Source organism: Actinomadura verrucosospora, from assembly GCF_039540335.1.
Classification (GTDB): domain Bacteria; phylum Actinomycetota; class Actinomycetes; order Streptosporangiales; family Streptosporangiaceae; genus Spirillospora; species Spirillospora verrucosospora.
Genome location: NZ_BAABEV010000025.1, coordinates 54,657 through 111,950 on the forward strand (window position 1 = coordinate 54,657; position 57,294 = coordinate 111,950).

At 72.0% G+C, this 57,294-nt stretch carries 49 protein-coding genes (2 of these 49 running past the window's edge); 23 read left to right on the forward strand and 26 right to left on the reverse strand.

Going from position 1 to position 57,294, the window contains the following annotated elements:
- On the reverse strand, positions 1-1,499 hold the 5' portion of the coding sequence (locus ABD944_RS25070; RefSeq protein ID WP_345180379.1) for an acyl-CoA synthetase. It extends 76 nt beyond the left edge of the window; only the first 1,499 of its 1,575 coding nucleotides appear in the window; it begins with the start codon at positions 1,497-1,499; its stop codon lies off the left edge, out of view.
- Between the two features lie 219 nt (positions 1,500-1,718).
- On the opposite strand from ABD944_RS25070, the gene sigE reads away from it, so the two are divergent.
- Positions 1,719-2,267, forward strand: a complete 549-nt coding sequence (gene sigE / locus ABD944_RS25075) for an RNA polymerase sigma factor SigE (RefSeq protein WP_345180381.1) — start codon at positions 1,719-1,721, stop codon at positions 2,265-2,267.
- 25 nt (positions 2,268-2,292) lie between these two features.
- Complete coding sequence (locus ABD944_RS25080; RefSeq protein ID WP_345180383.1) at positions 2,293-3,123, forward strand: alpha/beta fold hydrolase; 831 nt, start codon at positions 2,293-2,295, stop codon at positions 3,121-3,123.
- A gap of 44 nt (positions 3,124-3,167) precedes the next feature.
- On the opposite strand, the gene ABD944_RS25085 is transcribed toward ABD944_RS25080, so the two are convergent.
- Positions 3,168-3,737 (reverse strand): TetR/AcrR family transcriptional regulator, encoded by a 570-nt coding sequence (locus ABD944_RS25085; protein WP_345180385.1) that lies wholly within the window; start codon positions 3,735-3,737, stop codon positions 3,168-3,170.
- A gap of 102 nt (positions 3,738-3,839) precedes the next feature.
- Between ABD944_RS25085 and ABD944_RS25090 the strand changes: the two genes are divergently transcribed.
- Entirely contained in the window at positions 3,840-4,751 is a 912-nt protein-coding gene (locus tag ABD944_RS25090; RefSeq protein ID WP_345180388.1) for an alpha/beta hydrolase family protein, read from the forward strand.
- A gap of 42 nt (positions 4,752-4,793) precedes the next feature.
- Here the strand turns inward: ABD944_RS25090 and ABD944_RS25095 are convergent, their stop codons facing one another.
- Positions 4,794-5,717: a dienelactone hydrolase family protein gene (locus ABD944_RS25095; RefSeq protein WP_345180391.1), complete on the reverse strand. Its 924-nt coding sequence runs from the start codon at positions 5,715-5,717 to the stop codon at positions 4,794-4,796.
- 97 nt (positions 5,718-5,814) lie between these two features.
- Between ABD944_RS25095 and ABD944_RS25100 the strand changes: the two genes are divergently transcribed.
- Positions 5,815-6,786, forward strand: a complete 972-nt coding sequence (locus ABD944_RS25100; RefSeq protein WP_345180394.1) for a GlxA family transcriptional regulator — start codon at positions 5,815-5,817, stop codon at positions 6,784-6,786.
- 70 nt (positions 6,787-6,856) lie between these two features.
- Here the strand turns inward: ABD944_RS25100 and ABD944_RS25105 are convergent, their stop codons facing one another.
- Both ABD944_RS25105 and ABD944_RS25110 read right to left on the reverse strand, forming a co-directional pair.
- Positions 6,857-7,582 (reverse strand): hypothetical protein, encoded by a 726-nt coding sequence (locus ABD944_RS25105; protein WP_345180396.1) that lies wholly within the window; start codon positions 7,580-7,582, stop codon positions 6,857-6,859.
- An 87-nt stretch (positions 7,583-7,669) separates the two neighbouring features.
- Complete coding sequence (locus tag ABD944_RS25110; protein ID WP_345180398.1) at positions 7,670-8,464, reverse strand: L,D-transpeptidase; 795 nt, start codon at positions 8,462-8,464, stop codon at positions 7,670-7,672.
- A gap of 238 nt (positions 8,465-8,702) precedes the next feature.
- Between ABD944_RS25110 and ABD944_RS25115 the strand changes: the two genes are divergently transcribed.
- Positions 8,703-9,251 (forward strand): YceI family protein, encoded by a 549-nt coding sequence (locus tag ABD944_RS25115; RefSeq protein ID WP_345180399.1) that lies wholly within the window; start codon positions 8,703-8,705, stop codon positions 9,249-9,251.
- Positions 9,252-9,298: 47 nt separating this feature from the next.
- On the opposite strand, the gene ABD944_RS25120 is transcribed toward ABD944_RS25115, so the two are convergent.
- Positions 9,299-10,642: a sensor histidine kinase gene (locus ABD944_RS25120; RefSeq protein ID WP_345180401.1), complete on the reverse strand. Its 1,344-nt coding sequence runs from the start codon at positions 10,640-10,642 to the stop codon at positions 9,299-9,301.
- A gap of 161 nt (positions 10,643-10,803) precedes the next feature.
- Here ABD944_RS25120 and ABD944_RS25125 point away from each other — a divergent pair, with 161 nt between their 5' ends.
- From ABD944_RS25125 to ABD944_RS25135, 3 genes are all read left to right on the forward strand, one after another.
- A complete protein-coding gene (locus ABD944_RS25125; protein WP_345180403.1) occupies positions 10,804-12,273 on the forward strand; it encodes a glutamate-cysteine ligase family protein in 1,470 nt (489 codons plus the stop codon).
- Positions 12,274-12,345: 72 nt separating this feature from the next.
- The gene (locus ABD944_RS25130) at positions 12,346-13,032 is read left to right on the forward strand and encodes a response regulator transcription factor (protein ID WP_345180405.1); all 687 of its coding nucleotides are present in this window, start codon (positions 12,346-12,348) and stop codon (positions 13,030-13,032) included.
- A complete protein-coding gene (locus ABD944_RS25135) occupies positions 13,029-14,099 on the forward strand; it encodes a HAMP domain-containing sensor histidine kinase (protein ID WP_345180407.1) in 1,071 nt (356 codons plus the stop codon). The genes ABD944_RS25130 and ABD944_RS25135 overlap by 4 nt, the downstream gene beginning before the upstream one ends.
- Here ABD944_RS25135 and ABD944_RS25140 read toward each other — a convergent pair.
- Positions 14,077-14,631, reverse strand: coding sequence for an NUDIX domain-containing protein (locus ABD944_RS25140; protein WP_345180410.1), 555 nt, complete (start codon positions 14,629-14,631; stop codon positions 14,077-14,079). The two genes, ABD944_RS25135 and ABD944_RS25140, sit on opposite strands and share 23 nt — an antisense overlap.
- Positions 14,628-15,377 carry a GntR family transcriptional regulator gene (locus ABD944_RS25145; protein WP_345180412.1) on the reverse strand — a complete coding sequence of 250 codons (750 nt, stop codon included), beginning with the start codon at positions 15,375-15,377 and terminating at the stop codon, positions 14,628-14,630. The genes ABD944_RS25140 and ABD944_RS25145 overlap by 4 nt, the downstream gene beginning before the upstream one ends.
- Before the next feature lie 126 nt (positions 15,378-15,503).
- On the opposite strand from ABD944_RS25145, the gene ABD944_RS25150 reads away from it, so the two are divergent.
- Positions 15,504-15,764 (forward strand): hypothetical protein, encoded by a 261-nt coding sequence (locus ABD944_RS25150; protein WP_345180415.1) that lies wholly within the window; start codon positions 15,504-15,506, stop codon positions 15,762-15,764.
- On the opposite strand, the gene ABD944_RS25155 is transcribed toward ABD944_RS25150, so the two are convergent.
- Entirely contained in the window at positions 15,765-17,084 is a 1,320-nt protein-coding gene (locus tag ABD944_RS25155; RefSeq protein WP_476692261.1) for a PucR-like N-terminal domain-containing protein, read from the reverse strand. It abuts the gene before it with no gap.
- 236 nt (positions 17,085-17,320) lie between these two features.
- Here ABD944_RS25155 and ABD944_RS25160 point away from each other — a divergent pair, with 236 nt between their 5' ends.
- Together ABD944_RS25160 and ABD944_RS25165 are read left to right on the forward strand one after the other, a co-directional pair.
- Positions 17,321-18,334 carry an ABC transporter permease gene (locus tag ABD944_RS25160; RefSeq protein WP_345180418.1) on the forward strand — a complete coding sequence of 338 codons (1,014 nt, stop codon included), beginning with the start codon at positions 17,321-17,323 and terminating at the stop codon, positions 18,332-18,334.
- Between the two features lie 439 nt (positions 18,335-18,773).
- Positions 18,774-20,771 carry a glycoside hydrolase family 15 protein gene (locus ABD944_RS25165; RefSeq protein WP_345180420.1) on the forward strand — a complete coding sequence of 666 codons (1,998 nt, stop codon included), beginning with the start codon at positions 18,774-18,776 and terminating at the stop codon, positions 20,769-20,771.
- Positions 20,772-20,942: 171 nt separating this feature from the next.
- Here ABD944_RS25165 and ABD944_RS25170 read toward each other — a convergent pair whose 3' ends face one another.
- Together ABD944_RS25170 and ABD944_RS25175 are read right to left on the reverse strand one after the other, a co-directional pair.
- Positions 20,943-21,860, reverse strand: coding sequence for a hypothetical protein (locus ABD944_RS25170; protein ID WP_345180423.1), 918 nt, complete (start codon positions 21,858-21,860; stop codon positions 20,943-20,945).
- A gap of 135 nt (positions 21,861-21,995) precedes the next feature.
- Entirely contained in the window at positions 21,996-22,604 is a 609-nt protein-coding gene (locus tag ABD944_RS25175) for a LysE family translocator (RefSeq protein ID WP_345180425.1), read from the reverse strand.
- 108 nt (positions 22,605-22,712) lie between these two features.
- Between ABD944_RS25175 and ABD944_RS25180 the strand changes: the two genes are divergently transcribed.
- Entirely contained in the window at positions 22,713-23,165 is a 453-nt protein-coding gene (locus ABD944_RS25180; protein WP_185029243.1) for an Lrp/AsnC family transcriptional regulator, read from the forward strand.
- 1 nt (position 23,166) lies between these two features.
- On the opposite strand, the gene ABD944_RS25185 is transcribed toward ABD944_RS25180, so the two are convergent.
- The 3 genes from ABD944_RS25185 to ABD944_RS25195 all read right to left on the reverse strand — a co-directional run bounded on the left by ABD944_RS25185 (position 23,167) and on the right by ABD944_RS25195 (position 32,074).
- Entirely contained in the window at positions 23,167-24,048 is an 882-nt protein-coding gene (locus tag ABD944_RS25185; protein ID WP_345180430.1) for a carbohydrate-binding protein, read from the reverse strand.
- Between the two features lie 169 nt (positions 24,049-24,217).
- Positions 24,218-25,552 (reverse strand): crotonyl-CoA carboxylase/reductase, encoded by a 1,335-nt coding sequence (ccrA, locus tag ABD944_RS25190; protein ID WP_345180432.1) that lies wholly within the window; start codon positions 25,550-25,552, stop codon positions 24,218-24,220.
- A 39-nt stretch (positions 25,553-25,591) separates the two neighbouring features.
- Positions 25,592-32,074 (reverse strand): SDR family NAD(P)-dependent oxidoreductase, encoded by a 6,483-nt coding sequence (locus ABD944_RS25195; protein ID WP_345180434.1) that lies wholly within the window; start codon positions 32,072-32,074, stop codon positions 25,592-25,594.
- A 358-nt stretch (positions 32,075-32,432) separates the two neighbouring features.
- Here ABD944_RS25195 and ABD944_RS25200 point away from each other — a divergent pair, with 358 nt between their 5' ends.
- Complete coding sequence (locus tag ABD944_RS25200; RefSeq protein ID WP_378189785.1) at positions 32,433-34,472, forward strand: DHA2 family efflux MFS transporter permease subunit; 2,040 nt, start codon at positions 32,433-32,435, stop codon at positions 34,470-34,472.
- Positions 34,473-34,481: 9 nt separating this feature from the next.
- The gene (locus ABD944_RS25205) at positions 34,482-35,711 is read left to right on the forward strand and encodes a glycosyltransferase (RefSeq protein ID WP_345180441.1); all 1,230 of its coding nucleotides are present in this window, start codon (positions 34,482-34,484) and stop codon (positions 35,709-35,711) included.
- A gap of 10 nt (positions 35,712-35,721) precedes the next feature.
- Here the strand turns inward: ABD944_RS25205 and ABD944_RS25210 are convergent, their stop codons facing one another.
- The 4 genes from ABD944_RS25210 to ABD944_RS25225 form a co-directional block, all read right to left on the reverse strand.
- Positions 35,722-38,460, reverse strand: a complete 2,739-nt coding sequence (locus ABD944_RS25210) for an MMPL family transporter (protein WP_345180443.1) — start codon at positions 38,458-38,460, stop codon at positions 35,722-35,724.
- A gap of 63 nt (positions 38,461-38,523) precedes the next feature.
- The gene (locus tag ABD944_RS25215; protein ID WP_345180445.1) at positions 38,524-40,320 is read right to left on the reverse strand and encodes a fatty acyl-AMP ligase; all 1,797 of its coding nucleotides are present in this window, start codon (positions 40,318-40,320) and stop codon (positions 38,524-38,526) included.
- A gap of 271 nt (positions 40,321-40,591) precedes the next feature.
- A complete protein-coding gene (locus ABD944_RS25220; protein WP_345180448.1) occupies positions 40,592-40,840 on the reverse strand; it encodes a TFIIB-type zinc ribbon-containing protein in 249 nt (82 codons plus the stop codon).
- Positions 40,841-40,996: 156 nt separating this feature from the next.
- A complete protein-coding gene (locus ABD944_RS25225; protein WP_345180450.1) occupies positions 40,997-41,170 on the reverse strand; it encodes a hypothetical protein in 174 nt (57 codons plus the stop codon).
- Between the two features lie 1,811 nt (positions 41,171-42,981).
- On the opposite strand from ABD944_RS25225, the gene ABD944_RS25230 reads away from it, so the two are divergent.
- Positions 42,982-43,731, forward strand: coding sequence for an IclR family transcriptional regulator (locus ABD944_RS25230; RefSeq protein WP_345180452.1), 750 nt, complete (start codon positions 42,982-42,984; stop codon positions 43,729-43,731).
- 13 nt (positions 43,732-43,744) lie between these two features.
- Here ABD944_RS25230 and ABD944_RS25235 read toward each other — a convergent pair whose 3' ends face one another.
- Positions 43,745-44,107, reverse strand: coding sequence for a YkvA family protein (locus tag ABD944_RS25235; protein WP_089311049.1), 363 nt, complete (start codon positions 44,105-44,107; stop codon positions 43,745-43,747).
- Between the two features lie 343 nt (positions 44,108-44,450).
- Between ABD944_RS25235 and ABD944_RS25240 the strand changes: the two genes are divergently transcribed.
- Positions 44,451-45,461 carry an alpha/beta hydrolase gene (locus ABD944_RS25240; protein ID WP_345180487.1) on the forward strand — a complete coding sequence of 337 codons (1,011 nt, stop codon included), beginning with the start codon at positions 44,451-44,453 and terminating at the stop codon, positions 45,459-45,461.
- Positions 45,462-45,517: 56 nt separating this feature from the next.
- On the opposite strand, the gene ABD944_RS25245 is transcribed toward ABD944_RS25240, so the two are convergent.
- The 5 genes from ABD944_RS25245 to ABD944_RS25265 form a co-directional block, all read right to left on the reverse strand.
- Positions 45,518-46,144 (reverse strand): septal ring lytic transglycosylase RlpA family protein, encoded by a 627-nt coding sequence (locus ABD944_RS25245; protein ID WP_345180490.1) that lies wholly within the window; start codon positions 46,142-46,144, stop codon positions 45,518-45,520.
- Positions 46,145-46,629: 485 nt separating this feature from the next.
- Complete coding sequence (locus tag ABD944_RS25250) at positions 46,630-47,640, reverse strand: hypothetical protein (protein ID WP_345180492.1); 1,011 nt, start codon at positions 47,638-47,640, stop codon at positions 46,630-46,632.
- Positions 47,641-47,900: 260 nt separating this feature from the next.
- On the reverse strand, positions 47,901-49,007 hold the full coding sequence (locus tag ABD944_RS25255; protein ID WP_345180494.1) for a ferritin-like domain-containing protein: 1,107 nt from the start codon (positions 49,005-49,007) through the stop codon (positions 47,901-47,903).
- 242 nt (positions 49,008-49,249) lie between these two features.
- The gene (locus tag ABD944_RS25260) at positions 49,250-49,858 is read right to left on the reverse strand and encodes an LURP-one-related family protein (RefSeq protein WP_345180496.1); all 609 of its coding nucleotides are present in this window, start codon (positions 49,856-49,858) and stop codon (positions 49,250-49,252) included.
- Positions 49,859-49,942: 84 nt separating this feature from the next.
- A complete protein-coding gene (locus tag ABD944_RS25265; RefSeq protein WP_345180498.1) occupies positions 49,943-50,566 on the reverse strand; it encodes a TetR/AcrR family transcriptional regulator in 624 nt (207 codons plus the stop codon).
- Between the two features lie 149 nt (positions 50,567-50,715).
- Here ABD944_RS25265 and ABD944_RS25270 point away from each other — a divergent pair, with 149 nt between their 5' ends.
- The 4 genes from ABD944_RS25270 to ABD944_RS25285 all read left to right on the forward strand — a co-directional run bounded on the left by ABD944_RS25270 (position 50,716) and on the right by ABD944_RS25285 (position 53,378).
- Positions 50,716-52,020 (forward strand): GH1 family beta-glucosidase, encoded by a 1,305-nt coding sequence (locus ABD944_RS25270; protein ID WP_345180500.1) that lies wholly within the window; start codon positions 50,716-50,718, stop codon positions 52,018-52,020.
- A gap of 35 nt (positions 52,021-52,055) precedes the next feature.
- Positions 52,056-52,463: a MarR family winged helix-turn-helix transcriptional regulator gene (locus ABD944_RS25275; protein WP_345180502.1), complete on the forward strand. Its 408-nt coding sequence runs from the start codon at positions 52,056-52,058 to the stop codon at positions 52,461-52,463.
- 25 nt (positions 52,464-52,488) lie between these two features.
- Entirely contained in the window at positions 52,489-52,779 is a 291-nt protein-coding gene (locus ABD944_RS25280) for a chorismate mutase (protein ID WP_345180504.1), read from the forward strand.
- 128 nt (positions 52,780-52,907) lie between these two features.
- Positions 52,908-53,378, forward strand: a complete 471-nt coding sequence (locus tag ABD944_RS25285; RefSeq protein WP_345180506.1) for a GNAT family N-acetyltransferase — start codon at positions 52,908-52,910, stop codon at positions 53,376-53,378.
- Between the two features lie 66 nt (positions 53,379-53,444).
- Here ABD944_RS25285 and ABD944_RS25290 read toward each other — a convergent pair whose 3' ends face one another.
- The gene (locus ABD944_RS25290; RefSeq protein ID WP_345180509.1) at positions 53,445-54,416 is read right to left on the reverse strand and encodes a nitrilase family protein; all 972 of its coding nucleotides are present in this window, start codon (positions 54,414-54,416) and stop codon (positions 53,445-53,447) included.
- Between the two features lie 97 nt (positions 54,417-54,513).
- On the opposite strand from ABD944_RS25290, the gene ABD944_RS25295 reads away from it, so the two are divergent.
- Genes ABD944_RS25295 through ABD944_RS25305 form a run of 3 tightly spaced genes read left to right on the forward strand, consistent with a single transcriptional unit; the run spans position 54,514 to position 56,868 of the window.
- Positions 54,514-55,458, forward strand: a complete 945-nt coding sequence (locus ABD944_RS25295; protein ID WP_345180511.1) for a LysR family transcriptional regulator — start codon at positions 54,514-54,516, stop codon at positions 55,456-55,458.
- A 4-nt stretch (positions 55,459-55,462) separates the two neighbouring features.
- Positions 55,463-56,110 (forward strand): GNAT family N-acetyltransferase, encoded by a 648-nt coding sequence (locus ABD944_RS25300; RefSeq protein ID WP_345180514.1) that lies wholly within the window; start codon positions 55,463-55,465, stop codon positions 56,108-56,110.
- Positions 56,107-56,868 (forward strand): class I SAM-dependent methyltransferase, encoded by a 762-nt coding sequence (locus ABD944_RS25305; RefSeq protein ID WP_345180516.1) that lies wholly within the window; start codon positions 56,107-56,109, stop codon positions 56,866-56,868. Before ABD944_RS25300 ends, ABD944_RS25305 begins: the two co-directional genes overlap by 4 nt.
- Before the next feature lie 10 nt (positions 56,869-56,878).
- Here the strand turns inward: ABD944_RS25305 and ABD944_RS25310 are convergent, their stop codons facing one another.
- Positions 56,879-57,294, reverse strand: the end of a protein-coding gene (locus ABD944_RS25310; RefSeq protein ID WP_345180519.1) for an MBL fold metallo-hydrolase. It continues 643 nt past the right edge of the window; 416 of the gene's 1,059 nt are visible here — the last part of the coding sequence; the start codon falls outside the window, past its right edge; the stop codon is at positions 56,879-56,881.

Sequence of the window (57,294 nt, forward strand, 5' to 3'; positions counted from 1 at the left end):
ATCTGCCGCGGAAGCTTGTAACCCGCGAGACGTTCGCGGCAGTACTCGGTCAGATCCTCAAGGGTCACCGTCGCGCCGGGACGCGGGGCGACGACGGCGGCGACGCGCTGCCCGAACCGCTCGTCCGGCAGGCCCACGACGACCGCGTCCTCCACGGCCGGGTGGTCCTTGAGCGCGACCTCGACCTCCTCCGGGTACACCTTCTCCCCGCCCGTGTTGATCACGAGGGAGCCGCGGCCGAGCAGCGTGATCGTCCCGTCCTCCTCCAGGCTCGCGAAGTCGCCGGGGACCGACCAGCGCGTCCCGTCCGCGGCGGTGAAGAACGTCGACGCTGTCTTCGCGGGGTCGTTGTAGTAGCCGAGCGGGATGTGGCCGCTCCGGGCCAGCCTGCCGATCTCACCGGGCCGCACGACGTTCAGGTCGTCGTCGAGGACGGTGATGCCGGGCTTCATCATGAACCGGGCCGTCCCCTCCTTGGCCCCGACGGACGGGCCGCAGGCGCCGGTCTCCGACGCGCCGTAGTTGTCGAGGAACATGATGTTCGGCAGGTACTCCAGCAGGGCGGCCTTCGCCCCCTCGGTCAGCGGCGCGCCGCCGGACGCGATCGCCATCAGCGAGGACGTGTCGTGGTCGCCGGAGGCGAGCGCCTTCGCGACCGGGCGCGCCATGACGTCGCCGACCAGCATCATCACGTTCGCCTGCTCCTCGGCGAGCAGCCTCAGGGCCCTGTCGGCGTCGAACGCGTGGTCGGTGTAAAGGACGACCTTGGCGCCGCTGAACAAACCCATGAACGCGACCCACTGGCCCGCGCCGTGCATGACGGGCGCGCAGTCGAGCACGGCCATGGCGGGCTGGTCGGCGTTGGCGGCCAGCTCCTCGGGGCTGCCGATGGGGTCGCCGAGGACGTTCCCGCCGCCGAGCGCGCCGAAGAAGATGTCCTCGCAGCGCCACTCGACGCCCTTCGGATAGCCCGTCGTCCCGCCCGTGTACATGATGTAGCGGTCGTCGCTGGAGCGCTCGGGGAAGTCGTCGTCCGGGGCGGCGCCCGCGAGCGCCTTCTCGTACTCGACCGCGCCGGGGATCTCGGCCGCGGAACCGTCCTCCAGCACGACGACGTGCCGCAGCGCCGGCAGCTCGCCGCGGATCTCCTCCACCCTCGCCAGCAGCGAACGCTCCCCGACGAGCGCCACCGAGTCGGAGTCGGCGAGGACGTGGCGCAGCTCGGCGGCGACGTAGCGGAAGTTCACCGGGATCGGCACGGCGCGGATCTTGAACGCGCCGAGCATCGCCTCGATCCACTCGGCCCGGTTGTAGGCGAGGATCGCCACGTGCTCGCCCGGCCGCACCCCGGCCTCGGCGAGATGGTGCCCGACGCGGCTCGCCCGCTCGCTGAGCTGCCGGTACGTCCGCCGCTCGGCGCCCGCCACCAGGGCGGGGCGGTCCGGCCCCGCCGCGGCCAGGATCTCGAGCAGGTCGGCCAGGTTGTAGCTTCGCGCCATGCCACGTCCTCGCGTTTCGGGGTGGGGGACTGCCCCCGATCCTCCATGCGGACCGGCGCCGACTCAATCCTTGTCGACATCCAGTCCAATGAGATGAGTCACATCTCACGTGCCTGATCCGGCCACGCTCAAGGTTCTTACACGGCTCTTATCTGGGTACCGGCATGCTTGGTCGTAACGATTGAATATCAGACGGGGGTAGTGGTGAGCGCAGGTGCGATGGCGTGGACCCCTCCGACGTGGGAGGAGATCGTCAGCGAGCACTCGACCCGGGTGTTCCGGCTGGCGTACCGGCTGACGGGCAACCGCCACGACGCCGAGGACCTCACCCAGGACGTCTTCATCCGGGTCTTCCGCTCCCTGTCCTCCTACAGTCCCGGCACGTTCGAGGGCTGGCTGCACCGGATCACGACGAACCTGTTCCTCGACCGCGCCCGCCGCAAGCAGCGCATCCGGTTCGACTCCCTCGGCGACGACGCCGCCGAGCGCCTGCAGGGCCGCGAGCCGGGCCCCGCGCAGGCCTACGACGAGCGGCACCTCGACCACGACATCCAGAAGGCGCTGGACGGCCTCGCCCCGGAGTACCGCGCCGCCGTCGTCCTGTGCGACATCGAGGGCCTGTCGTACGAGGAGATCGCCGCGTCGCTGAACGTCAAGCTCGGCACCGTCCGATCCCGCATCCACCGGGGCCGCGCGCAGCTGCGCGCCGCGCTGGAGCACCGCCGTCCCGCCGAGTGCGCAGTGACGAGCATCACTAGTGACCGCTGAGTAACTTCCGGCCTACCCTTCGCCCGTGGACAACGCGCGGGTGAACATCGCTTTCGAGCGCCGCGGCGAGGGGCCGCCCCTCGTCCTGCTGCACGGCATCGGCCACCGCCGCCAGGGGTGGGCCCCCGTCATGGACCTGCTCGCCGCCGAACGCGAGGTCGTCGCGGTCGACCTGCCCGGGTTCGGCGACTCCCCGCCGCTGCCCGACGGCGCCCCCTACACGCTGGACACGGCCGTCTCCGCGCTCGCGGACGCCTTCGCCGCCCTCGGCCTGGACCGCCCGCACATCGCGGGCAACTCCCTCGGCGGCCTGTTCGCCCTCGAAGCCGCCGACCGCGGCCTCGCCAGCTCGGCGACCGCGCTGTCCCCCGCCGGCTTCTTCAACAACCTGGAGTTCCGCTACGGCATGTCGGTGCTGCGCGCGTCGCGGCTCGGCGCCCGCGTCCCCGAGACGTTCCTCACCCGGCTGGCCCGCTCACCGCGCCGCCGCACGCTCATGTTCGGCATGATCTACGGCCGTCCCGACCTGATGGACGTCGAGACCCTCGCGGGGGACGCCCGCGCCATGCGCGACGCCCCGGGCTTCGAGCCCACCCTCCGCGCGGGCCGCACCACCCGGTTCCTCGGCTCCTGCGCCGACGTCCCCGTGACCATCGCCTGGGGCACGAAGGACCGCCTGCTCCTGCGCAGCCAGGCCATCCGCGCTCAGCGCCGCCTCCCCGACGCCCGCTTCGTCTGGCTGGAGGGCTGCGGCCACGTCCCCATGGCCGACGACCCCGCCCTCGTGGCGAAGGTCCTGCTGGAAGGCAGCGCGCACCCGCTCCGCGGCGCCCGTCCCGAGGCCGCCGCGTCGTAGGCCGTCCTCCGAAGGCGGATCTGGAGTGATCGGTCGTCCCCGGTTCATGCCTCGCGCCGGCATCCGGTGAGGAGGGTGGCGACCATGCGCCTGGCGTCGGCCTGGCCGTAGTCGGGGCCGGTGATGCAGAGGTTGCCGATGGCGCGCATGAGCGTGTAGGCGGAGACGTCGGGGCCGAGTTCGCCGGCGGTGGCGCACGCATCGAGCAACGTCGCGCACGCCGGGACCAGGGTGTCGAGCATCAGGGCGTGGAGGTTCTCCAGCCCTGGATCCCCCGACCCCAGAGCGGCTCCGAGACCGTGCTTGGTCACGAGGAACTCGACGAACGCGTCCACCCAGCGGGTCAGGGCGGTGAACGGGGAGGCCGACTCCTCCAGGAGCCGGGGGGCGAGTGCGGTGGCCGTGTCGATCTGGTGCCGGTAGACGGCGGTGACGAGATCCGCCCGGGTCGGAAAGTTCCGGTAGATCGTGCCGACGCCGACGCCGGCGCGTTCGGCGATGTCGCGGACGGGCGCCTGGACGCCCTGTTCCACGAAGACCGCCGCCGCGGCCGCCAGCACGCCGCTGCGGGTGCGCTGCGCCTGTGCTCGGCGCACTCCGACCGGTTCCGGCACGGGACCCTCCTTTTGCTCGCGGAACAATGTTCCGCTACTTTGGCGGAACAGTGCTCCGCCAAAGTATGGCAGAGCGATCCATGGAGAAAGCGCAGGTCTCCCATGTCCCATCGTCAGCTCGGCCAGCGGATCGTCTCCGTCAAGCCCATCACCGTCCCCGCGCCCGGCCGCGGCGTCGACCTGCAGGTGAAGGTCACCGCCCCGATGTCGGGCCGGAACCTGCCGGTCATCGTGTTCTCCCACGGCAACGCATGGTCCCTGGACGCGTACGAGCCCCTCGTCGACCGGTGGGCTGCGGCCGGGTTCCTCGTGGTGCAGCCCACCCACCTTGACTCCCGCCGCAACGCCATCGGTTGGGACAACCCGCGCTTCGCCACGATCTGGCGCGCCCGGATCTCCGACCTTCACGCGATCCTCGACTGCCTCGGCGACATCCTCGCCCAGGCCGGCGGCCTGGAGGCCCGCGTCGACCGCGAGCGCATCGCGGTCGTCGGCCACTCCTGGGGCGCCCAGACCGCCGGCGCGATCCTCGGCGCGCGCGTGCTCGACGCCGACGGCGTTCCCGGAGAGGACTTCTCCCACCCCGCGGTCTCGGCCGGCGCGCTGATCGCCGCGACCGGGACCGGCGACTCGCTCACCCCGTTCGCCGCCGAACACCATCCGTTCATGAGGCCGGACTACTCCACCATGACCACCCCGGCCCTGGTCGTCGCGGGCGGCGAGGACCGGTCGCGGCTCTCCACCCGGGGGCCGGAGTGGTTCACCGACGCCTACCGCCTCAGCCCGTCCCCGAAGAGCCTGCTCGTCGTCGCCGAGGGCGAGCACACCCTGGGCGGCGTCGCCGGCGAGGCGGTCGCCGAGACCACCGACGAGAACCCCGCCCGCGTCGCCCTCGTCGCCGATGCGATCTCCGCCTACCTCCTCGACGCCCTCAAGGTCGACGACACCGCGTGGACCGCCTTCGGCGACGCCGCCGCGGCCGGTGAAGGCGCGTGGAGCGTCTCCAGCAAGTGAGCCCGGCCGGACTGCTCCGTCGCGCTTTCGGGAAGACGGCCTCTACGGCTTCAGGTGGTCGGTCAGGTAGGTGAGGATCTCGTCTCGGGCCTGGAGGGTGGGGTGGCCGTCCTCGTCCACGAGGTGCGCGGTGACGACGCTGTGGGGGGTCGCGACCACGTCGCGGAAGAACGGCGGCGGGTCGGTGTTCGCGACGCCGCCCGGGAGCACACGTCCGTCGAAGGCGTCGCCGAGCAGAGCCCGGTAGGCGGCGAACCGCTGACCTGTGCACCACCGGTCGTTGTCGAAGCGGTAGGCGAGGACGGTCAGGCCGTCGCGCGCGACGCGCTCCTTGAGCGCGCGGGCGTCGTCGTCGCCGAGTTCCAGGCCGGCGGGGTCGTCCAGCGGCAGTGACGGGTGGTTGACGACCGGCGCTATGACGGCCGGTTCCAGCGCCATGGTGAGGGCGAAGTTCCCGGTGAAGCAGAGCCCGATCGCGCCGACCCCCGGCCCGCCGCACTCGGCGTGGGCCCGGCGGGCGAGCCCGCGCAGCCACGCCGTGACGGGGCTGGTGCCGCCCCCGGCGAACGCCCGGAACTCGGCGCTCACGCAGGCCCGGCGGACGACCCGCTCGCCGTCCTCGACCGTGGGGTAGGCGCCGTCGCGGCCGAAGAGCGACGGCACGTGGACGGTGAAGCCCGCGTCCCGCACCCACCGCGCCAGCCGCAGGACGTCCGGACTGATGCCGGGCATCTCAGGCATCAGCACGACGGCCGGGCCGGTGCCCGCGACGTGGACCGTCTTCACCACCCCGTCCACGTCCACCTGCCGCCGCGAGAAGTCGGCGATCGCATCGTCAAGGCGCCCGCCGGCACCGGCCACGACGCCGGCTTTCGTGGCCTGGTCAACGGCTGGGCTCTGGTCGGCGCCCGTGCTCTCGTCGGCGCCGGGGGTGTTCTCAGCGCTCGTCGATTCCTCGGAGTTCATGGGGACAGCGTGGCCGGGCGGCACGCCTTGCCGGGAGAGGCCGGATCGCCATGTGCGGGGGTAATCTCGCCATCGCGGGTGACGGCGGGAGGCAGGCGTGGGTGCGCTGCGGGTAGGGGTGTTGGCCTATCCGGGCTGCTTCGCGTCGGAGGTGTTCGGCGTGCCCGACCTGCTGACGATGGCCGGGCACGTCGCCGGTCCGGATCGCGCCGGCTACGACGTGGCGGTGGTCTCGCCGCGCCGCCGCGTCGTCGCCTCGGGAGGCGTGGCGCTGGCCGCCTCCCCGCTCCGGGAGGTCGACGTCCTCGTCGTGCCGGGGTTCGAGCTGCGTCCGGGCCTCGACGTGGACGCGAAGCTCGCCGGGCTGGCCCCGGAGATCGCGGCCGTCCGCTCGCACGCCGCCGCGGGAGGCGCGGTGGTCTCGATCTGCGTCGGCGCGTTCCTGCTCGCCGCGGCGGGGCTGCTCGACCGGCGCCGGGCCACGACGGCGTGGCTGTTCGCGGACGAGCTGGCCCGGCGCTGCCCCGGCGCCGACGTCCGGCCCGACCTCCTGGTCGTCACCGACGCGGGGGTGACGACCACGGCGGCGTTCAGCGCCATGTACGACTTCGCCCTGGAACTGGTGCGCCGGCACAGTGGCGCCGGCGTGGCGCGGGCGACCGCGCGGATGGCGCTCGTGGACGACGCGCGCTCGTCCCAGGCCCCCTACGTCGACGCCCGTCTCCTTCCGCGTCCCGGACACGAGTTCTCCCGCCGGGTCATGCGGCACCTCGACCAGAGCCTCGCCGCCCGGTACGACCTCGCCGCGCTGGCGGACGCGTTCAACGTCAGCACCCGGACCCTGCTGCGGCGCTTCGCCGACGAGACGGGCCAGAGCCCGCTGGAGTACCTCCAGTCGGCCCGCGTCCGGCGCGCACGCCATCTCCTGGAGACCACGGACCGGACGGTCGCCACCGTCGCCGCCGCGGTCGGGTACCGCGACGCCGGGACCTTCGCGGCCCTCTTCGCCCGGCACACCGGGCGGCGCCCGAAGGACTACCGCGCGACCTTCCGGCGTCCCGCACGCTGAGGGCCCGCACGCAAAAAGGCCGGGGCCCGCGCACCTGAGTGCGCGGACCCCGGCCTCATGCCGGCTCGACTCAGCCGGTCACCGGGAGGTCGCCGGGAACCGGGGTCGGGGCGGGGGCCTCACCGGGCGGGGCCGAAGGCGGCGCGGGCTGGCCCGGCTGCGACGGCTGGGACGGCTGACCGGGCTGGCTCGGCTGCCCCGGCTGGCCCGGCCGGCTCTTGCCGCAGCTCGCGGACGCGATGCTGATCGTCTGCGTCTTGCCCGCCAGGGTCGCCGACACCTCGATCGCGGTGACCGTGAGGTTCCCGTCGTGCCCGCGGACCTGCTTGTTCAGCGTGACCGTGACGTTGCCGAGGCCCTTCAGGTCGGTGGTGACGGTGGTGTTGGGCGTCGCGCCGAGCTTCAGCGCCCGGGTGCCGAGCGTCGCGCCCACCACGTGGGAGACTCCGGTGCCGTTCTCGCACTTGGCGGAGACGGCGTGCGCGGACAGGCCGAGCTTGGCGACCCGCAGGTCGGCGACGGACGCGCGGCCGTGCCCGGCCCAGGCGGAGCCGTTCAGCAGCCGCGCCTGGACGAGCGGGTTGGCGGGCAGCTCCGCCACGCTCTTGCTGGTGGGCCGCTGCGCCGAGGACGCCACCGAGGACGTCGGCGGGACGACGACGGAGCCGGTGGCGGAGATGGCGACCGCCGAGCCGGCGCCGCCGGGGGTGGCGGAGGCGGGGGCGGCGGACAGGGCGAACGGCAGGGCCAGCGCGCCGGCGACGGCCGCGCACTTGGTGAGTGCCTGCAAACGCACGGTTCTCTCCTCAGGGGGTTCGTGTTCTTGGGGGACGGGGTGGGGTTCGGGCCGCCCGGCCGTGCGGCCGGGTGGATCGCGGGATCGTCAGTCCGTGATCTGGACGGGGGTGCCGAGCGGGACCTGGGCGAGCTGCTTCAGCGCGTCGGCGGGCACCCGCACGCAGCCGTGCGTGACGGCCTTGCCGAACACCGACTTCGTCGGCCAGCCGTGGAACGCGACCGTCCCGGGGCCGCCGCCGAAGGTGTCGAGGGTGGCCGAGTGCGCCCCGACGGGCAGGATCAGCGGGCTGTAGGTGGGCTTCTCGGGGGCGAGCGAGGCGAGCATGAACGTCCGGCCGGTGGGCGTCGGCGTCTTCGGCGCGCCGACCGCCACGGGCCAGCTGCCGACCTGGCGGCCGCCCCGGAACAGGGTCAGCTTCCTGTCGCCGAGGTCCACCTTGACGGCGCTGGAGCTGCGCGCGGCCTTCAGGCCGGAGTCGGGGATCCAGCCGGTCACGCCGTTCGGGCGGCTCGGCAGCAGCACCCGCCGCCACCCCGGGCGGCTCTCCAGGACGGGCACCCAGGTGGGGCCCTTGAGCTGGGTGCTCGGCAGCTCCGCCACGGCGGGCGCGCCCGGCTTCGCCGACACCGGGACGGCGTTGTCCGGATGCACCACGGTCCCGTCGCTCTTGCCGGACGGGGCCGCGTCCAGCGGCAGGTCGTCCAGCGTCGTGTACGTGGTGGCCTCGGGCAGCTTCTCCAGGCCCCCGGCGGGGGAGGCGCCGGCGGACGCCCCCTTGTGGCCGCCCCCGCAGCCGGTCACGAGCAGGGCCGTCACCAGCAGGGCCGGTGCCGCCGTCCGGGCCGTCCGCCCGGCGGCGCGCGGTGGTTCGTCGCTCACGAAAAACTCCAAGTGATCCCGCCGGAGAGGGGCTCCGGCACGCCTCTGTGCCCGCTCTCTACGCGCGAGGGCACGGGAAGGTTGCACGGTGTGGGGAAGGAATCGCGGTCCGTGCTCCGCGGGCCCTCGCCGATCCGTGCGGCCGGCCGGGAACAAGCGGGGATTGACAGCTGTTTGAACCCTCAACTAACCTTCGACGTGTTCGTTGAAGATTCAAGCATTTGACAAGGGAGACCCCATGAGCATCGCCGCCGTCGCCCCCGAGCTGACCGTCGGAACCTGGAACATCGACCCCGCCCACTCGGAGGTCACCTTCGTGATCCGGCACCTGATGACCAAGGTGCGCGGAACGTTCACCGACTTCACCGGGTCCGTGCAGATCGCCGAGGAGCTGTCGGAGTCCACCGCCACCGCGGAGATCAAGGTCGCCTCGATCGACACCCGCAACGCCGACCGGGACGCCCACGTGCGGACCTCGGACGTCCTGGACGTGGAGAACCACCCGGTCATGACCTTCACGACCAAGGGCGTCCGCGCGCAGGACGGCGAGTACCTCCTGGACGGCGAGCTGACGATCAAGGACGTCACACGCCCGATCACCCTCACGGTCGAGTACAACGGCGTCGGCGAGGACCCGTGGGGCGGCACCCGCGCCGGCTTCTCCGCCGCCACCACGATCAACCGCAAGGACTGGGGCATCGAGTTCAACGTGCCGCTGAAGGGCGACAAGGCCCTGCTCGGCGACAAGGTCGACATCCAGCTGGAGGTCCAGGCCGTTCGCGCCTGAGCTCTCCCGCCACTGACGAAAGGGCCGCCCACCGGGCGGCTCTTTCGCTATTCCAGGGGCAGGCGCAGGGCGAACCGGGCGCCGGACGGGTGGTCCTCGATCCGCAGCGTCCCGCCGTGCGCCCGGGCGATCTCGCGGGCGATCGCGAGGCCGAGGCCGGCGCCGCCCGCCCCGCGGCTGCGCGCGGTGTCCAGGCGGGTGAAGCGCTCGAACACGCGCTCCCGGTCGGCGGGCGCGATGCCGGCGCCGTCGTCGGTGACGACGAGCAGCGCCCGCCCGTCCCGCCTGCCCACCTCCACCGTCACCCGCGACCCGGCGTAGCGCTCGGCGTTGTCGAGAAGGTTGCCGAGCAGACGGACGAGCTGCATCCGCACCCCGCGCACCACGACGCCGGGGGACAGCTCGGTGACGATCTTCAGCTCGGACGGGCGGCGGCCGACCTCGGCGCCGGCGAGCGCGGCCAGGTCGATCGGCTCCTGCGCCGCGGTCCCGCCGGTGCCGATGCGGGCGAGCAGGAGGAGGTCGGTGACGATCGACTCCAGCCGGTCGGTGTCGCGCAGCGCCGACGCGATGACGCCCCGCAGGTCGTTGTCCTCCGGGTGCATGGAGGCGTCCTCCAGGTTGGCCCGGAGCCCGGCGATCGGGGTGCGCAGCTCGTGCGAGGCGTCGGAGGCGAACTGCCGCTGCCGCGCGACGGCTCGCTCCAGCCGGTCCAGCGTCTCGTTGGCGGTGCGGGCGAGCTGGGCGATCTCGTCCTGGCCCGGCGGCTGCGGCACCCGGCGGCTGAGGTCGGTGGCGCTGATCTCCGCGAGCTGCGCCCGGATCGCCTCGACGGGGCCGAGCGTGCGGCCGACGACGCGCCAGGTGATCCCCGCGGCGACCGCGGCCAGCAGCAGCACGCCCGAGCCGAGCATCCCCTCCAGCAGACCGTTCACGAGGTAGGACGGCTGCCGCGCGGCCGCGTACACGACGACGGAGTCGGGCGCGGTGCTCACGCGGATGGCCTCGGCCACGAAGCATTCGCGGTGCGGCCACCGTCCGCGGCACTCGCTGAAGTCCTGGACCCGCATGTTGCTCGGCGGCCAGAATCTGCTCACCGGCGGCCTGTCCGTTGCGGCGGGTGTGGCGTTCGTCACCCGCCCGCCGGGCTCGACGACCTGGATCAGCACGCGGCCGCGGGAGCCGTCGCGGATCGCGCCCTCCAGCGTCCCGTCGCGCACGCCGCCGCTGACGCGCCGGGCGTCCACCTGCGTCCGGCGCAGCAGTTCCGCCTTGACGGTGCTGCGCACGGCGACGTCCACGCCGATCGCGGTGACGCCCAGCACCAGTGCGGCGATCACGGCGGCGACGAGCGTGTCCCTGGCCCGGATGGACCGGGGGCGCATGCGCATGGGTCCTCCACGACCGACGTACCGGCTTCCCGGCAGGACGACACACGCTACCGGCCGGTCACGAAACGGGGAGCCCGAAACTGCACGCCGTGTTTTCACCTTCGCTTACTGGGACATCCCGTTTTATGACGATTCCCTCCGGAGTACAGGGACGGACACACATGGGCAGGGACGTGGCTTCGGTCGCCATCAGCGGCGAGGACCGGCGGCGGTATCGCGACAAGGTGCGCAGGTGCCTCGACGTACTGGCCCGGATGCTGGGCGAATCCCAGTTCGACTTCGAGCGCCCGCACATAGGCCTGGAGATCGAGCTCAACCTGATCGACTCGCTCGGCGACCCGCTGATGCGCAACGCGGACGTGCTCAAGGCGATCGCGGACCCGGCGTGGGCGACCGAGCTGGGCCAGTTCAACCTTGAGATCAACATCCCGCCCCGCGAGCTCGGCGGCGAGGGCACCGGAGCCCTGGAGACGGAGGTCCGCGACCATCTCGCGCACGCCGACGACCGCGCCCGCGAGGTCGGCGGCCGGCTCGTGATGATCGGGATCCTGCCGACCCTGCGGCGCACCGACATCGGCGAGGAGACCCTGTCGGCCAACGCGCGCTACAAGATGCTGAACGACCAGATCTTCGCCGCCCGCGGGGAGGAGATGCGCATCGCCATCGACGGCCCCGAGCCGCTGCGCATGCACACCGACACGATCATCCCCGAGGCCGCCTGCACCAGCGTCCAGTTCCACCTCCAGGTCAGCCCCGACGAGTTCGGCGCCTACTGGAACGCGGCCCAGGCCATCGCCGGCGCCCAGGTCGCGATGGGCGCCAACTCGCCGTTCCTGTTCGGGCACCGGCTCTGGCACGAGACCCGCATCACCCTGTTCGAGCAGGCCACCGACACCCGTCCCGACGAGCTGAAGAGCCAGGGCGTCCGCCCCCGCGTCTGGTTCGGCGAACGCTGGATCACCTCCGTGTTCGACCTCTTCGAGGAGAACACCCGGTACTTCCCGTCCCTGCTGCCGCTGTGCGACGAGGAGGACCCCCGCGAGGTGCTCGAGCAGGGCGGCATCCCCGAACTCGGCGAGCTCACCCTCCACAACGGAACGATCTACCGCTGGAACCGCCCCATCTACGCCGTCGTGAAGGGCCGCCCCCACCTGCGCGTGGAGAACCGCGTCCTGCCGGCCGGGCCGTCCGTCGCCGACGTCGTCGCCAACGGCGCCTTCTACTACGGCGTCGTCCGGATGCTGGCCGAGGAGGACCGTCCCGTCTGGTCCCGCATGTCCTTCGCCACCGCCGAGGAGAACCTGCACCGCGCCGCGCGCGACGGCCTCGAATCGACCCTCTACTGGCCCGGCATGGGCGAGGTGCCCGCCGCCGAGCTCGTCCTGCGCAAGCTGCTGCCCCTCGCCCACGAGGGCCTCGACCGCTGGGGCGTCGACCCCGCCCGCCGCGACCGCCTCCTCGGCATCATCGAGCGCCGCTGCGTCACCGGCCAGACCGGGGCCGCCTGGCAGATCGACACCGTGCGGACCCTGGAGGAGGAGCACGGCGTCGGCCGCCACGACGCCCTGCGCATGATGACCCGCGCCTACGTCGAGCACCTGCGCGACAACGAGCCCGTGCACACCTGGTAACCCGAAGATCTTCACAGCTCCCGCACAAATCACACCCTGCCTCCCCGAACCGGCCTTCTAGAGTCGGGTGGCGTGAGTGCACACGAGACGCGCGTCCTCGTCGTCGAGGACGAGCCGACGATCGCGCGGGCGGTGGCCGACCGGCTGGCGGCCGAGGGGTTCGGCGTCGAGACGGCCGGGGACGGGCCGTCGGCGGTCGAGCGCGCCCGCGCCTACGAGCCGCACCTCATCGTGCTGGACGTGATGCTGCCCGGATTCGACGGCCTCGAAGTCTGCCGCCGGGTCCAGGCGGAACGTCCCGTGCCCGTGCTGATGCTGACGGCGCGCGACGACGAGACCGACCTGCTCGTCGGCCTCGGCGTCGGCGCCGACGACTACGTGACCAAGCCGTTCAGCATGCGCGAGCTCGTGGCGCGCATCCGCGCCGTGCTGCGCCGCGTCGAGCGGCCCGCGATGGACGCCGGGGACGGCCCGGTGCGCGTCGGAGAGCTGGAGGTCGACCAGCGGGCCCGCCGGGTGCGGCGCGACGGGCGCGAGGTGCACCTCACCCCGACCGAGTTCGACCTGCTCGCGTGCCTGCTGCGCAACCGCGGCGCGGTGCTCACCCGCGCCGTCCTGCTGGAGCAGGTGTGGGACTGGGCGGACGCGTCCGGCACCCGGGTCGTCGACAGCCACGTCAAGGCGCTGCGGCGCAAGCTCGGCCAGGAGCTGATCCGCACCGTGCACGGCGTCGGCTACAGCCTGGAGGCCGCGCCGTGACCGCCGAGGGCGCCCGGTTCGCCCGCCGGCTGTGGGCGCGGCTGCCCAGGCCGCTGGACCCGCTCCGGTCGATCAAGGTGAAGTTCGGCGTCGTGGTCGTCGTGACCGCGTGCGTCGCCGTCCTGATCGTGCTGTGGGGGTACCCGTTCGGATTCCGCGCCCGGCAGACGATGCCGGTCGGCGTGCTCCTCTCGCTGGTCGTCACCCAGCTGCTCGCCCACGGCATGACCGCGCCGCTGCGCGAGATGACCGCGGCGGCGCGGGCGATGGCGCGCGGCGACTACAGCCGCCGGGTGCGCGCCACCTCGCGCGACGAGGTCGGGGAGCTGGCGCAGGCGTTCAACCGGATGGCCGCCGACCTCGCCGAGGTCGACCGGCAGCGCCGCGAGTTCGTCGCGAACGTCTCCCACGAGCTGCGCACCCCCATCAGCGCGCTGCGGGCGGTGCTGGAGAACGTCGCCGACGGCGTCACGCCCGCGACGCCGGACGTCCTGGAGACGGCCCTCGACCAGACCGAGCGGCTCGGCCGCCTCGTCACCCAGCTCCTGGACCTGTCGCGGGTCGAGGCGGGCGCGGCGGCGCTCGACGTGACCGACCTCGACGTCGCCGCGTTCGTCGCCGACGTCGTCGCGGAGGCGCGGGCGGGCCGCCCGGAGGCGGTGTTCGAGCCGGACGTCACGCCCGGCCTGCGCGCCGCCGCCGACCGCGACCGCCTCCACCAGGTCGTCGCCAACCTGCTCGACAACGCCGCCCGGCACAGCCCGGACGGCCGCCCCGTCACGATCACCGCCCGTCCCTCGCACCCGGCCGGCGGACTGGTCGTCGAGGTGGCCGACGAGGGGCCCGGCATCCCGCCCGAGGAGCGCGCCCGCGTGTTCGAGCGCTTCTCCCGCGGCTCCGCGTCCGGCGCCGGCACCCCCGGCGGCGGCACCGGGCTCGGCCTCGCCATCGCGAACTGGGCCACCGAGCTGCACGGCGGCGACATCACCGTCATGGACACCCCGAGCGGCTGCCGCATCCGGGTCGTGATCCCCCCGGACCCCGCTACCCGGTCGAGTCCATGGTGAGCAGGGCGTACGCGGCGAGGGTGGAGTCGTCGGTGATGCGGCCGTCCCGGACGAGCGCCCTGAACTCCTCCCGCGTCACCCACTTCTGCCGCATGTCCTGCTCCTCGGGCTCCCGGTCGGCCTCCCCGGCCTCCAGGTCGGACGCGACGAAGACGGTGAAGCCCTGACCGCTCGTCCCGTGCGAGCAGTGCAGGTACCCGAGGCGCCGCAGCGTCCCGGCGCGCAGCCCGGTCTCCTCGGCGAGCTCCCGCCGGGCCAGCTCCTCCGGGTCGGCCTCGCGCCGGCCCGGGGCCGAGCCCTGCGGGAAGTTCCACGTGCGCCTGCCGATCGGGTACCGGTACTCCTCGACGAGGTGGAACCCGTCGCCCTCCACCGGGATGACCAGCACGAAGTCGGGCTTGTCGACCACCCCGTAGATGCCGCGCGAGCCGTCCAGCCGCTCGACCTCGTCCTCCCGGACGACCATCCAGGCGTTCTCGTAGACGACCCGCGACGCGACCTGGCGCACGGCGGGCCGCTCCTCGCCGCTCACACGCCCGCCCCGTAGCGGTAGACGAGTTCGTGCCGGTCGCCGACCACCACCCGGTGGGTGGCCTCGACGACCCGGTCGCGCTGGTCGTGGGCCCGGCGCCACAGCGTCAGGACGGGCTGGTCGGGCTTGATCTCCAGGACCTCCTGCTCCTCCGGGCGGGGCAGCCGGCACGTCACCGTCTCCTCGAACGTGATCCGGTAGCCCGCCTCCTCCAGCCGGGAGTAGATGCCGCCCGGACCCGTGTCGACCTCGCGCAGCACCGGGACCTCCTCCACGATCTCAAGGATCACCCAGGTCGTCGCCGTCTGGACCGGCGGCTCCCCCTCGACGCCCTGGACGCGCGCCCGCTCCAGCACCCGCGTCCCGGGCGGGACGTCCAGGCGGAACGCGAGCCGGTCATCGGCCTCCACCTCGGCGACGGCCGTCCGGGTGAACGGGGTGCGCCCGTCCCGCCGCGCCGACACGTGGAACCCGCGCCACCCCCCGACCTGCCGGGTGATGTCGGACGCCGCGCGCCGCACCCGCGGAGCCTCCCGCACCTGCGCGCCCGCGCCGTGCCGCAGCCGGACAAGGCCCTGCTCGGCCAGCAGCCGCAACGCCCGCCGGACGGTGGAGCGGTCGGCCTCGTACACGCGCGCCAGCTCGCGCTCCGACGGCAGCCAGGCCGCCGGGTCCAGTTCGCCCTCGACGATACGAGCGGCGAGCGCGTTGCTGATCGCCTGTGCCTTCGCGGGGGGTCGCGGCATACCAGATCCTGCTCCAGGTCGGTGCATTGACCTCATACCGTACAGATCCCACTCGCTCCCGCCCCCTCTTGGGGTTGCCGCGAACGCATTGTGGTCAGTGTTTGGTGGTTCTATGGTAGACCTACCATGAACCGACCGAGGGAGCCCCGCTTCATGTCGGCGACCATGTGCATGCCCGGTTGGCACAGCGAACGCTCGGACGCCGGCCTGCGCGCGACCCGCGTCACCCCCCTGTCGGACTACCAGCTCCTCAACGGCTGCCTCGAAGAGATCGTCGCCGCCGACGAGGGCGAGCTCTGGCTGCTCTGCGACGCGCAGACCCGGCTGGCCGAGCGCGTCGCCACCGCCGAGCGGCTGCGGTCCTCCCGTCACGCCGCGCAGCCCTGATCAGCCCCGCCGCAGGCTGACGACCTCGCCCGACTCCCCGACCGCCGCACGGGCCGGCGGCATGATCCGCTCCCCCGCGTTGTCGGCCAGCAGCGCCCGGGCGCGCAGCACGATCTCCAGGTCGAAGCGCAGGTCCGGGTCCAGGAGCTGGTCGCCGAACAGCTCCTCCAGCTGGCGCAGCCGGTACCGGACGGTCTGCGGGTGGACGTGCAGCCTCATCGCGACCTCGTTGGCGTTGCGCCCCGACTGCAGCCACGCCAGCAGCGTCTCGGCGAGCCGGTCCTGCTGGCTGGCCCGCAGGTGCGCCAGCGGCGCGAGCCGCAGGTCGGCCAGCGAGGTGATGAGCCCCTCGTCCTGGAACAGGATCAGCGTGGACATGTGCTCCACGCTGCGGATCACGCCGCTGTCGGCCTCGATCACGCCGCGCTGGACCAGGCACAGCGTCTTGCGCGCCCACTGGATCGAGCGCGCCGCCTCCATCAGCGGGACGGTCGGGCCGACGACCGCGAGCGTCCCGGACAGGGCGCGGTCCACGAGCTTGGCGCGGCCGGGGCCGTCCGGGTCGGGGATGATCAGGCTGGGGGTGCGGCGGGTGAGGTCGGCCAGCACGTCCGGCGGGAACGCGGGCTGGCGGGTGTCGGCGTGGTGCCGGCCGAGCGCGACCGCGGCGACCGTCCGCGGGACGGGCCAATGCGCGGCGGCGGCGAGGTCGGCGATCGCCTCCTGCGCGGCCGGCGGGTCGGCGAACAGCAGGTCGAGCAGGCGCTTGCGGCGGCGCTGCATCTCCCCCGCGACCGCCGCCTTGGCCTGCGAGAACCCCTCGGCGGCCGCGTGCGCGAGCTCGTCCTGGAACTGCATCAGGACCTCGCCGACGGCGCCGAGCGTGCGCGGCGGCACCTGCAGCGCCTCGGCGCCCTCGGTCATCCGGCGCCACGCCACCATGCCGCCGACCCGCATCGCCGTCTGCATCGCGTCGAGGCTGCGTCCCTCGCCCGCCTCGCCGCGGCCGATGGCGCGGAAGAAGTCGGTCACCGGAGCGGGGTCGTGGCCGGGGTCGGCCACCCGCTCGACGAAGAAGTGGAGCACGCGCTCCACGGCGAGCCGGAGGGTCCCCGAGTAGGAGCCGTCCCCCGGCCGGTCGTACTCCCTGACGCGCGTCTGAATCTCCTGGATCATGTCGTCCGCCACCTCGTCGAGGTGGGGTCGCATGTGATCCGCCAGTTCCCTCGGCAGATCCGCCCACGGGCGCCCGCTGGTGGTCGAACCGTCGTTCGCCACAGAACCTCCCAGCTCCGTCCCCCTGCGTTGCGCGCCGTTCACACGGGGTAATTACTTACTTATGGGACCTGTGTGGGGCAAATCATGACCCGCGACGTGCCCGAGGCGCAAAGTCTAGGTCGGCGAACGACCAGGTTCGGCCGGTGACGTGAGAAAAATTCACAAACTTCTCCGGCCGGGGAAGCGGTTCCGTGACTTCCCCGAGACCGCCCTGATCAACAGGGTGCTCATCCTGGGTTCAGGCCCGGTGCGAGGCCGGGCGGACGGGACCGGGACACGTGTTCGCCTACTTCGTCCGGCGCCTCATCGGCGCCGCCCTCATGCTCCTGCTGATCACTCTGGTGACCTTCGGCATCTTCTTCTGGTTACCGAAGCTGGCCGGGCAGAGCACCGACCAGATCGCCGCCGCCTACGTCGGCCGGGCCTCCACCGCCGAGGCGATCGAGGCGACCAAGGAGCGGCTCGGGCTCGACGACCCGGTCGTCGTGCAGTACGGCCACTACCTGGAGTCGATCGTCGCGGGCGCGGACTACGACGCCGGCCCGGTCACCGACCACTGCCCGGCGCCGTGCCTCGGCTACTCGTTCCGCAGCAGCCAGCCGGTCCTAGGAACACTGCTGGACCGGGCCCCGGCGACTCTCTCCCTGGCCCTGGGCGCGGCGGTCGTCTGGCTCGCGGGCGGCATCGCCACCGGCGTCCTGTCGGCGCTGCGCCGAGGCTCGGCCTGGGACCGCGCCGCCATGATCATCGCGCTGGGCGGCGTCTCGCTGCCGATCTACTTCACCGGCCTGGTCTCCCTCGCGCTGTTCTCCTACACCCTGAAGGTCTTCCCAGGCGGCGGCAGCTACCGGCCCCTCACCGACGACCCCCTGACGTGGTTCCACGCCCTGGTCCTGCCCTGGGTGACGCTCGCGTTCCTCTACGCGGCCATGTACGCGCGGCTCACCCGGGCCGGCATGTTGGAGACGATGACCGAGGACTACATCCGCACCGCCCGCGCCAAGGGCGTCCCGGAGAGGTCCGTCGTGACCCGGCACGCGCTGCGCTCCTGCCTGACCCCGATCATCACGGTCTTCGGCCTCGACCTAGGCCTGCTCATCGGCGGCGCGGTGCTGACCGAGAACACCTTCAGCATCCCCGGCCTCGGACAACTCGCCCTCAGCTCGGTCCAGAGCGGCGACCTGCCCATGGTCCTGGGCGTCACCCTGCTCACGTCCGCCTCGATCGTCCTGCTCAACCTGCTGGTCGACCTGCTCTACGCGGTGATAGACCCCCGCGTGCGACTCGCCTGACCCCCGCGGCCGTATCGCTCTCAACCGAGGCTTCGCGCCCGAATCCTTCAGGTTGGCCGGATACGGCCAAACCGGCGTCCTGGCGCCCCTGACGACGGGACGCGTTGCGGACCGCACCACTCCGGACGGTGACCGCCCTCCACGCATGATCGGCGCCACGGGCCTCATCGTGCCTGGCGGCTTCGCGCGCCGCGCCCGTCCGGCCGGCTTCGCGCCGTCCCGGAACCGGGCTCCCGCTCCGCCGAAGCGCGGCAACTTATCACCTCCCCGTTTCCCCCAACAATGATCAAGCCGGTGTGAGAGGCGGGACGGTAACGCCCGTGGGTCCTGCGTGTGTCGGCTGTGTTGCTTCCGTCTGACATCCACGGACGGTCACGAATGTGTGCCACCTCACGTGGCGCACGCAACACACCCAACAACCCAGAGAGGAGAGAACGCTATGCGTAGCGAGCTCTCAGTACTGCTGCAGCGGATGCGGTGGCGCAGCCCCGCAAACGCCGCGGCAACCGCCGTGGTCGCCGGCATCGCCGACGCCCTCGGCCGCAAGTACACGTCCCCCGACATCGGCGACACCGCCGTCATCGGGAACGGCCACGGCCGCCTCGCGGTCTTCGACTTCGCCGGGAACGTCTGCTCGTGGAACGTTCCCTTCGGGCACGGCGTGCCGGTCTGCAACGGCCTGTACGACGGATCGAAGACCACCGCGTTCCGGCTCGGCGTGGCCGGTGAGGACCGTCCGACGGACATCCGGTTCAAGGCCAACTCGGCCACCCTGGTGTCAACCTGGACGAGCCCCACGGGGCAGGCCAGGGAGGAGGCCGTCATGGTGGGGTCCCCGACGACCCCCGACGGCAACCAGCTGGTGCGAAGGCTCACCTGTGAGAGGGGGAGCGTCACCGCCACGCTGGACTTCCGCCTCCGCTACGGCCACGCGGGCGAGCAGCCGGTCCAGTGGACCGTCCTGCGATCCGGGCGCGGCTTCACGGAGTGCGTCGCCACCGTGGGGAACGTGAAGATGTTCTTCACGACCAACATGCACCTCACGTTCGAGGAGGGCGGGACCTCGGTCAGGGGGTCTCTGCTCCTGAAGGCCAAGAAGTCCGCCTTCTTCGCGGTCGGAGGACACGACAGCCTGTCGCCGCGGACCGACAAGGAGGCAAAGCGCCTCATCGTCGAGTCCGACAAGGGCTGGCTGAAGTACGTCCAGAGCCTGCGGAACCTCCGCGGCAAGTACGCCGAGATCGCGCTCCGAAGCGCGATCAACCTGCGGCTGCTGGGCTTCGGAAACGGGGGCTCGTTCTACGCGGCCGCCACCCGGAGCCTCCCGGAGGACGACCCGCGGCTCGGCCAGGCCGTGCGGTGCTGGGACTACCTGAAGGACTGGGAGCGTGATGGCGTCCTGACGGTGCTCAGCCTGACGGACGCGGGGGACCCGAAGGTCCTCCTGGCGCGCTACCAGTGGTACAAGAAGCTGCACGACATCCGCCGCAGGCTGGCGATCATGCACGAGGTCGACGGCGGCAACGTCGCGAGCAACCTCGAGGTCGTCATCCCCGGGATCGGTCACCGCGGCTCGGTCTACCGCGTCGGCAACGGCGCGGGCGACCAGAAGCAGCACGACTGGATCTCGTACGCGGCGGAGGTGTGCTACCGCCTGGCGCTCCAGGGTCTGATCGACCTGGAGTTCGTGGCGTCCCTGGCCGTGCAGGCCAGGGCGGCCATGTTCGAGCCGTGCTCCGGCGTCTGGGAGATCCGCCCCGCGGAGAACCAGGAGAACGGCGCGAAGTTGCGGGTCTACGCCTCGGCGCAGATCCTCAACGGCCAGGCTCTGGCCTACTTCTCCAAGATCTTCGAGATGGCGGGGGAGCAGGAGAAGGCCCGGGAGTACAAGGCCCTGGCCGCCAAGGTCATGCCGTGGGTGCGGGACGAGTGCGTCAAGCACGGCGTCATCGTGGCCGCGCCCGACATGCCCGTGCTGGACTCGTCGATCCTCCTCGCCTTCATGCAGGCGCCGGACATCTTCGAGTCCGTGGACGAGGAGCTGGTGCGCGCCACGGCGCTCGCCATCGACGCGCCCCACACCGCCGCGGGACCCCTCAAGGGGCTCCGCGTCGGCAAGGGGCACGTCCGCTACCACGCGGCCGAGTTCCAGGACGGCATCTCCCTCGCCGAGGAGGGGCTGTTCAACAACATCACGGGCTGGCTGGCCATCGTGTTCCTCCTGCTCGGCATGCCCCGACGTGCCGAGACCCTCATGGGGGAGCTGATGGGCATCCTCAACCGGGTGCGGCAGGCCACCGAGGAGAACACCCCCGAGGGCCACGCCCTCGGGAACCTGAACCAGGCGTACGTCTACCAGGCGATCATCTGGTTCGCTCTCCTCTTCGAGGCCCTCATGGCCGAGATCGAGGAGGCGCTGGCCGCTGAGGCGGTCTAGCACACCAGCCGCACCGTGCAACTCGCGGTACGGCAGCAAGTGAATCGTGCCGGCCCGTGCCTTCGGGCACGGGTCGGCACGACCACACCAGAACACCGGTCCGGCTCGTACCCTTCGGGGCACGAGCCGGACTCTTGTGTAAAACGACGCGCCAGCCCCCAGACCAAGCCCTCAGTCGAAGAGATCCTCAGCCGAATCAGCACTGACCGCACGCCAGATCCACCGCTCGATCTGCTCGGAATCGCTACACCCCTCGACCCGAGCACGAACACCCGCAGAGACATCAAGCCCGCGCGCCTCAAGCAAGAGAAGAAGCCCCTTGGCCAGCCCCTTGGCCAACCCCTTGGCCAACCCCTCGGCGAACCCCTCGGCGAACCCCTGGCGAAACCCCTCCGCGAACCCTTCGGCGCGGTGGGTGAGGGCGAACTCTGACTGCCACTCGTAGTTGTCGAGCTTCACTATGTCCTCCATGAGTTTGCGGGCGGCGTCAGAGAACCGCGACATTACGTAGTCATGATAGAGCGCTCCGGTGTCGCCGGTGAGTGAGCCGATGGCGGCGGAGAGGCCTCGGAGGACGGCTTCCGACTGCGGGCCGTCCGCGTGGGCGGGGGCGCTGAGGACCGCCAGTTCGGGGAGGCGGCGGGCCTGGTCCGGGTCGGTGATGGGGGGCAGCATCTCGGGATGGACGGTCAGGGGCTTGAGCACCCAACCGGGGTGTCCCATGTCGATCGGGACGGCGCATCCTCGTGCCGTGGCCTGGTCCGGGCACAGGACGAGAAGCACCACGGGGCAGCGGCGGCGCAGGCGCAGCGACGCCAGGTAGGCGGGCCAGCTGTAGGTCTTCTGGCGTAAGGCTCGTAGCTGGGATTCGACCACGACGCCCAGAACGGGGGACTTCGGGTCGCCGAGTAGGACGGTGGCGTCGCAGCGCAGTTCAGCAGGGTTGGTGTCGGCGTAGGACTCCGACGCCAGCGTGGCTCGCGCGTTGGTGGACACGTCGAGTCCGAAGACGCTCCGCAACATCTCGGGGACGAGCTGTGGCCTGTTGCGGACCATCTCCAGCGGCAGCTCGTGTTCGTTGGTGGGCATGAAAGCAAGCTAAGAGTAATCACTTGGCAACGTAGAGCTATCGAGTCGATTGGGTCCCCGCGTGCCATGGCAGAGAGGATCGCAATAGCTCGATCGCGCTATCGAGCTGGCCGGGGAGGGCGGTTGTTGTGCTGGTCAGGGGAGTAGGTGGGGGAGGAGGAGCCAGGTGCCCAGGGTGGTCATCGCGGCGCCGGAGAGGCGGGTGATCGTGCGGGCGGCTGCGGGGCGGGGGTTGAGGATGGTGCGGGTCAGTGTGCCCAGGCAGAGGTAGAACGCGGCGCAGGTGGCCATGAAGGTCAGGCCCAGGACGGCGAGTTGGGCGGGGACCGGCCAGGCGTCACGCGGATCGGTGAACTGGGGCAGGAGGGCCAGGAAGATCAGCAGGCCCTTGGGGTTGAGGCCGCTCACGCCGACGCCGCGCAGGAAGGTGCCCCAGCCGGTGCCGGTGCCGGTCCGGACGTCGAGGGGGCCGGGGCGGGCGAAGGTCGTCACGCCGTGCCAGATGAGGTAGAGGCCGCCGACGACGGTGAGGGCCGTCAGGGCGGACGGGGAGCCGGCGACCAGCGCGCCGACGCCTGCCGCGACGATCGCGGTCACCACGGCGTAGCCGGTGACCAGCCCGGCCACGGCGGGTACGACGCCGCCGCGCAGTCCGGTGGAGAGGGTGAAGGCCCAGTCCGCGCCCGGGACGGCGATGAGCAGCAGGGACACCGCCCAGAACGCGAGCACCGATCCCGCTGCCATCGCATTCCTCCCCTTCTGGCGGCCATTACGGGGAGAATACGTTCGAACTGGCGGAAAATGGTTTCGACTTTTGGCCGTTCAGAACCCTTTTGTGGAAGAATCTGCTTTGTGGACGCCATCGATCGGAAGATCCTTGCCGTGCTCCAGGAGGACGGCCGGTTGACGGTCACCGAACTGGCGGCGCGGGTGGGGTTGAGCGTCTCGCCGTGCCACCGGCGGCTGCGGGAGCTGGAGCGCGGCGGCACGATCCGCGGGTACCGCGCGGTCGTGGACGCCGCCGCGCTCGGCCTGACCTTCCAGGCGCTGGTCTTCGTCACCATGCGGCAGGAGGACCGCGACACGCTGCTCGGCTTCGAGGCCGCCGTCGCGAGGGTGCCGGAGGTGGTGCAGGCCCAGCGCCTTTTCGGCGACCCCGACTATCTGCTGCGCATCGTCACCGCGGACCTGAAGGCCTATCAGGAACTGGAGGACGACGTCCTCGCGGCGTTGCCGGGGGTGCAGCGGCTGAACTCCACGCTGGTGATGAAGCACGTCGTGAACGATCGGCCGCTGCCCACCTGAGCTACTGCCTGACGATCCAGTGGTCGTTCGCGCCGGCGCGGACGAATTGCAGGGACGGGCAGAGATAGTCGCGGGGGTTCGGGGTCGCGGTCGGCTGCCAGGGCGAGTCCGAGGCGGTCGCCGGGCTCCAGGCGCCGTTCCTGCGGAGCTGGATGGAACTGCTCTCGAAGACGACGTTCTTCGCGTCCGCGCAGTAGTAGGCGTTGCCCGTGCTCGGGTCGCGGGACGCGTAGATCTCGAAGATGTCCCAGCCATAGGTCAGCGAGCTCGTGTCCCGGCCCGACTTGCTGTAGAAGAGGCTCCAGGAATTCGTCGTGTAGTTGTACAGGTACGCCGACCACGCGTTGGTGGAGGCGTTCGTCCTGACGAGCTGGACGCTGTAGGCGGGGCGCCCGTTCACGCTCTTGGTGTAGGTCCGGAGGAAGTTCGCGTCCATCTTCACCTCCTTGGCGGGCCCGTTGCCGCCGCACCAGTCCCAGGCCCAGATCTCGTTTCCGACGACCTGGGAGTAGACGGTCGTGATCTCCATGCAGGACCCGGCGGCCTTGACGGTGGGCGTGTAGGTGAAGTCGGCGCTGTTGGACACCCGATAGCTCGTGTCGACGCTGTGGGTGGCGGTCAGCCCGTCGTGGGAGCCGGCGGCCGGTTCGACGCCCCAGAAGTGGTGGATCTGCTCGCGGCGCAGGCGGGAACGGTGCAGGTCGCGGAATCTCTGCACGGCCCGGGCGTTGCGGGCGTCGGGGACGAAGGTGCGGGCGCCCGCGACGTGCCCGCGTTTCGGGGCGGTCGGGTCGGGAGCGGAGGGGGCCGCGGAAACGCTCGCGGCGGGAATGGCGGTAAAGGCGGCGAGAACGGCGCAGGCGAGCAGGGTTCGACGCTGCATCACGCGACTCCTTGTTGCGGGGGGGGCGGTCTGCTAGCGCGCGCTGGTGCCGTCCCAAAGAATCGCTATCCGCGCCTCATACTGTCAACGAAACGTTTTTCAACCCGCCTTCAGAAAGCGTAGAAGAAAAGGGACGGGCCCCGCGCTCCGGGCCCGTCCCGCACGCGTTTCAGCGGCGGTAGAGGTTCAGCTTCTCCTCGCCGATGCGCTCGCGCAGCGCCGGGTCGTCCACCCCCTGGCCCTCGCCGGTGGCGCCGCACAGGACCGCGACCTTGCCGATGTGCTGGTTCGTCTGGACGGCCCGGGTCGCGTCGCCCGCCTCGTCCAGCGGGAAGACCTTCGACAGCGTCGGGTGGATCATGCCGAGGCCGATCAGCCGGTTGATCTCGACGGCCTCGTGGTAGTTGAAGCCGTGCGAGCCGATGATGCTCTTCAGCCGCATCCAGAGGAACCGGTTGTCGTACTCGTGCCGGTACCCGGTGGAGGAGCCGCAGGTGACGATCTTGCCGCCGCGCTTGGCGACGTAGACGGACGCGCCGAACGTCTCGCGGCCGAGGTACTCGAACACGATGCCGGGGTCCTCGCCGACGAGCCGGCGGATCGCCTCGCCCAGCATCCGGCCGGCCTTCGGGTGCCGCAGGCCCTGCTCGCCGAGCTCCAGGTCGTTGCGGTTGATGATGTGGTCGCAGCCCTGCGAGCGGACGATGTCGGCCTTCTCCTCGGAGGAGACCACGGCGACCGGGATGCCGCCGCCGTTCTTCACGAGCTGCGTCGCGAACGAGCCGAGCCCGCCGGTCGCGCCCCAGATCAGCACGACGTCGCCCTGCTTCATGCGGGCGCCGTGCGACCCGACGAGCATCCGGTAGGCGGTCGCGGCGCACAGCGTGTTGGAGCCCGCCTCCTCCCACGTCAGGTGGGCGGGCTTGCGGATCAGCTGGTTCGCCTTGACGATGCAGTACTCGCCGAGCGACCCGAAGTTCGTCTCGAAGCCCCACGCGAGCTGGCTCTCCGACATCATGCCGTCGTCGTAGGAGCCGTGGTCCTCCTCGTCCACGTAGGACGGGGACAGCACGACCTTGTCGCCGACCTTCCAGCTCTTCACGCCGCTGCCGGTGCGCACGACGACGCCCGAGCCGTCCGAGCCGAGGATGTGGTACGGCAGGTCGTGCCGGGCGCCGTACCAGCCCTGCCGGCCGAACTTCTCCAGGAACGCGAACGTCGGGACCGGTTCGAAGATCGCCGACCAGACGGTGTTGAAGTTGATCGCGGCGGACATCACCGCGACGACGCACTCGTCGGGCGCGAGCTCGGGCATCTCGACCTCGCCGACGTGCAGGGAGCGGCGCACGTCCTTGTCGGTCTGGCCCTCGAAGATCCCGACCTCGTCCTTGCGGGTGAACGCCGCGCGGAAGCGGGTCGGCAGGTCGATCTCCTGCAGCTCGGGACCGCTCGCGCCGGACCGGACGGCGTCGAGCAGGGCGTGGGACGGGCCGGGGTGGGCCATGGGGAAGTCCTCCGTGGAACGGGGTTCGGGGGGCGGCCCTCAGCGGGCCGTGATCGGCGCGGGGACGGCGTCGCTCTCCCGCCGTCCCGCGAGCATGGCCTCCAGGTGCGCGGCGAGAACGCCCACACCGGGCGGGTCGAGCAGGTTGAGATGGTGCGCGCCGGGGATCGTGACGATCTCCAGGTCGGCGCAGAGCCCGCCGAAACCGTTGGTCCCGTCGAGCACGTAGCGTGCGTCCCGCACGGCCCAGGGGGTCTCCTCGGGCGCGTGGTACAGGATGACGTGCCCGTCGTAGGGCTCCGGCTTGTACGCCTCCAGGGAACGGGTGTCCTGGTGGGACGTGAGCTGGTGGGTGAGCGCCGCCGGGGGGATGTGGTCGACCAGCGGCGCCGCACGCTCCATGACCAGCGCGAACTGCGACTCCTCGTCCAGCCCGGACAGCTCCTCGTAGGTGAGGGCGACCTCCAGGCCGTAGGTCTCGTTGATGTAGTCGGCGAACGCGGAGAAGCGCCGGGCGAGCGTGTCGGACTCGTCGTCCACCGCGAGCGGGAGGCCCGCGTCGAACAGCGCGACGAACTCGACCTCGCGGCCCGCCCGCGCCAGCTGCCGGGCGGTCTCGTAGGCGAGGACGCCGCCGAACGACCAGCCGCCGAGCCGGAACGCGCCCTCGGGCTGCGCCTCCACCAGCTGCCGGACGTAGCGGGCGGCGCGCTCCTCGACGGGCGGCGCGTCCTCGAACCGCTCCAGCCCGTACACCGGCTGGTCGTCGCCGAGCAGGTCGACGAGCTGGCGGTAGCAGGCGGTGGTGCCGCCGGCCGGGTGCGCGATGAAGATCGGACGCCGGTCCCCGGAGGATCTGAGCGGCCGGACGGTCTGCCGCGCCGCCTCCTCGTCGGCCGCCCTGAGGTACTCGGCGACGTTCTGCGCCGTCGGCGTCTCGAACAGCTCCCCGCGGGTGACCTCGCCGCCGACCTCCCGCGCGACGAGGGCGACGACCCGGTCGGCGTCGCGGTCCCGGCCGCCGAGGTCGGCGAAGAAGTCGGCGGTGACGCCGACGCGGTCGAGGCCGAGGACGTCCTCGAAGATGCGGACGGCGAGGCGCTCGGCGGCGTCGCGCGGCATGACGTACCCGGGCTCGGCGTTCGACACCGCCGCGGGGGCGGGGGCGCCGGCGTCGGCGAGGCCGAGCTCGCGGGCCGCCCACTCCTCGAAGACGTTCACGCTGGCGCCCTGGAGCAGCACCGACGCCGGGACGGTCAGCCCGAGGTCGTGCTCGACGCCGCTCTTGATCCGGACCGCGACGAGGGAGTCGAGGCCGAGGTCGGTGAGCGGGACGGACGGGTCGAGGCGCTCGGGGTCGAAGCCGAGCACGGCCGCGATCCGGTGCCTGACCTGAGCGGCGATCATCTTGCGGGCGGTGGCCGGATCGAGCTCCCCGAGCGCCTCCACGCCGGGCCAGTCACCGGCGTCGCCCGCGCCCAGCTCGTCGGCCGCCTCGGTGAGCGCGGCGAAGTAGGGCATGTTCCGGATCTCCGGGAACAGGCCGACGGCGGTGGCGGGGTCGAAGCGCAGCACGCCCGTCGCCGCCCTGCCGTGCACGAGGAGGGCCTCCAGCGCCTCCGCGCCCTCCGCCGGGCTGATCGGGTCGATGACGGCGACCGACGTCTCGGCGGCCCCGCCGACCCGCGACCACGTGCCCCAGTTGATGGTGGTCCCGGGGCGGCCGTTCGCGCGCCGGTACGCCATGAGCGCGTCGGTCGCGGCGTTCGCGGCGGCGTAGGCGGCCTGCCCCGGCGAGCCGAGCAGCGCGGCCGCCGAGGAGTGCGTGACGAGCCAGTCGAGGTCGAGGTCCCAGGTGGCCTCGCTGAGCCGCCGGGCGCCCTCGACCTTCGCCGTCCACACCCTGTGGAGATCCTCCGGGCCGAGGTCGGCGATCAGCCGGTCGTCGATCGCTCCGGCGCCGTGCACCACCCCGCACAGCCTGGCGCCGCCCTCCTGGGCGACCGCGACCAGGCGTTCGGCCGTGCCGGGCCGGGCGATGTCACCGAGCACGACGCCGACGTCGACGCCGTCCTCGCGCAGGCGGGCGATCACCTTCTCGGCGTCGGCGTCGGGGCCGCCGCGCCCGGACAGGACGATGCGCCCGGCGCCCCGTTCGGCCAGCAGCCGCGCGGTGACCAGGCCGATCCCGCCGTACCCGCCGGTGATGACGTACGCGCCGCCGCGCCGGACGGCGCGCTTCTTCCTGGCCGGCGTCTCCGGCAGGACGGCCTGCGCGAGGCGCGCCACGTGCCGGGTGCCGGCGCGCCAGGCGACCTCCCGCGCGTCGTCGCCCGCGAGCAGTTCCGCGACCAGATCGGCGGGACGGTCGACGTCCACATGGGTGGCGCGCTGGACGGTGCGTTCGAATGCCAGAACCCTGGTGAGCGCGCTGACGAACCCGTGGCCGGGCACGCCCTCCCCTGCCAGGGGCAGCGCGGAGCGGGTCGCGATGTAGAGGCGGGGGCCGTCGGGCAGCGAGCGGCTCACCCCGGCGACGGCGAGGACGAGTCCCTCGTCCACGAGATCGGCGGGCGGGACCAGCACGACGCCCTCGACCGGCTCGGCCATGGCCGGATGGTCGTCCGGCGGCCGGTTCGTCGGCCGGTGCCGGATGACGCGCCTCCCGCGCTCCTCCAGCCCGGCGGCCGCCGCGGTGCCCAGCGCGTCGTCCTCGTCGGCCAGCACCAGCCAGGTGCCGCCTTCGGACGGCTCGGCGCCCTCCGGGAGGGGCGTCTCGTCCCAGACGAGTTCGACCAGCTTGTCGGCGAGCGGGACGGGGATGTCGTGGCGCTCGACCCGGCGGAGCACGATGCCGGTCGCCTCGGCGAGGACCTGGCCGTCCGCCGCCAGGAGCGCGACCGAGCCCGTCACGCCCTCCTCGCCCCGGACGACCCTCGCCTGGACGTGGCCGCCGCGGTGCGTCGGGCCGAACACGCGGAGGCTGCCGATCGTCTCGGCCTGCCACACGCCGCCGTCGCCGCCCGCCGCCTCGTCCGACAGCACGGCCAGGCAGCGGTCGAAGACCTCGGGGTGCAGCCGGTAGTGGCGGCTGCCGCGCTCGGCGGCGGCGACCTCGGTGGCCGCGCCCGGCCCGGACGCGGCGGGGGGACGGCGGTCCTCTCCGACGTCCGCGCTGGCCAGCCGCGCCCACGTGCCCGCCGGGGTCAGCGCGTGGATCTCCACCCGCTGCTCCGCCTCGGTGAACGTCGTCGTCACGGTCGCGTGGTCGGCGAGCGCGAGCGGCCGCTCCATCCACAGGCTGTTGACACGGACGTCCTCGGTGCCGAGCGCGGCCGCGCCGGCGGCGAGCGCCATCTCCGCGAACGCCGCGACCGGCAGGGCACGGGCCCCCGCCTGAGCGCCGGCCGCGCCGCGCAGCCACGGCTGCGCGGCGAGCCCCACGTCGGCGCGCCAGGCGTGCCGGTCTTCGCCGGGAAGCTCCACATGCGCCCCCAGGAGGGGGTGCTCGTCGCGCCTGCCCGACGTGCTCGCCGACAGGTCGACCCAGTGCCGCTCGTGCCGCCACGGCGACTGCGGGACGTCGACGATCCGCCCGTCCACGGGCCTGCCGATCGTGTGCCCGTGCGCGGCCAGGGTGGCGAGCTGCGCGTGGAACGTCAGCGTGTCGTCGGTCTCCTGGCCCTTCGGCGCCCGCCTGAGCGTGTGGGTGACGAGCGCGCCCGTCCCCTCCAGGGTCTCGCCCACCGCGTGCGCCAGGATCGGGTGCGCGTTGACCTCGACGAACGTCCGGAAGCCGTCCTCGGCGGCGGCCGCGACCGCGTCCGTGAGCCGCACCGCGTTCCGCAGGTTCGCCGCCCAGTGGTCGACGCCGAGGGCGGACGCGGAGTCGAGGTACGCGCGGGGATCGTCCTGGGCCGTGGTGTAGAGCCTGATGCCCTCGGCGAGCGGGGTGCCCCGCTCGGCCCCCACGCCGGCGAGGAGTTCGCGCAGCTCGGGCAGGAGCGGGTCGACCTGCGGCGAGTGGCCGGCGCCCTCGGCCTGCACCATCCGGGCGAGCCGGCCCTCGGCCTCGGCCCGCTCGACGATCTCGGCGACCTGTCCGGCGTCGCCGGTGACCACGGTCTGCCTCGGCGAGGAGTGCACGGCCGCGTAGACCTCGGGAAGCCCCTCGCCGAGCCGCGCGACCTCCGCGGCGGACGCGCCGAGGACCGCCATCGCGCCGCCGCCGACGAGCCGCGTCAGCAGGCGCGACCTGCGGCAGATGACGCGGACGCCGTCCTCCAGGGTGAGCGCGCCCGCGACGACGGCCGCGGCGACCTCGCCCATCGAGTGACCGACCACCGCGCCGGGCGTGACTCCGTACGCCCGCCACATGCGGGCGAGGGCGATCTGGATCGCGAACAGGACCGGCATCGTGTCGGCCGGGCCGTCCGGTTTGCGGCCCTCTTCGAGGAGCGACCACAGGTCGGGGCCGCCCTCCTCGGCGAACAGGCCGTCCAGGTCGTCGATGGCCTCGGCGAACGCGGGCTCCTCCTCCAGGAGCCGCTGCGCCATGCCCGCGCGCTGCGCCCCGTACCCGGAGAACACCCAGACGGGACGGCCGGGCGCGCCGAGCGCCGTCCCCGTCACCACGCCCGGGTGGGGACGCCCTTCGGCCAGGGCGGTCAGCCCTTCGACGAGCCCTGCGCGGTCTCTGGCGGCGACGGCGGCGCGGGCCCGTCCGCGGCCGGCGCGCCGGTGCAGGGTGCGGGCGACGTCAGCGAGCTTCACGTCCTGGTTCGGGAGCCACTCGGCCAGCAGGGCCGCGTGGTCGCGGATGCGGTCGTCGCTGGTGTCGGACAGGGGGAACGTCCTGACCACGGCCGGTTGGACGGTCGTCTCCTGCGCGGGAGCCTCTTCCAGGATGACGTGCGCGTTCGTCCCGCCGAAGCCGAACCCGGACACGCCCGCCCGTGCGGGCCGCCCCCGGTCGGGCCACGGCGTCTCCTCGGCGACGACCGCCAGGCGCAGCTCGTCGAACGGGATGTGCGGGTTGGGCTCCTTGTAGTGCGCGCTGGGCGGGATGACCCGGTGGTGCAGCGCGAGGACCGTCTTGATGAGGCCCGCTATGCCCGCCGCGGACTCCATGTGCCCGAGATTGGACTTCGCGGAGCCGAGCAGCAGCGGCTCTCCGGGGCCGCGGCCCGCGCCGAGGACCTCTCCGACCGCCTTGGCCTCGATGGGGTCGCCCAGGAACGTCCCCGTTCCATGGGCCTCGACGTAGTCGACCTCTCGCGTGTCGACGCCCGCGCTCGCGTAGACGTCCCGCAGCAGGGAGCGCTGCGCGTCGGAGTTGGGGGCGACGAGGCCGTTCGAGCGCCCGTCGGAGTTGACGCCGGAGCCGCGGATCACGGCGAGGATCCGGTCGCCGTCCCGCTCCGCGTCCGACAGCCGCTTCAGGACGACGGCACCGCAGCCCTCCGCGCGGACCATGCCGTCGGCGGAGGCGTCGAACGCCTTGCAGCGCCCGTCCGCCGCCGTCCCGCCGGCGAGGTCGAACGTCATCGTGACGGTCGGCGACAGCAGCAGGTTCACGCCCCCGGCCAGCGCGACGTCGGCCTCGCCGCCGCGCAGCGCCTGCGCGGCGAGATGCACCGAGACCAGCGACGACGAGCAGGCCGTGTCGACGATCATGCTGGGGCCGCGCAGGTCGAGCAGGTACGACAGCCGGCCCGCGATGATGCCGAGCGACGCGCCCGTCGCCGTGAACGGTTCGAGCGAGGCCAGGTCGGACGCGGTGAACGCGGCGTACTCCGGCGCCGACACGCCGACGAACACACCCGTGCGGCTGCCGCGCAGCGACGCCGGGCCGATGCCCGCGTGCTCGAACGCCTCCCACGCCACTTCGAGGACGAGCCGCTGCTGCGGGTCCATGACCGCGGCCTCGCGCGGGGTGATGCCGAAGAACTGCGCGTCGAACCCGGCGACGTCGCGCAGGAACCCGCCGAGCCGCGTCGTGCGGTCGAGCAGGTCGCCGACCTCGGGGGAGCCGTCGTCGAACGCGTCCCACCGGCCGTCCGGCACCTCGCGGATCGCGTCGCCGCGCCCGGTCAGGAAGCGCCAGTAGTCGTCCGGCCCGGTCAGGTCGCGGCCGCCGCCGGGGAAGCGCAGCCCGGCGCCGACGACGGCGATGGGCTCATCGCTCGCGGCCCGCCTCGCGGCCGGCTCCGGCGCCGGGGTCTGCGCGGGGGTCCCGCCGGCCAGCGCGACGGAGAGCTTGTTGATCGTCGGGTGTTCCCAGACGAGGGTGGCGGGGAGGGCTCGCCCGAGCATCTGCTCGAGCTCGCCGGCGATCGCGACCGCGTCCCTGGAGGCCAGACCGAACTCCTCCAGCGGCCGGTCGGGGTCGACTTCGGCGGCGGTGGTCCTGGAGCGGCGCGCGATCTGCTCGATCAGGTGCCGGCGGACCGAATCCTCGCTGATCCGTGTCTCGTCCTGCGCGTTCTCCCGCGCGGCTCCGGAACGATCGTTGCTCTGCATGCGGTGCGTTCCCCCCATGAAACCGGGATCGTTCGTCGAAGCGGAGGGACCACTTTGTCTCACGATGACCGACTCACGATGCGCACCCAGACCACTTTTCTCCCCCACGTCTTGTCACGGTGATGACAAGACTCGGCAGTAACCAATGTGGCCTGATGGGATAGTTGTGGTACCGCGGCCTGGAGTCAGGGCCGAGTAACGAAGCGCCAACCAATAGTAACAATAGCGACGACTGTTTTTAGGGGGAAGCGGCGGATTTCCGCGGCCGGTGCGGGAGTTCACGCCGTACGGACTGTTGACCCGCGGCCGATACCGATGGGCGCTGGCGGTGGTGGCCGTCAGCGCATTCATGATCACCATGGACAACACGGTGGTCGCGAACGCGCTGCCCACCATCATGAGCGACCTCGACATGTCCAACTCGGCCAAGGACTGGGTCGCCACCGGCTACATCCTGATGTTCTCCTGCCTGATGGTGGCGGGCGGGCGGCTCACCGACGTCTTCGGCTGCCGCGTCACCTTCGTGTCCGGGATGGTCGTCTTCACCGCCGCGTCCGCCGTCTGCGGCCTCGCCCCCGACTCGGCGACCCTCATCCTCGCCCGCGTCGCGCAGGGCGCCGGCGCCGCCCTGGCCCTCCCCGCCACCCAGGTGATGGTCACCGTCGGACGCACCGACAAGCAGCGCTCTCTCGGCACGATCGTCTGGGTCGGCGCCGGCTCCAGCGCCACCGCCCTCGGCCCCACCATCGGCGGCTTCATCGTCCAGCAGTGGAGCTGGGGCTGGATCTTCCTGATCAACATCGTCCCCGGCGTGCTGGTCATCCTGCTCGGCCTGGTCGTCCTGACCGGCAAGGGCGAGAACCGCGACGCCCGGGTCGACCTGCCCGGCGTCCTCATCTCCGCCACGATGCTGTTCGCCTTCACCTACGGGCTGGAGTCGGGCAACAAGCACGGCTGGGCCGACCCGTCCGTCCTCAGCGTGTTCGCCCTCGCGTTCATCGCCCTGGCCTGCTTCGTCCTGGTGGAGAGCTGGGCCCCCGACCCGATGATCAATCTGCGGTTCTTCCGCAACCGGGTCTTCGCGGGCGGCCTGCTCTCGCAGATGCTCTACGGCATCGGCTTCAACGGGATGATCTTCTATTCGGCGACGTTCCTGCAGCGCTTCCTCGGCTTCTCCCCGCCCCAGGCGGGCCTGGTGATGCTGCCGCCGTCCATCGCCATCATGGTCATGACGCCCGTCGCGTTCTGGCTGGCCGCCAAGCTCGGCCCCCGCCCCGCCATCGGCGGCGGCCTCGCCCTCATGGCCTTCGGCATGTTCCTGTTCTCCACCATCCAGCAGGGGGACGGCTACGCCGACCTCATGCCCGGCGTCATGATCGTCGGCGTCGGCGCCGCGATGGGCATGCCGCTCGTCATGTACGTCCTTAAGGCCGTCCCGGAGCAGCAGGCGGGCGTCGCGAGCGGCATCATCAACGTCATCCGCGAGGCGTCGGGCGCCTTCGGCATCGCCATCATCGGCCTGCTCGTCCACCACGTCCCCGCGGAGGGGGCGAGCGCCGCCGAGCTGGAGACGTTCCGCAGCGGCACCGCCTCCGGCCTCATCCTCGGCGCCGTCCTGGTCCTCGTCGGCGGTCTGATCAGCGGCCTCACCCTCCCCAGCCGCCGCGGCTGGCTGGGGCCCAAGCACGGCAAGTCCTCACCCCTCGTCGAACCCGCGCCCCGCGGCTCCGACCCGTCCCCCCGCGACCCCGTCCCCGCGCTGACCGCCCCGGTCGCCGTCGCCGCACCTCCGGGCGAGCCCCTCCCACTCCCCCTCACCTGGGAGGAAGACCCCATGCCCGAACCCACGCCGGGCCCCCACTGGTGGACCGACACCGATCCGAAGCCCCGGGACGACACCTCCACCTGGGCAGCCGAAACCCCCTGGCCTCCGCCTCCTCCCGCTGCCAACCCCTGGAAGGACTGGCCCACCGCCGAGCCGCCGCCCGGCGCTCCCGCGTCCGAACCATCGGCAGAGGCCCCCGCACGAGTTCCGCCACCGGCGACCGAGGCGTTCCCCTTGCCCGGCGAACAGGGCGCAGCCGAAGAGGGGCCCGGCGACACCTCCCCCTGGACGCCCCCAGAACCCCCACCGAGCGCCAGCGAGATCGCCGGACCACCTGCCGCGCACGAAGGGGCAACGCCGATCGAAGGCACCCTGACGGAGCTCCCGGAAGAACTCCCGGCCGAAGACGCGAAAACCCTGCCGGACGAAGGCCCGAGAGAGCCCGGTGTGCGGGCCGACCTCGACGACGACGGGGAGCGTCCGGCGCCGCCGGAGGGGTGGTACGAGCCCTATGTGCCCGAGGCGGAGCCGGTGGAGGAGCCTCGCATCGTCCCGCGCAGTGACGCCTGGTAGGAGGTGGACGTGAGCCGGATCGTGATCTTCGCGGCGGGGTCGCGGGGGGACATCCAGCCCTGCGTGGCGCTGGGGCGGGCGCTGCGGGCGCGGGGGGACGAGGTGCGGCTGGTGGCGAGTGCGCGGTACGCGCCGATGGTCGTCGCGGCGGGGCTGGAGCTCGCGCCGCTCACGGCGGATCCGACGGAGATCCTCGAATCGGACGCCGGGCAGGAGTTGCTGGCCGGGGGCCGGAATCCGGTGAAGTTCCTCGGCGGCTTCCGGCGGATCCTCGGGCCGATGGCCGAACGGTTGCTGTCGGAGTGTTCGGACGCCTGTAAAGGCGCGGATCTGATTCTGGGACCCACACTCGGATTCCTTCCCCGGCACCTGGGCGAACATCTCGGCGTTCCGTGGGCATTGGTCCATTTCCAGCCGAGCGAGCCGACTGGGGCGTTCCCGCACCCGTTCGTCCCGCAGGCGCGCATGCTCGGGCCGTGGGCGAATCGGGCGAGCTTCCGCGCGGTCGATCAGATCGCGTGGCAGCTGTCGCGCCCGTTCATCAACCCGTGGCGGGACGAGGTGCTGGGGTTGCCGCGGCTGCCGCTGCGGGGACGGCGGTCCGACGGCGGCCCGGTGCTCGCGTGCTTCAGTCCGGTGGTGGTCCCGCGCCCCCGAGACTGGGCGCCGAACGTGAACCTGACGGGCTACTGGTTCCTTGACGAGCCGGAGTGGGAGCCTCCCGCGGACCTCGCGGATTTCCTGGCGGCGGGGCCCGCCCCGGTGTACGTCGGGTTCGGGAGCATGGTGCCGAAGGACGCCGAGATGACCGGGATGGCCGTGCGGACGGCCCTGAGGCTCGCCGGAGTCCGCGGCATCGTTCAGGGCGACCCGGCGACGTCGGACGAGGACGTGCTCGCCGTCCGGGACGTGCCGCACTCGTGGCTGTTCCCGCGCATGGCGGCGGTCGTGCACCACGGGGGCGCCGGCACGACGGCGGCGGGGCTGCGGGCGGGTGTGCCCACCGTGGTGTGCCCGTTCTTCGGCGACCAGCCGTACTGGGGCGAACGCGTCGCGGCGCTGGGGGCGGGGCCCGCCCCGCTGCCGTTCCGCGCGATGACCGTCCCGCGGCTCGCCAGGAAGATCCGCCGTGCGGTCGGCGACCAGGGGATGGCCGACCGGGCGGGCGAGGCGGGGCGGCGCATCCGGGACGAGGACGGCATCGGACGGGCCCAGGAGATCATCGACTCGCTCCTGTGACGGGCGGGTGTCAGGAGGAGTCTTCTTCCTCGCCCCAGTGCCAGCCCGAGCCGTCCGCGTTGGGGACGATCACGCGCCGGGTGCGCGGCGCGGGGCGCGGCACCGGCTGCGGCGGGCCGTCCGCCCACGGCGCCCAGGGCGCGCCCTCGGGCTCGGGGGCCCGGCGGAGCCCCGCGCCGTCGGCGGCCGACTGGAAGACCAGCTTCGGCGACGCGTCCGCGTTCGGCTGCGGTTCGGACTGGAACGCGGCGTTCGCGTCCACTCGCTGACGGGCGCGCGGCACGTCCGCGGGCGCCCCGTTCGAAGGGGCGCCGGGCTCGACGGTGTCCGGGCGGACCTTTCCGTTCGACGGCACGGCATGCGCGGGACGCGGGGTCGATTCCGCCCAGTCGATGGCGTAGGGGAAGGGTTGCTCGTCCGGGAGGCGGGGCGGGGCCACGGTGGCGCCGTCCGGGACGAGGACGGTGCGTTCGCGCAGGTCCATGCGAGCGTGCAGGCCCGCGAGGAAGCCCGGCAGCCACCAGTTGGCCGCGCCCATGAAGCGCATCGTGGCGGGGACGAGGAGGGAGCGGACGAGGGCGGCGTCCACGACGACGGCCACGAACATGCCGACGCCGATCAGCTTCACGACGGTGATCCCGGCCATGCTGAACGCGGCGATGACGAGGAGGAAGAGCAGTGCGGCGCTGGTGATGATGCCGCCCGTGTGCTGCATGCCGGACGCGACCGCGACGCGGTTGTCGTGCGTGAGGTCCCATTCCTCGCGGATCCGGCTCAGCAGGAAGACCTCGTAGTCCATGGACAGGCCGAACACGACCGCGAGGATGAGGATCATGCTGGTGGCCTCGACCCCGCCGGTGGGGGTGAAGTCCAGCAGCCCGGCGAGGTGCCCGTACTGGAAGCCCCAGACGATCGCGCCGAACGAGGCGCCGATCGACAGGACGTTCATGACGATGGCCTTCAGCGGCAGGACGATCGAGCCGAAGAACATGAACAGCAGGAGGAACGTGGCGACCCCGACGACGAGCGCCATCTTCGGCAGGGATCTCATCAGGCTCGACATCAGGTCCATCTGGCCGGCCGTGCTGCCCCCGACGTCGATGTGCATCGGGTAGCCGTCCTTGGTCAGGCTCATCGCGCGGATCTCGGTGACGAGGTCCTGAGCGTGCCGGTCCATCGGCTCGTACTTGTGCGTGACGGAGATGCGCACGCCCCCGTACGAGCCGGAGTAGCCCGTGAACTGGGCCTCGGTGACGCCGGGAAGGGACGCGAGCTGCTTCCGGAACTGCTCCAGGTAGGGCGGGATGGGGTCGCCCTTGCCGGACGGCGTCCAGTCGCGCGGGATGAGGTCTCCGGACACCACCACGTCGATCGGCTCAACGGTTCCGTTGGGGAAGTCCCTCTTGATGGTCTCCACCACGGCGCGGGTGGGGCTGTCCTTGGGAAGGACACGGGCGTCCACACTGCCGAACTGGACGTTGAGGAACGGCACGAACATCACGCCCAGGATGACGAGCACGACCGCGAAGTACGGGAGCGGATGCTTCATCACGCTGTGGCCGAGCCGGTACCAGAAGCCGCTCTCCGGGTCCCGCCGCGCGCGCTTGGCATTGGGGCGCCGCCACCACATCTGCCCGCCTTCGACACGCGGCCCTAGAAGAGCCAGGAGCGTCGGCAGCAGGACGGTGGCTCCGAACACCGCGACCATGACGGTGGCTATGCCGGCGAGCCCGATCGTCCGGAGGAACATCTGCGGGAAGAGCAGAAGGCCCGCGAGAGCCGCGGAGACGGTGACGCCGCTGACCATGATGGTGCGGCCCGCGGTCGCCATGGTGGCGGCCAGCGCGGCCTCACGGATGGGCTTGAGCGCCGTCCTGTGCGCCTCCTTGGCGGCCTTGCGCGCCGCCTTGTCGCGTTCTCGCTTCCAGGGCTTTCCCGGTGGCAGGCCTTCCGCGGTCATGCCGCGCTGAAGTTCCTCACGGAAACGGCTGATGATGAACAGGGAGTAGTCGATCGCCAGGCCGACGCCCATCATCGTGACGACTTCCAAAGCGAAGGACGTCACGTCCGCCGCGTACGTCACCACGTGCAGGACGGCCAGCCCGCCGACCGTCGAGAAGACGCCCACGATGATGGGCAGGACCGAGGCCGTCACGGCGCCGAACAGGATGACGAGCAGGATGAGCAGGGGCAGCGCGGTGATGGTCTCCGCGCGGACGATGTCGGCCACGACCTGCTGGCCGAACTCCTCGCCCAGCGGGACGCTGCCGCCGTACCGGACGTCGAGCCCCGGCGCGGCCAGGCTGTCCTTGACGGCGTGGTAGTTCTCGAACTTGTCCGCGCCCTCCGTGCCCTTCAGTTTCACCGCGACGAAGGTCGAGTGCCGGTCATGGGAGGCGAACGTGCGCGCGGCCTCGCCGTTGAACGACCAGTAGGAGATGATCTCGTCGACCCGGGCCTTGGGCAGCCGCGCGATGGTGGTGACGACGCTCGCCTCGAAGCGCGGGTCGTCCACCGTCATGGTGTCGCTCGAATACAGGACGAGGACGTCGGGGTTGGTGCTGCCGAAGTAGGTCGCGCCCAGCTTGGCGACGAGCGTCGAGGACGCGTCGGGGTCCTCGAAGCCGCCCTCCTTGAACTTGGCGAACACGCCGAGTCCCCAGGCGCCCGCCACCCCGGTCATGATCAGGATCAGGACGAGGCTGGTCCAGCGTCGCCGGTGGATGAGACGCCCCAGCCCCGAAAGCATGATCCTCCTGTTTCGCCGCGGCCGCCCGGAGGCTCCCTCGCCCCCGCACGGCCCGTTCCGTCGTCACCTGCGAGACGCCAGGCGCTCCGCGGTCGTCGCCAGGTCGCCGTCCAGGTAGCGCTGCCGGGTCGCGGCCCGTGCGATCTTCCCGCTGGAGGTGCGCGACACGCCACCCGGTTCGATCAACACGAACGCGTGGACGCTCATCTCGTGCTCGACGTTGACGGCCGCGCGGACCGCCGACTCCACCTCGTCCACGTCGAGCCGCCCGAGGGGGACGCGGCGGTTGCGCTCGGCGACGACCACGAGCCGCTCGGTCTCCTCCCCGGTGAGCGCGAACGCGGCCACGTGGTCGGGGCGGACCGCCGGGTGGGCCTCCTGCGCGGTGACCTCGATGTCCTGCGGGTAGTGGTTGCGGCCGTCCACGATGATGAGGTCCTTGATACGGCCGGTCACATAGAGCTCGCCCTCGTGGACGACCCCGTAGTCACCGGTCTTCATCCACGGCCCGGACGGCAGGTTCCCGGGCTCGGACAGCTCGCCGCCGAACGTCTCCTGGCTCCGCTCGGAGTTGCGCCAGTAGCCGGGCGCCGTGTTGGGGCCGTGCACCCAGATCTCGCCGACCCGCCCGTCCGGCTGCTCGACGCGGGCCTCGGGGTCGACGATCGCGACGATCTGCCCGCACGGGCGCCCGCACGACACCAGCGCGGTCGTCCCCTCCGCGCCGTCCTCGCGGAGCCGCAGGTCGCCCTGGGTGAGCGCCTCCCGGTCCACGGAGATGATCTTCGGCGGGACGTCCTCGGCGGCGGCCGTGACGAACACGGTCGCCTCGGCCAGCCCGTAGCCCGGGGCCTGCGCGCCGGGACGCAGCCCGGCCGGCGCCAGCGCGTCGGCGAACGTCGACAGCGTCGAGGTGCGGATCGGCTCCGCGCCGTTCAGGCAGGTCGTCAGCCCGGACAGGTCCAGGTCGGCGATCTTCTCCGGCGAGGCCATGGACGCGACGTACTCGTAGGCGAAGTTCGGCCCGGCGGTGTAGACGTTCTTGCCGGGGCGCTCCGCGATGAGCTGGAGCCACCGCATCGGGTTCATGATGAACGAGACGGGGTCGGTGTAGATGGCGTGGTCGCCGCGCACCAGCGGCAGCGCCATCGTCGCGATCAGCCCCATGTCGTGGAACAGCGGCAGCCAGCTCACCAGCTCGGGATCCGGCTTCTCGGGCGCCCACCCGGCCCACAGCTGCGCGGCGTTCGCCGTCACGTTCCCGTGGGTGATCTCCACCCCGGCCGGACGGCGCGTCGATCCCGACGTGTACTGCAGGTAGGCGACGTCGTCGAACGCGACCGTCTCGTCCCGCCAGCGGTCGGCCAGGGCGAGGTCGACCTCCTCGGCGAACAGGATCTCCTTCGGCTGCGGGACGTCGTGGTCGGCGAGGAACTTCTCCACGTGCGGCAGCGCGTTCCGCGTCGTGACGATCACCGCGGGCTCGGCGTCGGTGTAGGCGCCGATCAGCCGGTCGGCGTGGCCCGGCAGGTCGGGGGAGAACAGCGGGACGGCGATGACGTGCGCGTACAGGGCGCCGAGCATGGTCATCATGTAGTCGAGCGTCTGCGGCAGCAGCAGCGCGGCGCGCTCCCCGGGCCCGGTGACCTGCCGGAGCGCCACCGCCGTCGCGCGCGCCCGCCGGTCGGTCTCGGCCCAGCTCAGCGTGAGGTGCGTGCCCGACGGGTCGGCCGAGTAGTCGACGAAGGTGTAGGCCGGGGCGTCCGGCTTCTCCCTCGCCCACCGCGCGACCCGCTCGATCAGCGGGGTGCGGCCGGAGCCGCCGGGCAGGAGTTCGGGAAGCAGCGAGCCCAATGCCATTGATCATCTCCCGAGGGGACGGGCCGGACGGGGCCGTGGACGGTGCTGTGAGGGGGTCGCACTCCGCCGGCGAAGGTGCGCCGCGCCTGCCGGACGACTCTGTCTGGACGCCCCCGGGGGACCGACGATGATCACAAAGCTACCGGATGGTAGTCAGTGGGCGATATTAGCTCGCGGTCACATTCGCCGAAGCACGGTTTGTCATCCCCGTGACAAGAGGAAATCCCCTTTCACACCTGGGCTTCCGGCCGGTCACCGACCGTGCCCGGGACTACTGCCCGGCGGAGAAGATCTGCTGCATGATGCCCCGGCGGTGCCGCCCCTGGTACGTCGTCTCCGGGTTCACCTCGTCCGGGAGTTCGGCGAGGTAGCGGCTCTCCGCGTCGATGAGCTGCTCCAGCTCGCCGCGGTCGAGGAAGACGCCCTTGCATCCCGGGCATTCCTCGATCACGACCCCGTGGCGTTCGTGGGTGTCGAGCGTGGAGTCGCACTTCGGGCACTGCAGCGTCGCGTCTGACATACCGGATCCCCTGTCCGTCACGCCCGCGTTTACCGTTGCCGGTCAGCATACTGACACCGAGCCCTTTTCGGGTCGATACCAGGACACTCATCCGCCGATTCGGACGCCGGACCGGGGTGCGCAGCCGATCGATTCGCCCCGACCCCTTCGTCGGCATCAGCCCGTTCTGTCCTGCTCTGCCCGGGACTCGGCGCGGCTGAGCGCCCCCCGGCGCCGCGCCACCACGATGCAGGCCGCGCCCCACAGAAGGCCGATCTCGGCCACCAGGGCCACGGCGAGGACGACCGCCCAGTCGGTCCCGTCCCCCTCCTCCGCACTGGTCGGGGACATCAGGCTCGTATGACTCGCGTCGGCCACCGGCGGCAGGTTCGGAGGCTTCACGGGCGGCAGGACGACGGGCGCCGACGGCGCCTGTCCGGGCAGGTTCGGAGCAACCGGAACCCCGGCACTCGGCTGCCCCATCCCCGGCGCCCCAGGCCCGTCCACACCAGGCCCGGCTGCCGGAGGCAGACCGCCCCCGTCCGGCTGAGCACCTGCCTGCGGCTCACCGCCCTGGCCCGGCTCCCCGGTCTCCCCCGGCTTGGCGCTCACACTCGGCTCAACGCCCTGCGAAGACTTCGGGCCGCGCGACGGCTCGCTGCCAACACTCGGCTCCGCACCTGCGGACGGCTTCACATCCTCGGATGGCTTCGCATCATCAGACGGCTCCGCACCTGCGGACGGCTCCGCATCGTCAGACGGCTTCGCGCTGTGAGACGGCTTCGCGCTGTGAGACGGCTTCGCGCCGTGAGGTGGCAGGACGCTAGCCGGTGGCTTCGCGCTCTGGCGCGGCTTGTCGCTCTGGGACGGCACAGCGTTGTGAGGCGTCTTCCCCTCAACCGTCGTCGGACACGGCCACCCGTTCACCGTCGTGCTGCCACCCACACAAGGCGTAGACGGCCCGCCCGGCCCCACCGGGCGCGGATGGGCCTTCGGGGTCGGCTTAGCACTACGCGTAGGCGCACTGCCCGGAGTCGGCTTCCGACTGGGACTCGGCTTAACACCGTGGGTCGACTCCCCACTGGACGACACACACGGCCCACCGCTCTTGCCCGAGCCACCAACAACGCAAGACGCCGACGCGCCACCCACACCGGGCTGCGAACTCTGCTTCGGCTTGGCAACGGGTACGGGCTCCCCGCCCGTTGCCGAGCTGCACGGGCGGCCGCTCTTGTCGGAGCCATCAGCAACGCAAGGCGTCGACGCGCCGTCCTCGCCAGGCTGCGGACTTTGGTTCTGCTTGGCGACAGGTATGGGATCGCTGCCAGAGGGCGTCGTGCATGACTGGAGGGGCGTGGTGGTGTTGCTTTGCTCGCAGCGGGGCGGCTTCGTCTGGCACCAGTTGGCTGCGCGGCTCGCCCTGTCGTCGGCGCAGGGCGTGGGCTCATCACCCGTGGACGGATCCGGTGACGTGCCGTTCAGCGCGTTCCGGGCGGCTTTGGAGAAGTCGAAGACCGCGCGGGCCGAGCGGCGTGGGGCGTTGGAGGCGTCCGCTACGGCGAGGATGCTCAGCGGCTTCGCGGACGGTCCCTTCACCATCGATTCTGGGAATCGGACGGTCCCGCTGCGCAGACGCCCACCCGAACCCACATCGCCCAGTGTGCAGCGCAGCCCCTGGCCGGAGCCAAGGGGCGAGCAATCGGGCGTGCGGCTCGTCCAGGACAACGGGCGGTCAGCCGTGAGACGCAGGCCAACGTTGCGGGCTACGCCGCCCTCGGTGCGCACCCGGACGGTGAAGGGCAGCGTGTATTCGGATCCCTGGATGGTGACGCCGCCGGGTGTCATGGACACGCGCAGCCTCACCTTGGACGGGGCCGCCTCCGGTATCGCCTGAGCGGCGGGGCTCAACAGCGTGAGCGGTGCGGCCAGCGCGCTGCTCACCGTGATCGCGCCCCAGCGGGCTCTACGACGCTCCCCTCGCACACGCTCCCCCTAGCGGTTCCTCACGGCCACCCGGGGGGCGGTGCCGCGATGTCGGACACAAGGAGTTATTGCCAGGTCACTCGCCGAAGTAACGTGCCGCATCGCGCCGACCCACCCTCTTTCGCACAGTGAAATCGCATCTCCGTAGAATCGGGTGGTCGCTAGGAGAGGAGTCACGGGTGACGGAGGGCGTTCGGTCGCTGGCCCGCGCGTTCGAGCTGCTGGAGCATCTGGCGGACGCGGGCGGGGAGATGGCGCTGTCGGAGCTGACGGAGGCCTCGGGGCTGCCGATGCCGACGATCTACCGGCTGATGCGGACGCTGGTCAACCAGGGGTACGTCCGGCAGGAGCCGTCCAAGCGCTACGCCCTGGGCCCGCGCCTCATCCGGCTCGGCGAGGGCGCGAGCCGCCTGCTCGGCACGTGGGCGCGCCCGGTGCTGGCCCGGCTGGTCGAGGAGGTCGGGGAGACGGCCAACATGGCGGTCCTGGAAGGGGACGAGGCCGTGTACGTGGCGCAGGTGCCGTCCAAGCACTCGATGCGGATGTTCACCGAGGTGGGGCGGCGGGTCCAGCCGCACTGCACGGGCGTGGGGAAAGCGCTCCTGGCGCAACTGCCCGACCAGCGGGTCCGCGAGATCCTCGCCCGGACGGGCATGGACGCGCACACGCCCAACACCTTCACAGACGCGGAAGCCCTGCTGGCGGAACTGGACCAGATCCGCCGGCAGGGCTACGCGCTGGACGACGAGGAGCAGGAGATCGGGGTCCGCTGCGTCGCGGTGGCGCTGCAAGGCGCGCCGACGCTGACGGCGATCTCGGTGTCGGGGCCTTCCGGACGGATGACGCACGAGGCCGTTCCGAGCGTCGTGCCCATCATGCGCGACGCAGCCGACCGGTTCGCCAAGGAGCTCGGCCCGACCACTTCCTGAGGTCGTGCGCCCGTCAGTCGACGGGCTCGCCGACGATGACGGTGGGGCGTCCGCCGCGCTCCCAGGCGACGAAGTCGCCCGCGGACTTCACCAGGACGGTGGCCAGCCAGAGGGCCAGGCCGGTGTCGTCGGCGATGCCCACGACGGGGATGACATCGGGAATGGCGTCGATCGGGGAGATGATGTAGACGAGCCCCAGGGCGAGCAGTCCGAGCGTCCCGAAGGACATGCCCTTGTACTGCCCGCGCAGGACGGACTTCAGCATCCTGGGGACGGCGCGGACGCGCTCCCAGAATCCCGGTGCGTCGGGTTCGAGCGTCTCGCGGTAGATATGCCAGGCCTGCCCGGCGGCGGCCGCACTGCGCTTCCTGTCCACCAGCACTCCTTGTATCGGAACGTCTGTGAGGGCGCGCCCCCGCAACGCCCACGTACGACTAGGACGCGACGAGTGCCGGGTTTGTTCCCTTCGATCGATCATGAGGCGCGGGTCACAGCCGCACCATTCCGGCCCCCGCGAAAGGGTCGACGAGCGAATCCGGTGGTCACGCCCATCCGCGTGACCTCGGGTGAGGTGTTCATCACTCTCGTGGTCGGCGTGCGGCGGTTCGCGGCGTGTCGGCTGGCGTGCGCTGCGAGCATGGGGGATCCGGGGGGAGCGCCGCCTCCGCCCGGCACGACCGGCATGGCCCGTCGAGCATCGCAGGAGCTGACGTACCGATATGAGCGGCGACCATACGAACCGCCCCGTCCACGGCACCGCGGCAGGCGACGCCTACGTCGCGCTGCCCCCGACGGCCGTCGACGCGACCGCGTCCGGCCCGACCCGGCTCATCGTGGCCTGGCCCGGCTTCGACCCGCCCCGGACTGCGAGCGCCCTGGCGACGGCGATCCCGATGACGGGCGTGCCCGTGTGGCGCGTCTACCTCGACCTGCCCGGCCGCTCGCCCGGTGGTCTCGGCTCCGGCGCGATCCTGGAGACCGAGAGCATCGAGGCGTACGGCGCGGCCCTGGAGAACGCCGTCCGGCGGCTGCCCGACGCGCTCGCGCAGATCCGCCGCGACCTCGACGTCCCGGACGGGCCGGTCGGCCTCGCGGGCTTCAGCGCGGGCGCCGCGGCCGCCCTGCTCGCGGTCGCGCACGGTGCGGTCCCGGTGAGCACCGCCGCGCTGGTCGCCCCCGTCGTCGCCCCGGCGCGGGCCGCGCGGGCGGTGGAGAAGCGGTCCGGTTCGGAACGCGCCTGGAGCGAGCGCGCCGTCGCGCTCGCCGACCGGCTCGACCTCGGGGCGCTCGCCGCCGACATCGCCGGACGCGACGTCCCGGTCCTGCTCGTCGGCGGCGCCAGGGACCGCGTCGTCCCCGCGCGGGAGATCACGGCCCTCCGCGACGAGCTGCGCAGGCACGGCGGCCAGGCAGAGTCCACCACGTTCCGGATGGGGCACGCGCTGGCCGCCGAGCCCGGCACCGAGCCGCGCCCGCCGATCACCGAGGCCGTCCGGGTCGACGGCGTCCTCACCGACTGGTTCCGCGACCGCCTCGCCACGCTCACGACCGCGGCGGCCGAGGCCGCACAGGCCGCGGCGGCCGAGGCCGCACAGGCCGCGCCCGCCGGCGGACCGGCCGAGGCGAACGGCGACACGCAGCCGATGGAGCGGCGCCACGGTTCGTGGTCGTCCGGCGCCGGGAACGTTCCGGACGCCCGGACGGGCGCCGGGCTGGGACACGGGCTGTGACCGCCCGGCGGGCGCGCTGACGCGCCCGCCGGGCGGGTGGGTGGGAAACGACGAGATCAGCCCTTGGACAGGACCTCGTACCGGACGGGAATGACACCCGATCCGGTGCCGCCGACCTTCTTCATGGCGGCCTTGGACAGGTCCAGGCAGCGTCCGCCCGCGTACGGGCCGCGGTCGTTGATGCGGACGACGACCGAACGGTCGTTGTTCTTGTTGGTCACGCGGACCTTCGACCCCATCGGCAGCGTCTTGTGCGCCGCCGTCAGCTCGGTCGGGTCGAAGCGCTCGCCGCTCGCGGTCATCTGCCCCTCCCAGTAGTAGGAGGCTTCGCAGGAACCCGACTCCACGACCTTGTCCTGCTTCTTCTTCTTGCGCTTCGCCAGGTTCGCGACCTGGGCGTCCGCCTTCGACGACTTCTTCTTGCCCTTCTTGGGAGTCTTCGAAGGCGACGGCTCAGGAGTGCGGGGCCGGCCTCGGCCGGCCCGGGTCGGCTCGCCGTGCGGACGGTCCGCCAGCGGGTCGGCGGCCTGCGGCGCTGTCTGCGCCGCCTGCGCCGAGTCGGCGGGCCCTTCGCGCCCGGCCAGGGCGAACGCGCCCACGGCCAGGACGGCGACGGCGGCGCCGGAGACGATCAGGATGGTGCGTAGGCGCGCTCGAAGACGGCGCCTGACAGGGCTACCCACAGAGGAGTCCTTTGTTAGGGGACAGGACCCCGGACGCCAGGCGGATGTGACCGCCGTTCTCTCGCGGCGTGGCCAGGCGACGTCGGCCGTCCCCCGGATCCCCCGCCGCCCGCGGGCTCCTCAGCCCGCCCCGCGCCGCTCTCTCAGGCGCGCCCGCTCGATCGCGGATCGGCGTCCGGCAGGTGCGGCTGGAAAGGCATCTTCACTTATCGAAATCGCTGAAGCGCCGCACAAGTCCCTGACCGTACGTTGTGTCCTCCACAGATCAAGACGTAGAGCCGTTGTTTGTGGGATTTGTCACCTCAGCTTTTGCCCGCCGAAGCTGATCAACTTCGCCGGGTGACCGCATTTCAAGATCGTCTTTACTGCGCGTATACCGCCGATCTCGGACGGATAACAAAGGATCCGGCACAACGGAACGGGGCGGTCCGGCGGAAGATCACTTCCGTCGGACCGCCCCGCGAGCTGGGACGACAGGCCGCGCGTCAGCCGCGCCCGGGGGCGGCCGGGATGCGCGGAACCGCCGGCAGCGCCGGCACCTTCGGCACGCCGAGCGCGGACGCGTCCGGCATGGACAGCGGGCCGTCCGCCGGTCCGCCGTCCGCCATCCTGCGGGCGCCGTCACGCGCCTTCAGCACGTCGACCACGTGGCCGACGTCGCCCTCGGCCGGGGTGAGGCCGGTGCCGGCCTTGTTCACGGTGCCGTTGGCCTGCCCGACCAGGTCGCCGGACGGGGCGGGCCCGGCGTACCGGGCGGCCGACGGGAAGAGCGTCCGGCCGAGGGGCAGCCCGCCGAGCGTCCCGCCGCCGAGCAGGGATCCGACGCCCGGCAGTCCGGAGCTCGGCCCCGGGTCGGCCAGGCTGATGGGCGTCTCGGCGGCGCGGCCGTTCGGGACGGCCGACCGCGCGGCCTCGCGGCGGCCGAGCTTGCCGGCGGACAGGAGCTTGCCGGTGGGCAGGCCCTTGCCGAGCGTGCCGGCGCCGCCGAGCAGCGTCCCGGGGACGTCGCCGCCTCCGCCGGACAGGACGGGCAGCGCCGTCCCCGGCCTGCGGTCGCGCGCGTCGCGGCGGGTCGCACCGGGGCAGTCGCCCTGGGGAAGCCCGCCGACCGGGGCCTGGCCGACGGCCGGCAGCTGCGCGCCGGGCAGCGCCAGCCCGGTCTTCGACTCGACCGCTTCGGCCGGGCGCACCCGGCAGCGGGCGCGGGCGGTGCGCAGCCCCGAGCCCGCCGGAGCGGCCCGGAGGACCCCGTTCGCGGCGCCGCCGCCCAGCGCGGCGGTCCGGGCGCCCGTCCCGGCGACCGGGTCCGGGAGCGTGCGCATGACGGTATGGCCCGTGGCGGCGGTCTCGTAGAGGAGGAGCGTGGACGGACCCGCCGCCGCGCTCGGCGCCGCCTTCGCGGGCGCGGCGTCCGTCGGGGCGGCCGCCACGGCGAGCGCGGTGGCGAACGAGGCGAGGACGGAGACCCTCAGCAGGCTTCTGGCGGAGCGGTTCATTCTTTCCCCCGGGGTTTTCGGATTGGCCCTGCACATGCGGCGTGCGCCCGAGCGGCTGGTGAATCCCGGCGCACCGTCGAGCGGGGACGCTAGTACACCGCGGTGCCGCATGCGGCCGATTCGAAAATGACTTGGGGAAATCAGAAAGATCTAGATGAACTGATCATAGACGCTCGGCGAAATACCAAATGCCGACAATTTCCGATAAAACAAGGGCGGGGGCGCCCCGTGGGACGCCCCCGCCCGCGCGGGCCGGCCGGCTACTCGGCGGCGCCGAGGGAGATGGCCTCGTCGACCTCGTCCTTGCGGGCCGCGAGCTCGGTCGCGTAGCGCTCCTCGTCGACCTTCTCGGCGATCTCCTCGTCCTGCCGCATCAGGGCTTCGAGGTCGGCCTTGGCGTTGTCGAGGACGCCCATGTCCTCGTAGGCGGCCTGCACCTTGTCACCCCAAAGGCCTACGTCCCGGACGCACGGGACGATGCGGCTGAAGAGCAGCGACTGATAGAGGGTGTACATGTCGGAGTTGTCGACATACTCCATGCACCGTTCGACCGGCATGTCGAGCTGCTCGAAGACCTCGCGGCCCTTGAAGCGGTCGCGCATCAGGTAGCAGCCCTCGACGACGAACTCCTCGCGCTCGGCCCGCTCCTTGTCGGTGAGCTCGGCGTAGTAGTCCTTGAGCGCGAGCCGCCCGAACGCGACGTGCCGCGCCTCGTCCTGCATGACGTACGCGAGGAGCTGCTTGACCAGCGGGTTGGTCGACATGTCCCGGTACAGCCCGAACGCGGCGAGCGCGAGCCCCTCGATCAGGACCTGCATGCCGAGGTAGGGCAGGTCCCAGCGGCTGTCCTCCAGCGACTCGGCGAGCAGCTTCGCCAGGTCCTGGTTGACCGGGTAGTACATGCCGATCTTCTCGTGCACGAACTTCGCGTACAGCTCGACGTGCCGCGCCTCGTCCATGGTCTGGGTGGCGGCGTAGAACTTCGAGTCCAGGTCGGGGACGGTCTGGACGATCCGCGCCGAGACGTTCAGCGCGCCCTGCTCGCCGTGCAGGAACTGGCTGAAGAGCCACGAGCCCTGGTGGCGGCCGAACTCGTCCTTCTCCTTCTGCGACATCTTGTCCCAGATGTCGGACCCGAACAGCGGGTTGAAGTTCTCCGGCAGCCCGGCGATGTTGATCGGATCGACCTCAAGGTCCCAGTCGATGCGCTTCTGCGCGTCCCACTGCTTGTCCTTGCCCTTCTGGTACAGGTTCAGCAGCCGGTCGCGGCCCTCGTCGTACTCCCAGGTGAAGCGGGTGTCGCCCGCCATCGGTACGTTCCACGTGTCGGTCGGGACCGGCGTGGCGTAGAGGTCGTGAGAACTCACGGGGGGATCCTCCTCCAGGGGTGACGCCGCACGATCGCGACGCGGGTGTGCACCGCCCATGGCTTTACATACCTTCGTAACATGTAAAGCCCGGTTAAACCAGGGAGTCGCCGGAACCCGTGACGCGGGAGCCACCGAACACGGCCGTCGCCGAACGCGGGCGTCGCCGGGCACGGACCCCCGAACGCGGTCGCCCGCGCCCCCGGGCGGGGGTGCGGGCGAGCGGGCGGCAGGGCCCGGGGTCAGCGGGACTGGAGGGCGTCCAGGCCGACGGCCTGGGCGATGACGAGCCGGCGGTCCAGGCGCGGATCGCTGATCTCGACGATGTAGCGGTCGCGGAAGCCGAACTTCTTCTCCACGCTGAAGACGACCTGGTCACCGGCGTAGAAGTCGAAGTGGTACGGCCACGCGAACGGCAGGTTCTCGACGTAGGGGATGAACTGCCAGACGCGCCGCAGCACGGCGACGAACTTGTTGCGCTCGCTGCCGGTCGTCACGCCGAGGCCCGGCTGCTCCAGGTGCCAGGTGGAGGCGAGCAGCGACTTCTTGAAGTCCTTGCGGAACACCCCGATGGGCTGCCCGTGGGCGTCGGTGATGTCGTACGCCGAGGCGAGGTCGATGCGCTTGCGCGCCTTGAACCCGAGGATCGGGCGCGTCTTGGAGTCGTCCGAGTACAGGGTGACCTGCTCCTTGAACGCCAGCCGCTTCTGCTGCGCGAAGGCGAGCAGCTCGCCCTCGCCGCCGTCGGGCCCCTCCGCGTGCACCTCGTACTGGTTCACCATCAGGCGCACCCGCTGCCGGATCAGCAGCCGGCGCTGTGCCTGGAGTCTTTCCTCGTCCAGCGAACTCACCCGTTCCGTGTCGGTTTGCGGAGGGGAGTCTGCCATAGCAGGTCCCCTTCATCCGACGTTTTCCGGATGCGTCCGATGTCCGGGTCAGGACTCCTGGATGTGCGCGGCCAGGTACCCGTGGATCAGCCGCTCGGCCTCGGCGACGATCAGCGGATCGCCGTCCGGGCTGCGGCGGAACGCCATCTTCAGCACGGCGTCGCCGGCCTCGACCGCGATGGCGAGCGCGGTGGCGAGGCCGGGGGTGTCCTGGACGCCGAAGGTGTCCACGATCATCCTGCGGAGCCGGTCGGCGACCACCGCGTTGTTGTCGGCGTCGGAGTCGAGGAGGTTGACGTCGGCGACGTCGCCGAAGCGCAGCACCCGGAAGCCGGGCACGGTCCGGTGCATCTCCACGAAGATCTCGATGATCGCGCCGACGGTGTCGGACCAGTCGCCGAACCGGCCACCGGAGAGCCGCGCCGAGATCCGCTCGCCGAACTCCTCCAGGTTGCGCAGCGCGAGCGCCTGCGCGACCGCCCGCTTGTCGGGGAAGAACTGGTACACCGAGCCGATCGCCACCTCGGCGCGCTGGGCGATGCGCGTCGTGGTGAGGCCGTCGTAGCCGTCCTCGTCCAGGATCTCGGCGCAGGCGTCCAGCATCCGCTGGACGCGTTCGGCGCTGCGGCGCTGGGCGGGACGGCGGCGGAGCGGGGTTCGGATCTCGGTCACCTTGCCATTGTCCCTCGGACGCGCGGGTGCCGAGCATGCACAGCGTGCCACACCTCCGGGTCGCGGGAGTCTTCCGCCCGCACCACCCCGCCACTAATATCCGAAGGCTATTCGCATTTTCGGTCGGACCATGGGGGAAGGAAGCGCGGATGGGTCTTCCGGAGAACTTCCGCTGGGGCGTCGCCACCGCCGCCTACCAGATCGAGGGCGCGGTCGGGGAGGACGGGCGGGGACCGTCGACCTGGGACACGTTCTCCCACACGCCCGGGCGGACCCGCGACGGCCACACCGGCGACGTCGCCTGCGACCACTACCACCGCTGGCCCGAGGACGTCGCGCTGATGGCGGGCCTCGGCGTCGACGCGTACCGGTTCTCGATCGCGTGGCCGCGCGTGCAGCCCTCCGGGAGCGGAGCCGTCAACGCCAAGGGGCTCGACTTCTACGACCGGCTGGTGGACGGCCTGCTCGCCGCCGGCGTCGCACCCGCCGCCACCCTCTACCACTGGGACCTCCCGCAGCCGCTCGAAGACGCCGGCGGCTGGATGGAGCGGGACACCGCCTACCGGTTCGCCGAATTCTCCTACCTGGCGGCCGAGCGCCTCTCCGACCGCGTCGACATGTGGATAACCCTGAACGAGCCCGTGGTCGTCACCGCGTACGGCTACGCGTTCGGCGTCTACGCCCCGGGCAGGACGCTCCTGCTCGACGCGCTGCCCACCGCCCACCACCAGCTCCTCGGCCACGGCCTCGCCGTCAACGCCCTGCGCAGCCGGGGCGCGCGAACGGTCGGGCTGACCAACCACTACTCCCCGGCCTGGGCCGCCTCCCCCGCCGACCGGCCCGCCGCCGACGCCTTCGACGCGTTCATGAACCGGCTGTTCACCGACCCCGTCCTGCTCGGCCGCTACCCCGACCTGATGGGGGACGCGCCGTTCATCCGCTCCGAGGACATGTCGGTCATCGCCTCGCCCATCGACTTCCTGGGGGTGAACTACTACCACCCCACACGGATCACGACCCCGGCCGAGGGCCCGCTGCCGTTCGACATCGTCGACATCACCGGGTTCCCGACGACGGGGATGGGCTGGCCGATCGTCCCGGACGCCTTCCTGGACCTGCTGCGCACCCTCGACTCGCGGTACGACCTGCCGCCGGTCTACATCACCGAGAACGGCTGCTCGTTCGCCGACGAGCCCGGTCCCGACGGCGCCGTGGACGACCCGTCCCGCATCGCGTTCCTGGACGCCCACATCGCCGCCGTGCGGACCGCCGTCGACGAGGGCGTCGACATCCGCGGCTACTTCACCTGGTCGCTCCTGGACAACTTCGAATGGGCGGAGGGCTACCACCCCCGCTTCGGGCTCGTCCACGTCGACTACGAGACGCAGAAGCGCACGCCGAAGACGTCCTACGGCTGGTACCGGGACCTCATCGCGTCGTCCAGGCGTCGCTGACGGACGCGAGGGGCCGCCGCTCCTACCCTTGTCGCATGCCCGTCGAAGTGCAGGAACTCGGAAGAGCGCTCAGGCAGGCCCACCACCGGCAGCACCGTGCGCTCGACAACCGCCTCGCCGCCGCCGGCACGACGCCCGCGCAGTGGGACGCCCTGCGCGCGATCGGCCGCGCACCCGGGGCGTCCGCCCGCGCCCTGGCGGCGGAGACGTTCCAGAGCGAGCAGGCGTTCGGGACGCTCGCCGGGCGCCTGGCCGCCCAGGGGCTGATCGACCGGCGGCCGGGCCGGCACCGCAGCGTCGAGCACCACCTCACGCCCGCCGGCGAGAAGCTCCTCGGCGCCGGCCGGCAGATCGTCGACGAGGTCTTCGCCGAGCTCTTCGCGCCCCTGCCCGAGGACGACCGCGCGACCCTCCTCGCCCTGCTGCTGCGTCTCTCCTCGTGATCAGCCGTGCGGCATGCTGACGCGCATGGAGACTCCTGAGACGCTCGCGGACGTGCGCGCGCGGATCGACGCCCTCGACGGGCGGCTGGTCCGGCTGCTGGCCGAACGCGAGGGGCTGGTCCGCGCGGCCGCCGCCTTCAAACGCGACGAGGGGGCCGTCCGCGCCCCCGACCGGGTCGAGCGGGTCGTCGCGCTGGCGCGCGAGAGGGCCGCGGACGCCGGGCTCTCGGCCGAGGTCGCCGAGACGGTGTGGCGGGCGATGATCGGCGCCTTCATCGATCTGGAACTGGACGAGCACGCGACGCGCCGCGGATGACCCCATCGGAGTGCCGCCCAGCGCCCCGAGCCAGGTGACAAAGGCGCCCGGCTTCGGACGGTCGATGAGTGCGACGGCGCCCGGAAGGGCGGCCGGAGCCTAGGGAAGCAAACGAAAGGAACAAACCAATGGAAATCAAGATTGCGGATCCTCACGATGTGGAGGGCATCCGCCGGATCGTGAGCGACGTGGTGGCGGACCGCAACCCGTACTGGGTGCGGCTGGCCCCCGCACTGGAGCGCTCCTTCCAAGATGTTCGGACCGTCTACCTGGTCGCGGCCGAGGGCGAGGAGGTTCTCGCCTTCATGCGCGGGCGGTGGATCAGTCAGTCGTGGTCGGAGCGGCACGTGGGCCCCGACGAGGACTTCCACGTGGACATGTTCGCCGTGGTCTCCGGCCACAGCGGGAAGGACCTCGTGCGGCTCTTCGTGGAGTCGGCGGGCGAGTTCTTCACGGGGCCGGTCACGATCGGCTTCAACCTTCCCGAGGGCAGTCCGCTGCTCGACGTGCTGGTGACGCTGGGGTGTGAGATCACCCCCACCGACACGTTCTACGAGACCGGTGCACGGCGCCTTCAGGGCCGCTGGCACCTGCAGTAGCTAGTTCGTAAGGGGGTGGTGGGGGCCGCAGCGCGGCCCCCACCACCCCCTCGCCGTTCGCGCATATCACCTCGGCCGGTGGAGCGGCACGGGCTCGGTCGAGAAACGGGCGCTGCGGGCGTCGCGTTCGCCGCCGAAGCGGCGTGTGAGGATCTCGTAGAGTTCGGGCCGCCGCCCCTGCATCCAGCGACGGCCGGTCGACATGGGCAGCAGGTCGAGATCGAGATCGGCGACCACCATGGCGTCCTCGGCGGCCCAGGTCTCGGCGAGGATCCTGCCGTACGGATCGAGGATCATCGCGTTGCCAGTGCGAACCTCATCGTCATCCTCGCCCACCCCGTTGCTGAACAGGAGGAAGAGGCCATTGTCATGGGCGCGGGAGGGCAGCCAGCGCATCAGCCACTCCCGCCCGTTCGGCCCGCGCAGCTCGGCCTCGATCGACTGGCGATCCCGGTCCCGGCCCCGCCACAGTTCCATGGGGATCGGGCGCATGCCGTGCGGGCTGCGTGAGGCGGTGCCGCCCGTCTGGTGAGGCGCGATGAGGACCACCGCGCCCAGCAGCGCGGTCGCCCGGACGTTCTCGACAAGGTTGTTGTCCCAGCAGATGAGGACTCCCATGCGCACGCCCCACGGGGTGTCGAAGACGGTGAAGCGGTCGCCACTGGAGATCGCTTCGTGTTCGAACGCGTGCAGTTTCCGGTGAACGTGGACGTCCCCGTCCGGCAGGCACATGGCGTAGGAGTTGAACAGGCGTCCTTGATCATCGATTTCCAGGAAGCCCACGCCCACGGCCACGCCCAGCGTGCCCGCCAGCCCGCGGACGAACGTCACAGACGGGCCGCTCACCGGCTCGGCGAGCTCCTGTAGCCGCTCGGCCGTCTGACGGCGAAGGTGCCAGTAGCCCGTCACGCACATCTCGGGGAAGACGACGACCAGCGCCCCGGCCTCGGCCGCCCGCATGGTGAAGTGCTCGATCCTGGCCAGGTTGTAGGCCTTGTCATCGGGCCGATGCTCGAACTGGACGGTCGCACAACGCATGGTTCCTCCTCGTCACCGCTCCTGCGTGCTCACCACCGAACCCTCTCGCCGCACATTCGTCCAATGAATCTTTGGATCGATGACATAACCTCTGGAAATGGATATCCGTCTGCTCCGCTCCTTCCTGAGAGTCGTCGAGCACCGTGCCTTCGGCCGGGCGGCGCTGGCGTCGGCCATGACCCAACCGGCTCTGACCAAACAGATCCAGGCACTGGAGACGCAGGTCGGGGGACGGCTGTTCCATCGGGGTCGGCACGGCGCCACGCTCACCGACCTCGGCGCGATCCTTCTGCCCGAGGCGGAGGATCTGGTGCGGCGGGCCGACACCTTGGCCGTGCGAATGAACCGGATGGCCTGCGGGGAGATCGGAAGGCTGTCGGTGGGTTTCGGCATGTCGAGCATCGAACTCGCGCCGCGGGCGGTGGCGGCGTTCAGGCGGCGCTACCCGGACGTGGGCATCGTCCTGGACGACATGTCCTCACACACGCAACTGGAGCGGCTGGCAACGGGCGAGTTGGACGTCGGGTTCGTTCGGCTGCCGGTCGGTGAGAAGTGGGAACGATTGCCCCTTCGGACCGACCGCCTCGCGATCGCCACGGCGGGGGATTCACCGCCAGAGAACGCGGATGATGTGGCGCGATGGGCGGCGGGGCGGCCGTTCGTCGCGTTGGCTCAGGTGAAGGGGCCAGGGCTGGCATCACAGATCGAGGGGTTCCGCGCCTGCCTCGGTGTGGACACCGAGGTGGTGCAGGAGGCACATGACCTGCAGACCGTGCTCGCGCTGGTGGCGGCGGGCGTCGGTGTCGCGTTCGTCCCGGTCAGCGCGGGCTCTATCGCACCGGCGCAGGTCATGCTCAAAGCGGTGGACCACGAGGCTGCGACCTGGCAGATCGGGGCCGTGTGGAATCGGCAGGCCCGCAATCCGCTGACCGGCAACTTTGTGACGGTCGTGCGGGAAGTGGCCGCACGGCAAGACGACAGGCCGCCTTCGCCCGCAATGACAAAACCAGGTGCCGGGGACGGGCCGGAAGGGCCATGGTGAAGGAATGCTGGTCGATCACTTCCCGCCGCTCGGTCTGCGGCTGAGGACGCCGCGGCTGGAACTGCGCCTGCCGTCGCCCGAGGAACTCGCCGCGCTGGCCGACCTCGCCGCCGAGGGCGTCCACGACCCGGAGACGATGCCGTTCATGGTGCCGTGGACGGACGCCCCGCCCGCCGAGGTCGCGCGGGGCGTCGTCCAGCACCACTGGAGGACGCTCGGGGAATGGACGCCCGAGAAGTGGGAGCTCGACCTCACCGTGTTCCGCGAGGGCGAAGTCGTCGGGCAGCAGACCCTCTGGGCGCGCGACCTCGTCGTCCTCCGGCAGGTCGAGACCGGCTCGTGGCTCGGCCGGCGCCACCACGGGCAGGGGATCGGCACGGAGATGAGAGCGGCCGTCCTGCATCTGGCCTTCGCGGGCCTGGACGCCGAGGAGGCCGTCTCCGCCGCCTTCGAGGACAGCCACGCGTCGAGCGCGGTGTCGCGCAAGCTCGGCTACCAGCCCAACGGAGTCGACCGCCACGTCGTCCGCGGGGCGGTGACCATCGAACGGCGGTACCGTCTGACCCGGGCCGACTGGGAACGCCACCGCACCGTCCCCGTCACCATCGAGGGCCTCGCCCCCTGCCGGACGATGCTGGGGCTTCCGAAATGACGGGCCGGACGTTCGAGGATCTGGTCGCCGAGGCCGCCACGGTCTCCGTCGCGGGCTGGGACTTCTCCTGGCTGGACGGCCGCGCGACGGAGCAGCGCCCGTCCTGGGGATACCAGCGGCTGATGAGCGAGCGGCTGGGCCGGGCGCGGGCGGCGCTGGACGTCGAGACCGGCGGGGGAGAGGTGCTCGCGGGCGCCGCGGTGTTCCCGCCGACGATGGCGGCGACCGAGTCGTGGCCGCCGAACGTCGCCAAGGCCACCCGGCTCCTGCACCCCAGGGGCGCCGTCGTCGTCGCCGGCTCCGCCGATGCGCCGCTCCCCTTCGCCGACGAGGCGTTCGACCTGGTCGTCAGCCGCCATCCGGCCACGGTCCGGTGGACCGAGATCGCGCGTGTCCTCGCCCCGGGCGGAACCTACCTCGCCCAGCACGTCGGCCCGGCGAGCGTCTTCGAGCTGACCGAGTTCTTCCTCGGCCCCCAGCCCGAGGCCCGCCGCGCACGCGACCCGGAGGCCGAGAGCGCCGCCGCCCGGGCCGCGGGGCTCGACATCGTCGACCTGCGTTCCGAGCGCCTGCGCATGGAGTTCTTCGACATCGGCGCGGTCGTCTACTTCCTGCGCAAGGTGATCTGGATCGTCCCCGGCTTCACCGTGGACCTCCACCATGACCGCCTGCGCGAGCTGGACGAGCGGATCCGGCGCGACGGCGTCTTCACCGCCCATTCGTCCCGCACCCTCATCGAGGCCCGCCGGCCGGCGTGAGGCGGGCGCGCTACGCGGCGGCGCTCAGCCGGTACGCGGTGCCGCTGCTGCCCTGCACCCAGGCGTCGGGCAGCGCCGCGGCCAGCGCGTGCTGGGCGCGCCAGCCGGTGCAGTGCCCCGGGACGACGAGCCCCGGCGCGAGGCCGGTGAGGGCGGCGACCGTGGGCGCGATGACCGGTTCGAAGGCCGGGCCGCCGAGGTGGAGCCCGCCGACGAGCGCGTGCAGCTCCCCTACCCCCGTCAGCCGCTGCGCGTGCCGGACGATGTTGATCGCGCCCGCGTGGCCGCAGCCGGTCAGCACGACCAGCCCGCGGCCCCGGACGTGGACGACGAGCGCCTGGTCGTCGAGGACGAGCGGGTCGTGCGCCCACTCCCTGCCCGTCCAGGCCTGGTGCGGCGGCGGCATGCCGTGCTCGAACTCGGTCG

Coding starts and splice junctions, on each gene's coding strand:
- sigE (WP_345180381.1), top strand. CDS start 1,719: ATGGCGTGGACCCCTCCGACGTGGGAGGAGATCGTCAGCGAGCACTCG.
- ABD944_RS25090 (WP_345180388.1), top strand. CDS start 3,840: ATGTCCCATCGTCAGCTCGGCCAGCGGATCGTCTCCGTCAAGCCCATC.
- ABD944_RS25095 (WP_345180391.1), bottom strand. CDS start 5,717: ATGAACTCCGAGGAATCGACGAGCGCTGAGAACACCCCCGGCGCCGAC.
- ABD944_RS25115 (WP_345180399.1), top strand. CDS start 8,703: ATGAGCATCGCCGCCGTCGCCCCCGAGCTGACCGTCGGAACCTGGAAC.
- ABD944_RS25120 (WP_345180401.1), bottom strand. CDS start 10,642: ATGCGCATGCGCCCCCGGTCCATCCGGGCCAGGGACACGCTCGTCGCC.
- ABD944_RS25125 (WP_345180403.1), top strand. CDS start 10,804: ATGGGCAGGGACGTGGCTTCGGTCGCCATCAGCGGCGAGGACCGGCGG.
- ABD944_RS25145 (WP_345180412.1), bottom strand. CDS start 15,377: ATGCCGCGACCCCCCGCGAAGGCACAGGCGATCAGCAACGCGCTCGCC.
- ABD944_RS25150 (WP_345180415.1), top strand. CDS start 15,504: ATGAACCGACCGAGGGAGCCCCGCTTCATGTCGGCGACCATGTGCATG.
- ABD944_RS25165 (WP_345180420.1), top strand. CDS start 18,774: ATGCGTAGCGAGCTCTCAGTACTGCTGCAGCGGATGCGGTGGCGCAGC.
- ABD944_RS25170 (WP_345180423.1), bottom strand. CDS start 21,860: ATGCCCACCAACGAACACGAGCTGCCGCTGGAGATGGTCCGCAACAGG.
- ABD944_RS25175 (WP_345180425.1), bottom strand. CDS start 22,604: ATGGCAGCGGGATCGGTGCTCGCGTTCTGGGCGGTGTCCCTGCTGCTC.
- ABD944_RS25185 (WP_345180430.1), bottom strand. CDS start 24,048: ATGCAGCGTCGAACCCTGCTCGCCTGCGCCGTTCTCGCCGCCTTTACC.
- ccrA (WP_345180432.1), bottom strand. CDS start 25,552: ATGGCCCACCCCGGCCCGTCCCACGCCCTGCTCGACGCCGTCCGGTCC.
- ABD944_RS25195 (WP_345180434.1), bottom strand. CDS start 32,074: ATGCAGAGCAACGATCGTTCCGGAGCCGCGCGGGAGAACGCGCAGGAC.
- ABD944_RS25200 (WP_378189785.1), top strand. CDS start 32,433: ATGGACAACACGGTGGTCGCGAACGCGCTGCCCACCATCATGAGCGAC.
- ABD944_RS25210 (WP_345180443.1), bottom strand. CDS start 38,460: ATGCTTTCGGGGCTGGGGCGTCTCATCCACCGGCGACGCTGGACCAGC.
- ABD944_RS25215 (WP_345180445.1), bottom strand. CDS start 40,320: ATGGCATTGGGCTCGCTGCTTCCCGAACTCCTGCCCGGCGGCTCCGGC.
- ABD944_RS25220 (WP_345180448.1), bottom strand. CDS start 40,840: ATGTCAGACGCGACGCTGCAGTGCCCGAAGTGCGACTCCACGCTCGAC.
- ABD944_RS25225 (WP_345180450.1), bottom strand. CDS start 41,170: ATGTCCCCGACCAGTGCGGAGGAGGGGGACGGGACCGACTGGGCGGTC.
- ABD944_RS25240 (WP_345180487.1), top strand. CDS start 44,451: ATGAGCGGCGACCATACGAACCGCCCCGTCCACGGCACCGCGGCAGGC.
- ABD944_RS25250 (WP_345180492.1), bottom strand. CDS start 47,640: ATGAACCGCTCCGCCAGAAGCCTGCTGAGGGTCTCCGTCCTCGCCTCG.
- ABD944_RS25270 (WP_345180500.1), top strand. CDS start 50,716: ATGGGTCTTCCGGAGAACTTCCGCTGGGGCGTCGCCACCGCCGCCTAC.
- ABD944_RS25275 (WP_345180502.1), top strand. CDS start 52,056: ATGCCCGTCGAAGTGCAGGAACTCGGAAGAGCGCTCAGGCAGGCCCAC.
- ABD944_RS25280 (WP_345180504.1), top strand. CDS start 52,489: ATGGAGACTCCTGAGACGCTCGCGGACGTGCGCGCGCGGATCGACGCC.
- ABD944_RS25285 (WP_345180506.1), top strand. CDS start 52,908: ATGGAAATCAAGATTGCGGATCCTCACGATGTGGAGGGCATCCGCCGG.
- ABD944_RS25290 (WP_345180509.1), bottom strand. CDS start 54,416: ATGCGTTGTGCGACCGTCCAGTTCGAGCATCGGCCCGATGACAAGGCC.
- ABD944_RS25295 (WP_345180511.1), top strand. CDS start 54,514: ATGGATATCCGTCTGCTCCGCTCCTTCCTGAGAGTCGTCGAGCACCGT.
- ABD944_RS25300 (WP_345180514.1), top strand. CDS start 55,463: ATGCTGGTCGATCACTTCCCGCCGCTCGGTCTGCGGCTGAGGACGCCG.
- ABD944_RS25305 (WP_345180516.1), top strand. CDS start 56,107: ATGACGGGCCGGACGTTCGAGGATCTGGTCGCCGAGGCCGCCACGGTC.